The organism is Microbacterium abyssi (assembly GCF_015277895.1).
Lineage (GTDB): Bacteria > Actinomycetota > Actinomycetes > Actinomycetales > Microbacteriaceae > Microbacterium > Microbacterium abyssi.
Window position 1 is genome coordinate 1975826 of sequence record NZ_CP063815.1, and the last position, 56695, is coordinate 2032520.

Here is a 56695-nt window from a genome sequence, read left to right on the forward strand (position 1 = left end):
CGAGGATCGTACCGAGCGACAGCAGTCCCTCGCCGATCGCGCCGAAGTATCCGACGAAGCGCGCGTCAGGCTCCTTGTCGAGCTGCTTCGAGCTCGTGCCGGAGGACACCATGCCGTGGAACCCGGAGATGGCACCGCAGGCGATCGTGACGAATAGCAGCGGGATCATGCTCGGCGTGCCCTCCGGCACGGACATGTTGATCATCGGGGCGACGATCTCCGGCTTGTCCGCCGCGAACAGCGTGGCGATCAGCACCGCGCCGTACAGCAGGCCGAGCCCGACGAACAGCTGCACGCCGTTGATGTAGTCACGCGGCTGCAGCAGCATCCACACCGGCAGCAGTGAGGCGATGGCCCCGTAGATGAACAGGGCGAGGATCCAGAAAGTCGCCGGTCCCATGCCGAGGAAGTCGTCCGGCAGCGCGACGGGCACCTGATCGCCCACCACGATCAGTGCGTAGAGCGCCACGACGCCGACGATCGTCACGGGGACGAGCGGCCAGCGCAGCCGGTACACCGCGATGCCGACGAGCAGAGCGACCCCGATCGCACCCCAGGTGGGGATGACGGCGCTCGGCGTGCTGATCAGCAGGTCCTTGATGACGACGGCGAAGGCCGCGATCACCATCAGCAGCAGCAGGAAGATCACGACGAGGAACAGGTTCGCGCCGCGCTTGCCGATGTACCGGGCCGACAGCGCGCCGATCGAGCGCCCCTTGTTACGGGTAGAGGCCCACAGCGCACCGAAGTCGTGCATTCCGGCGAAGAACACCGTGCCGAGCGTGACCCACAGGAAGGCCGGCAGCCAGCCCCAGATCACGGCGATCGCGGGACCGACGATCGGTGCGGCTCCCGCAACCGAGGTGAAGTGGTGGCCCCACAGGATGAACTTGTTCGTCGGGACGTAGTCGACGCCGTCGTTCAGTTCGTGCGCGGGGGTCTTGAATGCCGAGTCGAGCTTGTAGACCCGTTTGGCCAGGTACTTCGAGTAGACGAGATAGCCGAAGACGAACAACGCCAGGCCTATGAACATCAGCAGGACGGGACTCATGGGAGTTTCTTCCTCTCTCGCAGCGACAGCTCTGTCCCCACGTGGTGCCCCACCGTAGCAAAGCTGGGAGAGTGCTGACAGAGGCGGGCCGGGGTGTTCAGACTCCGCCGGCGGATGCCGCGAGCAGCTCCTGCGTGAAGGGATGCTGCGGAGCGGCGAACACCGCAGCGACCGGCCCCTGCTCCACGATCACGCTGTCCTGCATCACCAGCACGTCATCGGAGACCGCCGCGACCACGTCCAGATCGTGCGACACGAAGATCATGGTCAGTCCGCGGTCGCGCTGCAGGCGTCCGAGCAGCTGCAGCACCTTCTCCCGCACCGACGGGTCGAGGGCCGACACCGGCTCGTCGAGCACCAGCACGTCGGGCTCTGCGGCAAGCGCCCGGGCGATGGCGGCGCGCTGCCGCTGACCGCCGGACAGCTGCGACGGACGCCGCCGCGCGAGTTCCGGCGCGAGGTCGACCTCCGCCATCAGCGCGGCCACGCGCGCGGCGCGTCCGCTCCGCGGCACCCCGCCCGCCGCGAGCGCCTCACGCAGCGAACGCCCGATCGTCCAGCGGGGATCGAACGCGCCCAGCGGGTTCTGATGCACGAGCTGCACCCGGTGCTCCCCACTCCAGCGCAGGTCGCCGGCGTCCGGCCTCTCGACGCCGACGATCATGCGCGCGAGGGTCGTCTTCCCCGAGCCGGACTCGCCCACGATCCCCAGCGTCTGACCCTGGAGCAGAGTGAAAGATGCCCCCTCCACGGCAGCGAGCCCCGAGAACCGGCGAGACACCTCGACCGCCGTGAGAACCGCGTCGCCGAGCCCGAACCGATCCGAGCGAGGTTCGTGCGCGGTCGCCGCGATCAGCTCCCGCGTGTACGCCTCAACCGGAGCATCCAGCACGTCCGCCACCGGACCCTGCTCGATCACGCGCCCCGCGCGCATGACCAGCACCCGGTCGGCCACGCGGCGCACCGCCGCGAAGTCGTGGCTGATGAAGACGACGGCGGTGCCGGCATCCGCGATCTCCCGCAGCAGCCCGAGTACGTGCGCCTGCACCGTCGCATCCAGCGCGGTCGTCGGCTCGTCGGCGACGAGCACCGCTGGCTCCCCGGCGAGCGCCGAGGCGATCAGCGCACGCTGCCGCAGTCCCCCGGAGAGCTCGTGCGGATACTGAGCCGCACGCACCGCAGGTGACGGCATCGCGACCGACTCCAGAAGCTCCTTCACCCTCTCGCGCCGTTCCGTGCGGGTCAGACGGGTGTGGATGGCGAGCGGCTCAGCGACCTCTGCGCCGATCCGTCGCAGCGGATCCAGCGACACCAGGGCGTCCTGCGACACGAGGCCGATGCGGTCGCCGCGCACGCGTCGCCACTGCGCCTCACTGAAGCGCAGGGCATCCACGCCGTCGACGGCGAGCGTGGCGGCCGAGACGCGCGCACCTTCGGGGGTGAGCCCGAGCAGGGCCGCGGCCGTCAGCGACTTACCGGCGCCCGATTCCCCGACGATCGCGACGCACTCCCCCGCGGCCACATCGAACGACACGCCGTCCACGAGCGTCCGGTGCCCGATCGCGACCGAGAGACCCTGCACGCTGAGCGCCGTCATGATATCCGCCCTTCCGCACGCGCCCGCAATGTGCGGCCCACGACGGTCGCCGAGATCACCGTCAGGGTGATGGCGATGCCGGGGAAGACGGCGATCCACCAGGCTGTGCCGAGCACGTTGCGTCCGCCCGCGAGCATGAGCCCCCATTCGGGGACCGGTTCGCTGGGCCCGAGACCGAGGAAGCTCAATCCGGCTATGGCGAGGATGCTCGACCCGATGCCGATCGTCGCAAGAACGCTCAGCGACCCCAGCACGCCGGGAACCACGTGGCGAGTGAACGCCTGCACCCGCGGCACCCCCAGGATCCGGGCGGCCTCGACGTGCTCGGCGAGCGCGAACGTGCGGGTCTGCACACGGGCGAGCCGCACGTACACCGGCACGGCGGCGATCGTCACGGCGATCGCCACGTTGGTCGCGCCGGGCCCCAGGATCGCGACGACGACGAGCGCCACGAGGAACTCCGGGAACGCCATCAGCACGTCGTTGATACGCATCGCGACGGCGTCCGCAGGGCGCGGGGCGATACCCGACAGAGCGCCGATCAGGAGCCCGACGACCAGCGCGAGGGCGGTCGCGAGCAGTCCGATGCCGACCGAGCGTGCTGCGCCGTGGACCACGCGGGCGAACACGTCGCGCCCGCTCTGGTCCGTGCCGAACAGGTGCGTCGCGCCGGGCGGTTCGAGCGCCGCCCGCACATCGGTGCGCAGCGGGTCGGCCTGCGCGATGAGCCCGGGGAACAGCGCCATCGCCGCGACCACGGCGAGGAAGACCAGGGCGGCGACGAGCACCACCCGTCGCGACACGCTCATCGCGGCACCTCATCGAGGACGCGCGTGCCGATGAAGTCGCGGCCGGGCGCGCCTCCGGACGCGCGTCGCTGGCGCGGGTCGAGCACTGGATGCAGCAGCTCAACCACCACGTTCACCACGACGAACACCAGCGCGCTGAACAGGATGATGCCGGTGATCACCGGCAGGTCGCGGTCGGTGATCGCGGCCAGCGTCACCCGGCCCAGCCCGGGGCGCGCGAACACCGTCTCGACGAGCACGGCCCCGCCGAGCAGCGACCCGACCAGATACGCCGTGAGCGTGAGGGCGCCCGCGGCGCCGTGCCGCAGCGTGTGGTGCGCGGTCAGCCGCACCTGACCTGCACCGCGCGCGCGGACCGTCGTTGAGAACGGCTGCCGTTCCGCTGCCTCGATGCCGTCACGGAGCACCTGCCCGAGCAGAGCCGCCACCGGCAGCGCGAGCGTCACCGCGGGCAGGACGATCGTCGCGGGATTCCGCGTGCCGGAGACCGGGAACCACCCGAGCCCGAACGCGAACACACTGAGCAGGATCAGCCCGATCCAGAACACCGGCGACGACAGCACGACCAGCTCGGCAGCGGCGACGACGCCTCGCCAGAAGCGCCCGCGCACGAACAGCGCCACGACGAGCGCCAGCACCACGGCGATGACGAGCGCGAGCGCCGTCAGCTGCAGGGTCGAGCCGAGTTGCCTTCCGATGACCTCGGTCACCGGCATCCGCAGCTGATAGGACTCGCCGAGGTCGCCCTGCACCAGCTGCCCGAGATAAGCCAGGTACTGCTCGAAGGGCGGCCGGTCGAGCCCGAGCTCTGCCCGGATGCCGTCCTTGACCGCGTCGCTCACCTGCGCCTGCGGGCCCAGCATCACCGACACCGGGTCCCCGGGGATCACCCGGAACGCGAGGAACGCCAGCGTCGCCGCGCCCCACAGGACGATGATGACGGATGCCGCTAGAGAAGCGATCCGAGCCAGAAGCGGTTTCACGACCGGATCAGCCGACCGTGACCCCGTAGAACAGCGGGCGGCCGTACAGGTCGTACTCGAGACCCGAGACGGTGTCGTTCGACGCGGTGATCAGAGACGGGCTGTAGAGCGGCACGATGGCAGTGTATTCCGCGTTCCACTGCTGCAGCTGCTGGTAGATCGCGGCGCGCGCGTCGACATCGCTGGTGGAGATGCCCTCTTCGAGCAGCGCGTCGATCTCGGGATCGGTCACCTGGGAGGCGTTCTGGAAGCCGTCGGTGTGCAGGTGGCTGCGCAGCAGGTCGCCGTCGACGCCGGAGAAGCCCCAGTCGGTGAGGTCGAACGTCTTCGGCTCGTACTGCGCGTTGTACGCACCGGGCTCGAGCACCTCGCGCTCGATCTCGAAGCCGATCTCGGCGAGGTCGGACTGGATGGCGTTGCCGAGTGCGGCCTTGTCGTCGGGCACCGGCGTCCAGGCGATCCAGCGTGCGGAGAGGCGCTCGCCGTCCTTCATGCGGATGCCGTCGCTGTCGCGCTCGGTCCAACCGGCCTCGTCGAGCAGCGCGTTCGCGGCATCCTGATCGAACGGCCACGATCCCTCGAGCGACGCGTCGTAGCCCGGCGTGGTGGACCCGAGGATGCTCCATGCTCGCGGGAACTGCCCGAAGTAGATCTCCTCCACCGCCGCATCGATGTCGATGCCGCGCGCGAACGCCTGCCGCACCTTCTCGTCGGCGAAGACGCCGTACTTCTCGTTCAGGTACAGCGAGTACGGCAGACCGGGATACTCGACCGAATCGACCGTCAGGGTGTCGGGCATCTCGACCGCGAGATTCGGCGGGATGTTGCTGGCAAGATCTGCTTCGCCGCTCTCCACCACACCGGCGCGCACGGACGCCTCGGGCAGGATCTCGACGCGCAACGTCTCGAACTTCGCGGCCTCAGCGCCGTCCGGGCCCCAGGCGTAGTCGGGATTGCGCGTGTAGACGAGCTCCTGGTCCGGTGTGTACTCGGTCAGCTCGAACGGTCCGGTGCCGACGTTGACGCCGGGGCCGCCGGCCTTGAGCTGATCGGCCGAACTCTCCAGCACGGCGGGTGAGTAGAAGCCGAGCTGCGCGGTGCTGGCCGCCTGCAGGAACGGCGAGTACGGCTGGCTGAACTTCACCTCGACCGTGTACTCATCGATGGCGGTCGTGCCCTCGTAGAAGTCGGCACCGAGCATGCTGGCTGCCTGTGCGGATGCCGTCTCAGGGTCGACGATGCGGTCGAAGTTCGCTTTCACGGCCTCAGCGTCGAACGGCTCGCCGTCGTGGAAGGTGACGTCGTCGCGCAGTTCGAACGTGTACGTGGTGCTGTCGTCCGAAACGGTCCAGTCGCTGGCGAGCCACGGCGAGAACGAGCCGTCGGCCTCCTGGAACACCAACGAGTCGAGGACCACCCGCTGCACCATGCTCGACACGTCCAGCTGGCTCGTCTGCGGGTCCATGTGCCCGGCGGCGAGATTCGCACCCTCGATGGCCCAGACGACCTCGCCATCGCCGTCCGCGCCGCCCTGTTCGGCGGTGCCGGCACAGGCGCTGAGCAGCAGTGCGGATGCCGCGACGACGGCGGTGATGGGCAGAATACGGCGCACGAGCGGAGTGGGCATGCGAATCCTCGGAAAAGTTGAAGGGGGGGTCAGTCAACTCTACCGGTGGTTTTTGGACAGGGTCGATTTAGCTCCGAACCTGTCAAGCACACGGATCGCTAGACTGGTCTGCACATCCCACACACTCAGGCACGTACACACCGTGCCGCATACATCGCTCGAGGAGACCTTCATGGCTGCGTCCACACCGAACCAGATTCCCGACAAGCCGGTACTCGAAGGTCTCGAGACGAAGTGGGACGGCGTCTGGGCGGAGCAGGGCACCTACCTGTTCGACCGCCTCCGCGCAGCGGAGCTCGGTCGCGACGGCGTCTACTCGATCGATACGCCTCCGCCGACGGCATCCGGCTCGCTCCACATCGGTCACGTGTTCTCGTACACGCACACCGACGTCAAGGCCCGCTACGAGCGCATGCGCGGCAAGAGCGTCTTCTACCCGATCGGCTGGGACGACAACGGCCTGCCGACCGAGCGCCGCGTGCAGAACTTCTACGGCGTGCGCGTCGATCCCACCCTCCCCTACGACACGGACTTCACGCCGCCCTACGAGGGCAACGCGAAGAGCCTGAAGGCCGCCGACCAGCAGCCGATCAGCCGGCGCAACTTCATCGAGCTGTGCGAGCGCCTCACCGTCGAGGACGAGAAGCAGTTCGAAGACGTCTTCCGTCAGCTCGGCCTCAGCGTCGACTGGACGCAGACCTACCGCACGATCTCCGATGAGACGATCCGGCAGAGCCAGCTCGGATTCATCCGCAACCACGAGCGCGGCGAGGCCTACCAGGCGCTCGCCCCGACGCTGTGGGACGTCGACTTCCGCTCGGCGATCGCGCAGGCAGAGCTCGAGGATCGCGACCAGCAGGCCTCGTACCACCGCATCGCGTTCCACAAGACCGACGGCTCCGGCGACATCCACATCGAGACGACGCGCCCCGAGCTGCTCGCGGCCTGCGTCGCCCTGGTCGCGCACCCCGAGGACGAGCGCTACCAGCCATACTTCGGCCAGACGGTGCGCACACCGCTGTTCGACGTCGAGGTGCCCGTGCTCGCGCACCACCTCGCCCAGCAGGACAAGGGCTCCGGCATCGCGATGGTCTGCACCTTCGGTGACGTCACCGACATGATCTGGTGGCGCGAGCTCGATCTGCCGAACCGCACGATCCTGGGCCTCGACGGTCGCGTGATCGCGGAGGCTCCGGAGGCGATCACCTCGGATGCCGGCACCGCCGCCTACGCCGAGCTCGCCGGCAAGACCGTCTTCAGCGCCAAGAAGCGCGTCGTCGAGCTGCTCGAGGAGACCGGCGAGCTGCTCGAGGTGTCGAAGCCCTTCAACCACGCTGTGAAGTACTTCGAGAAGGGCGACCGCCCGCTCGAGATCGTCTCGACCCGCCAGTGGTACATCCGCAACGGTGCGCGCGACGAGGCACTGCGCGAGCAGCTTCTCGAGCATGGCAAGGAGCTGCAGTGGCACCCCGACTTCATGCGCGTGCGCTACGAGAACTGGGTCGGCGGGCTCACCGGTGACTGGCTCGTCTCCCGTCAGCGCTTCTTCGGCGTGCCCCTCCCGGTCTGGTACGGCCTGGACGAGAACGGCGAACGCGACTACGACCGCGTCCTCATGGCGTCGCCCGAGCAGCTGCCGATCGACCCCACCGCCGATGTCCCCGCCGGCTACACCGAGGATCAGCGTGGCACTGCCGGAGGCTTCGAGGCGGAGACCGACATCCTCGACACCTGGGCCACCTCGTCGCTGACCCCGCAGCTCGCGGGCGGATGGCAGCGCGATGAAGAGCTGTGGGACCTTGTCGCTCCGTTCGACGTGCGTCCGCAGGCACAGGACATCATCCGCACCTGGCTTTTCTCGACCATGCTGCGCTCGACGCTCGAAGACGGCCGCTCGCCGTGGAAGCACGCCTCGATCTCGGGCTTCATCGTCGACCCCGACCGCAAGAAGATGTCCAAGTCGAAGGGCAACGTCGTCACGCCTGCCGACATCCTGGAGAAGCACGGTTCGGATGCCGTGCGCTACTGGGCGGCTTCGAGCCGCCTGGGCGTGGATGCCGCGTTCGACCCGCAGAACCCGACGCAGATGAAGATCGGCCGCCGCCTGGCGATCAAGATCCTCAACGCCGCGAAGTTCGTGCTGTCGTTCCCGGTGCCGGAAGGCGCCCAGGTCACGCATGCGCTGGATGCCTCGATGCTCGCCGCCCTCGATGAGGTCGTCGCCGACGCGACCAAGGCGTTCGACGCATTCGACCACGCCAGAGCGCTGGAGGTCACCGAGTCGTTCTTCTGGACGTTCTGCGACGACTACCTCGAGCTCGTCAAGGAGCGCGCCTACGACCAGACCGACGTGGGGCAGCCGTCCGCCGCGCTCGCGCTGCGCATCGCGCTTTCGACACTGCTGCGCCTGCTGGCGCCGGTCGTCTCGTTCGCGACCGAGGAGGCATGGAGCTGGTTCGAGGAGGGCTCGATCCACACCGCCGATTGGCCCACCGCGGGTGAGCTCGCCGGGGGCGACCCGTCGGTGCTGTCCGCTGCCAGTGCGGCGCTGATCGGCATCCGCCGCGCCAAGACCGAGGCGAAGGCCTCGCAGAAGACGCCCGTGTCGCGGGCCGTGATCACGGCTCCCGCTGCGTCGCTCGAGGCGCTGCGCGCCGCGGCCGGCGACCTCAGTGCCGTCGGCCGCATCGCCGAGCTCGAGATCGTGGAGGGCGCTGAGCTCGCCGTGACCGAGATCGAGCTGGCGCCCGTGGAGGAGAGCTGATGCAGCTGGGCACGCGCTGGGCGACAGGATCGGATGCTCCGGCATCCGTTCCCGCGGAGTTGCTGCCGGCGATCGCCGAAGTCGAGGGTCGAGGTCTGAGCGGCATGTGGACGCTCACCTGGCTGGAAGGTCGGCCGATCGCCGAGCTGGATGCCGGGTGGGAAGTCCTGCTCACGGCATCCGGCGACGTCATCGCCCGCCCCTTCGAGGACTGAGCGTCCGCGAAGAGCTCACTCCGCTACAGACGGCTACGACTCGCTGCGCTCGCTCAGCCCGTTTCGGCTTCGTCGCTCCGCGACTGCGCTCAACGACCCGCATGGGCAAACACTCAGAAGCGTTGAGCATCACCCCGCGGGTCGTTGAGCGAGCGCAGCGAGACGAAACGCGTTGAGCGGAGGCGCCGCAGGCGACGTAGTCGAAACGTCGGCTTCCCCGGACGCCCCCTAGCGCCCTGACAGTCCGACCTGCGCCAGCATGTGGTCCGCCGCTCGCGGATCGGCCTTGCGTGTCTGCTCGGCCTGGATCGCGACGAGCATCGCCTCGTGGCGATCCTGGCGGCGCTCGGCACGTCGCGTCGCCCACCGCGTGACGGTCTCGGCGAGCCGGATCGATCCACGCTCGAATGCGGTCGCGCCACGCGGAACCGCGTAGGTGCGAGCCATCACCACTGCACTCATGATGCGGTCTCCTTCTTGTTCGTGAGGTTCCTCAGCGGGAAGACGTCGGCGCGCACGCTCACGCGGCGCACGCCGTCCCCCTTCTGCCCGCGGTAGGTGTCCGCCGCTTCGTCGATGACGACTTCGATCCTGCGGATGAGGTCGGTGGTCTGCTCCGCGGTCATGCTGATGCCGCTCGTCATCGACGCGCTGGCATCGGCCCATGCGGCCGGCTCCTTGTCGATGCGGCCGCTGAAGAACTCCATGAGCTCCTCATGGCGACGACGGTGGATCTCGGTGACGGCGACCTGGAGCGCAGCCTCGCCGGCGGGCGATCCCTGCACGGCGCGGGAGTCGTAGATGATGCCGCCGGGCGGGCGCTCCCACCACCGTTCGCGGCCGGCGCGTTCACCCTCGACCTCACGGATGAGATCGTGTCGGGCGAGCGCGCGCAGGTGATAGCTGGTCGCCCCCGACGACTCCCCGAGGATCTCGGCGAGCGTGCTGGCTGTCTGCGGACCCTCCTGCGCAAGGATGTCGAAGATCCGCACCCGCAGCGGGTGCGACAGCGCGCGCAGCGCACCGGCATCCAGAACTCGGCGGTCTCCGCCGATAGGGCGCTTCTCGTTCTCGGTCATGAAGCAAAGATATCGTTGCAAAGCTTTCTTTGCAACCGTTTCTTTGCGTGACAGTCGAGGTCGGCCGTAGGCTCGTGGGATGACCGATGTCGCGAACCCGCTCCTCACGCCTTCCGTCCTCCCCTACGCACTGCCGGACTACGCGGCGATCCGCCCCGAGCACTATCTCCCGGCGTTCCGCGCGGCCTTCGATGAGCACCTGGCCGAGATCAGCGCCATCACCCGCGTGCGTTCGATGCCGTCGGTCCAGAACACGATGGTGCCGCTCGAGCAGTCCGGCGCCATGCTCGAGCGGGTGGCACACGCGTTCTACACGGTGAGTTCGGCGGATGCGACAGCCGAGATCCAGGCGATTGACGAGGAGCTCGCTCCCCTGATGGCCGCGCACGAGGACTCGATCCGCCTTGACGGGCAGCTTTACTGGCGGGTCAAGACGCTGCACGAGCAGCTCGACGACCTCGAGCTCGACTCCGAGAGCCGCTACCTCGTCGAGCGGCACTTCCGTGAGATGACGCACGCCGGAGCCGGCCTCGACGACGAGGCGAAGTCAGCCCTGACGGCGCTGAATCAGCAGCTGTCCACGCTCACGACGACGTTCGAGAAGAACCTGCTCGCCGACACGAACGACCTCGCCGTCTTCTTCGAGACGGCCGAGGAGCTCGACGGACTCGCTGCCGGCGAGCTCTCCGCGGCCGCTCGGGCGGCGGCCGATCGCGGCCACGACGGCGGATTCCTCATCACGCTGCCGCTGTTCACCGGGCATCCCTATCTGTCGTCGCTGACCGACCGTGAGAGCCGTCGCCGCATCATGGCGGCGTCGAGGTCGCGCGCGGCGCGCGGCAATGCGCACGACAATCGCGTCGTGCTGACCGAGATCGTCGCTCTGCGCGCCGAGCGCGCAGCTCTCCTGGGCTACCCCTCGCACGCGGCGTACGTGACGGCGGACGAGACGGCCGGAAACCCGGATGCCGTCTCGGATCTGCTGCACAGGCTCGCCCCGGCCGCGGCATCCAACGCGCGTTCGGAGCAGGCGGCGCTGCAGGCGATCATCGACGAGACGGAGGGGCAGCCGTTCGCTCTCGAGGCGCACGACTGGGCGTTCTACACCGAGAAGGTGCGCGCGGCGGAGTACGACATCGACACCGCCGCGCTGCGCCCCTGGTTCGAGGCCGAGCGCATGCTGCAGGACGGCGTCTTCCACGCCGCGACGCAGCTGTACGGAGTGACGTTCACCGAGCGCGACGACCTCGTCGCCTACCACCCGGGCGCCCGCGTCTTCGAGGTCTTCAACCCCGGCGGGTCGCCGCTCGGGCTCTACGTACTGGACCTTTACACGCGCGACACCAAGCGCGGCGGCGCGTGGATGAACCCGATCGTGAGCCAGTCCGCCCTGCGCGGCACGGCACCGGTCGTGGTCAACAATCTCAACGTCGCGCAGCCGGGCGACGGGCAGCCGACCCTGCTGACGCTGGACGAGGTCACGACCCTTTTCCACGAGTTCGGTCACGCGCTGCACGGCCTGTTCGCGACCGTGAACTACCCGCACTTCGCCGGTACCAACGTGTTCCGCGATTTCGTCGAGTTCCCCAGCCAGGTCAACGAGATGTGGATCCTGTGGCCCGAGGTGCTCGACAACTACGCCCGCCACTATGAGACCGGTGAGCCGCTGGATGCGGCGATCGTCGAGCGGTTGCGCGCGACGGAGGCGTTCAACCAGGGCCACGACACGAGCGAGTACCTGGCCGCCGCGTGGCTGGATCAGGCGTGGCACCGGATCGGTTCCTCGGATGCCGTGACCGATGTCGCCGCGTTCGAAGCCGCTGCTCTCGCCGAGATCGGACTCGACAACCCCGCCGTGCCGACCCGCTACTCGTCGGCCTACTTCGCGCACGTCTTCGCCGGCGGCTACAGCGCCGGGTACTACTCGTACATCTGGAGCGAGGTGCTCGATGCCGACACAGTGGAGTGGTTCCGCGAGAACGGTGGTCTCGCGCGTGAGAACGGCGATCGATTCCGCGCGCGGCTGCTCGGCGTCGGCGGCGCGAAGGACCCTCTCGGAGCGTACCGCGACTTCCGCGGTCGCGACGCTGAGATCACCCCGCTGCTGAAGCGCCGCGGGCTGGGATGACGCGCCGCTCGAACTTCGCACGAAAGCAGGAACTTCGTAAAGATCTCACGATTCGCTGCGAGATTCGTGTCGTTCTGCGTTGTTCCGGCGCAGTCAGGCGTGATCAGAGGTGTGCAGTCGCCTTGTACCAGGTCAGCTGGTGGAAGCTCTGCGGCAGGTGCTCACCGAGGCCGGCGAGCGGAAGCACACGCACGGTGATCAGCTCACCGTCGTCCGGCGATGGGTCCGACGCTTGCGTGCAGTTGTGCGCGAGGAAGTGGTGCACGCGGTTGGTGTGGTTGCCGAAGTTCGCCCAGGTGGCGCCGAGGTCGACGATCTCGCCGGCCTCGTAGCCGGTCTCCTCACGCAGCTCTCGGACCGCCGCATCCTGTGGCGACTCGTCGGACTCGACGGCACCACCGATCGTGCCGAGCGCCACGATTCCGGCGCCGTGGCGGTACTCCTCGACGACGATCGCGTCACCGTCGGTGTTCAGCGCGAGGACCGAGACCCACTCGGCTGGCTCGAGGACGTAGTACGGCGCGATGGTGCGGCCGGCGGCGTCAACGCAGGTGTCGGCGCGAAGCCGGATCCACCGGTCTGCGACGACGGTCGCCGAGTCGACGATCTTCCACGGCGCAGGGGGCACCGGCTCCTCTGCCATGAGAAGACCTCACGCGCTCTTGCGCTTGCGCTCCATAACGACGGTGGGCGGGGCGCCCTCGTCGACGGACGCGCGGGTGACGACGACCTTCTTCACATCCTCCGCCGACGGGATCTCGAACATGATCGGCCCGAGCACGTCTTCGAGGATCGCGCGCAGACCGCGGGCACCGGTCTTGCGCTCGACGGCGAGGTCGGCGATCGATCGGAGCGCGTCCTCTTCGAAGTCGAGTTCGACGCCGTCGATCTCGAACATGCGCTGGTACTGCTTGACCAGTGCGTTGCGGGGCCCTGTCAGGATGTCGATCAGCGCGTCCTGGTCGAGCGGCGAGACGGATGCCACGATCGGGAGGCGACCGATGAACTCCGGGATCAGACCGAACTTGTGCAGGTCTTCGGGCAGCACCTCGCTGAAGAGGTCGAGATCCTTGGTCTTGTCGTGCAGCGGAGCGCCGAACCCGACGCCGTGCTTGCCCACGCGGGACGACACGATGTCCTCGAGCCCCGCGAAGGCACCGGCGACGATGAACAGCACGTTCGACGTGTCGATCTGCAGGAATTCCTGATGCGGGTGCTTGCGACCGCCCTGCGGCGGTACGGAGGCGACGGTGCCCTCGATGATCTTCAGCAGAGCCTGCTGCACGCCCTCACCCGACACATCGCGGGTGATCGAGGGGTTCTCGGACTTGCGGGCGATCTTGTCGATCTCATCGATATAGATGATCCCCTGCTCGGCGCGCTTCACGTCGTAATCGGCGGCCTGGATGAGCTTGAGGAGGATGTTCTCGACGTCCTCGCCGACATACCCGGCTTCGGTCAGCGCCGTCGCATCTGCCACCGCGAACGGCACGTTGAGCCGCTTCGCGAGCGTCTGCGCGAGGTACGTCTTACCGCAGCCGGTCGGGCCGATCATGAGGATGTTGCTCTTGGCGATCTCGACCTCGTCGGCCTTCTGCTCGGCGAGCTGCAGCGTGCCGTGCGCGCGGACGCGCTTGTAGTGGTTGTACACCGCCACCGACAGCGAGCGCTTGGCCTGCTCCTGCCCGACGACGTACTCCTCGAGGAAGGCGTAGATCTCCCGCGGCTTGGGCAGCTCGAAATCCGCGACGCCTTCGGCGGACGACTCCGCCATGCGCTCTTCGATGATCTCGTTGCACAACTCGACGCACTCGTCGCAGATGTACACACCGGGGCCAGCGATGAGCTGCTGCACCTGCTTCTGGCTCTTTCCGCAGAACGAGCATTTGAACAGGTCAGCGCTTTCACCGATTCGGGCCATGCGCATCCTCCTTGGAGAGCCTGAGAGACATCTTCGAGCCTAACCTCTCCCTCAGACACTCAGCCGCATTGGCCGCGGTTGTGATCAGATCATGCTCTTCGGGTGCCACACCGTCTTCGTCTCGGTGAACGCCGCGATGCGCTCCGGCGACGCCGTCACGTCTCCCGGGGGCAGCACGCGCTTGAGCGTGTCGGCCGCAGAAATCTGCAGGTCGACCCACTCCAGCGACCCTGCACCGGCGAGATCGAGGGCGTTGACGTCTGCGTGCGAGGCGAGCCAGGGCGCGATCTCCGCCGGTGACCCGGTCAGGACGTTCACGACTCCCCCTGGCACGTCGCTGGTCGCGAGCACCTCGGCGAGGCTGATGGCGGACAGTGGATGCTGCTCACTGGCCACGACCACGACCGTGTTGCCGGCGACGAGCGCCGGCGCCACGACGGAGACGAGCCCGAGCAGCGCCGAGTCCTGCGGCGCGACGATCGCCACGACGCCGGTCGGCTCCGGAACGGAGATGTTGAAGTAGGGGCCGGCGACCGGGTTGGCGTTGCCCGCGATCTGGGCGTACTTGTCGCACCAGCCCGCGTACCAGACCCACAGGTCGATGGCCTCGTCGACCTGGGCACTGGCGGCCGCCGCCGACACTCCCTCCTGAGCGGTGATCTCGTCGATGAACTGCGCCCGGCGCCCCTCGAGGACCTCGGCGACGCGGTACAGCACCTGTCCACGGTTGTACGCCGTCGCGCCGGACCAGCCCTTCACCGCCGCGCGGGCGGCCACGACGGCATCCCGAGCGTCCTTGCGGGAGCCCTTGGCGGCGTTCGCGAGGAAAGCGCCCTTGGCCGAGAGCACCTCGTAGGTGCGGCCGGACTCGCTGCGCGGGAACGCCCCGCCGATCGCGAGCTTGTACGTCTTCGGAACAGTCAGTCGTCTGCTCATGCTGCGGCTCCCTTGAGGTAGGCGGTGAGACCGTGGCGGCCGCCCTCGCGGCCGTATCCGGATTCCTTGTAACCGCCGAACGGACTGGCCGGGTCGAAGCGGTTGAACGTGTTCGCCCACACGACCCCGGCGCGCAGCCGGTCTGCGACGGCGAGGATGCGCGAGCCCTTATCGGTCCAGATACCCGCCGACAGTCCGTACGGGGTGTTGTTCGCCTTGGCGATGGCCTCGGCTGGCGTGCGGAAGGTCAGCACCGAAAGCACGGGGCCGAAGACCTCGTCCCGGGCGATCCGGTGGGATGCCTCGACGCCGGTGAAGATGGTCGGAGCGAACCAGAAGCCCTTGTCCGGGATGGCGCAGTCGGCCGTCCAGCGCTCCGCACCCTCGGCCTCGCCGATGTCGCTGAGCTCGCGGATTCGGGCGAGCTGCGCGGCGGAGTTGATCGCGCCGATGTCGGTGTTCTTGTCGAGCGGGTCGCCCAGGCGCAGCGTCGACAGGCGGGTCTTCAGTCGGTCGATGACCTCGTCGTGGACAGACTCCTGCACGAGCAGGCGGCTGCCGGCGCAGCAGACATGGCCCTGGTTGAAGAAGATGCCGTTGACGATTCCCTCGACGGCCTGATCGATCGGCGCATCATCGAACACGATGTTGGCGGCCTTGCCGCCGAGCTCGAGCGTGACCTTCTTCTCGGTGCCGGCGACGGCCTTGGCGATGTCGCGTCCGACGCCGGTCGAACCGGTGAAGGCGACCTTGTCGACCTCGGGGTGACGCACGAGCGTCGCACCGGTGGAGCCGGCGCCGGTGACGATGTTCACGACGCCGGCAGGCAGATCAGCCTGCTGCAGGATCTCCGCGAAGATCAGCGCCGTCAGCGGCGTGGTCTCAGCGGGCTTGAGCACGACTGTGTTGCCCGCGGCGAGAGCGGGGGCGATCTTCCACGCGAGCATGAGAAGCGGGAAGTTCCACGGGATGATCTGCCCGGCGACGCCGTGCGCGCGGGGGTTCGCGCCGAGGCCCGCATAGTCGAGCTTGTCGGCCCAGCCGGCGTAGTAGAAGAACCAGGATGCGACGAGGGGAACATCCACGTCACGGCTCTCCTTGATCGGCTTGCCGTTGTCGAGGCTCTCGGCGACCGCGAGCTCGCGAGCGCGCTCCTGCACGAGGCGGGCGATGCGGAAGAGGTACTTGCCGCGGTCGCGTCCGCTCATCTTCGACCACACCCTGTCATAGGCGCGACGCGCGGCGGTGACCGCGCGGTCGATGTCCTCGTCCGACGCGCCGGCGATCTCGGCGATGTGCGATTCGTCGGCAGGCGAGATGGTCGTGAAGCTCTTGCCCGTGCCGTCGACGAACTCACCGTCGATGAACAGGCCGTAGCTGTCACGGAGGTTCAGGATCGCCTTCGATTCGGGCGCCGGAGCATATTCCAGGAATGACATGTTTCTGTTTCCCTCAGTCGATCGTGACGTAGTCGGGGCCGGAGTAATGGCCGGTCGTGAGCTTCTGACGCTGCAGGAGCACGTCGTTGAGCAGGCTCGACGCACCGAATCGGAACAGATGCGGCTGCAGCCATTCCTCACCCGCGGTCTCGGCGACGGTCACCACGTACTTGATGGCGTCCTTCGAGGTGCGGATGCCGCCAGCCGGCTTCACGCCGATCTTCTCGCCGGTCCCGCGGTACCAGTCGCGGACCGTCTCGAGCATGAGCAGAGTGGTCGGCAGCGTGGCCGCAGGCTGCACCTTGCCGGTGGAGGTCTTGATGAAGTCGCCGCCGGCGAGGATGCCGAGCCACGACGCCCGCTTGATGTTGTCGTAAGTGTTCAGCTCACCGGTCTCGAGGATCACCTTGAGCGAGGCGTAGGTGCCGTCCTCGCGGCGGCAGGCCTCCTTCACCGCGGCGATCTGGTCGAACACGAGTCCGTAGCGACCGGAGAGGAACGCACCGCGATCGATCACCATGTCGATCTCGTCGGCACCCGCCGCCACCGCCTCGGCGGTGTCGGCGAGCTTGATCGCGAGCGACGAGCGTCCGCTCGGGAATGCCGTCGCCACGGCGGCGACCGAGATCTTCCCGTCGTCCGGGTCGCCGTGCAGCGCACCGAGTGCCTCGACGGCGTGACCGACCATGTCGCCGTACACGCAGACGGCTGCGACGAGCGGGGTCGAGGGGTCGGCGGCATCCGGCGTCTTCGCCTTGGCGACGAGCGAACGCACCTTCCCAGGAGTGTCGGCGCCCTCGAGGGTGGTGAGGTCGATCAGCGAGATGATCTTGTCGATCGCCCAGGCCTTCGAGGTGGTCTTGATCGAGCGGGTGCCGAGACCGGCCGCGCGCTGCTCGAGTCCGGTCGCGTCGACGCCGGGAAGGCCGTGCAGGAACCGGCGAAGCGTCGCATCGTCGGGCTCACCGCCCAGCACGTCCACCGCAGTGCGGCGGGTCAGTTCTGTGGTCGTCATCGTTCCTCCAACAATGCTCGGGCTGTGGTCTCGTCGGTCACCAGAACGCTGCACAGGCCGCTGGTCACGACTGTACGCGCGATGTCATGCTTCGCGCTCCCCGCGGTGACGAAGATCGCCTGCTTCGCGGTGCGCAGACGGTCCAGGCTCACGCCGACCGTTCGCGCGTCGAGCTGCGGATCGACGACGTTGCCGTCCGCATCGATGTAGCGGCCCAGCACGTCGCCGACCGCACCGCGCCGGGCGAGCTCCTCGACGTCGGCGGGCTTCAGGTAGCCGTTCTCGACGTGCGCCGACGTCGCATCGGCGGGGCCGGCGGAGAAGAGATGGGTCTGCGCGTCGGCGGCCTGCTCGAGGATGCCGGCAACGGTACGATCGGCCTCGATCGCCTGCTTCGTCTCGACGCGTTCGAGGATCGCGGGACTCGGCAGCAGTGTCGCCTGACCGCCGGCGCGCTGGGCGATGGTCATGGCGAGACCCGCCGCTCCCCCCGATCGCCGGTTGAGGCTGACGCCGCCGTTGAGCTGCACGACGGCGACTCCGGTGGCCCAGCCCACCGGCAGCGCGTCGGCCACGGCGGTGAGCGTGCGGCCCCAGCTGACGGCGAGCGTGCGCGGCACCGGACGGAGGGCCGCGAGGTGGTCGGCCGCCGCCTGCGCGACCCGGTCGAGCTCGGCGCCCTCGTCATCGGGAACCGGGACGACCACGGCATCCGCAAGGCCGAACCGCTCGGCGAGCTCGCGCTCGAGACCGAGCCGGCGGGCGCGCGGGTGCACGATCTCGATCCGGACGATGCCCTTCTCGCGTGCGTGGGTGAGGAGCCGCCCGACCTTCCAGCGGGAGATCTTCAGAAGGGCGCCGATCTCGTCCTGCGTCTTGGCCTCGTCGTAGTAGAGCTCGGCGACTCGCACGGTGAGCAGATCCTCGTCCACGGCATCCTCCCTTCTGCACACCAGCGTACGCTCGAGCACGCACGCGCGCATCCGCGTGCTCAGATGAGCAGAAGGCGTGAGAGCTGTGCACATCTGCGAGGAGACGACGAAGGGCGGCAGTCGCAGTGACTGCCGCCCTTCGTGATCAGTGACCTCAGGAACGCTTGCGCGTGGTGAGCACCTGGTCGACGATGCCGTACTCGAGCGCCTCGGCGGCCGAGAGGATCTTGTCGCGGTCGATGTCCTTGTTGACCTGCTCGACCGGCTTACCGGTGTGCCTGGCCATGGTCTCCTCGAGCCACGTGCGCATGCGCAGGATCTCGGCGGCCTGGATCTCGATGTCGGAGGCCTGGCCGTGTCCGGCCTCGCCCATCGCCGGCTGGTGCATGAGCACACGTGCATTGGGCAGCGCGAGGCGCTTTCCCGGTGCGCCCGCCGCCAGCAGCACGGATGCCGCGGATGCCGCCTGCCCGAGCACGACCGTCTGGATCTGCGGCGCGACGTACTGCATCGTGTCGTAGATCGCGGTCATCGCGGTGAACGAGCCACCGGGCGAGTTGATGTACATCGTGATGTCACGCTCGGCATCCTGGCTCTCCAGGACGAGCAGCTGCGCCATCACGTCGTCGGCCGATGCGTCGTCGACCTGCACGCCGAGGAAGATCACGCGGTCTTCGAACAGCTTGTTGTACGGGTCCTGACGCTTGAAGCCGTATGCGGTGCGTTCCTCGAACTGCGGGAGGACGTAGCGGCTGGAAGGCATGTTGCCGGCAGCGCGGAAGGTGGGTGTGTACATGAGAGTGCTCTCGCTTTCCGCTTACTTGCTGTCCTGGTCGGTGCCGCCGCCGCCGATGACGTCGGAGGCCGACTCACGGATGTGATCGACGAAGCCGTATTCGAGCGCCTCCTCGGCGGTGAACCAGCGGTCGCGGTCGCCGTCAGCGTCGATCTGTTCGACCGACTTGCCGGTCTGGGCAGACGTGATCTCGGCCAGGCGGCGCTTCATCGACAGGATCAGCTGAGCCTGGGTCTGGATGTCGCTGGACGTGCCACCGAAGCCGCCGTGCGGCTGGTGCAGCAGCACGCGGGCGTTCGGGGTGATGTAGCGCTTGCCCTTCGTGCCGGCAGTCAGCAGGAGCTGACCCATGGATGCCGCCATGCCGATGCCGACGGTGACGATGTCGTTCGGCACGAACTGCATCGTGTCGTAGATCGCCATACCCGCGGTGATCGAGCCACCAGGCGAGTTGACGTAGAGATAGATGTCCTTCTCCGAGTCCTCTGCGGCGAGAAGGAGGATCTTCGCGCAGATCTCATTGGCGTTCTCGTCACGCACCTCCGAGCCCAGCCAGATGATGCGGTCCTTCAGCAGCCTGTCGAAGACGCTGGTCGCGACAAGGGGTTCAGCCATTTCAAGCTCCTGTTTCCGTGTTCGGTGATTCGAATCTACCGGCGACGACGCAGCCCTCAGGTCGTGTTCGCCGTCGGCATATCAGGTGTCGCGTTCGGCGATCTCACGCGCGTAGGCGGCGACGGAGCGCCGATACTGCGGCAGGTGCGGCGCCAGCGTCTCCAGTGCGACGGATGCCGCGGCCGAGGCGTCTCCCGCAGAGACGAGCGCCAGCGCATAGAACGCCGCCGCCGCATCCGCGAGTTCCCCGCCGCGTTCGCGCTCCTCCTGCAGCATGCGCAGGCTCTCGTCGACGCGACCGAGATTGCGCAGGGTGCTCGCCAGTTGAATCGTCGCCTGCGCCCGCCGCGACTCGTCCAGCCCGCCCGAGAGCGCTCGCCGGTAATAGGATTCCGCCGCCATTTCCGCGCCTGCGGAATCTCGCGCTCCGGCCCGCTCGAACAGGGCGACCGGGTCGTCGACAGGCCGCTCGGCGGCGATCCGGTCGATCTGGCGCACCCGTTCGTCGTCGGTGATCGTCTCATCGGCCCACGCCGCGTCGATGCGATCCTGCCAGTCGTTCATGCTTCTCCTCGGATACGCGAGAAGGCGGATGCCGAAGCATCCGCCTTCTCGTCAGAATCGCAGTGCGATCACTCGGCCTTGTCGGCGGCCTTCTTGGCCGGAGCCTTCTTGGCGGCCGGCTTCTTGGCGGGAGCCTTCTTCGCAGCCGGCTTCTCGTCAGCGGCCTCGTCGGCCTTCTTGGCGGGAGCCTTCTTCGCGGCGGGCTTCTTGGCCGGAGCCTTCTTCGCGGCGGGCTTCTCGTCAGCCTTCTCCTCAGCGGCCTCGTCCTCATCGTCGACAGCGACGAGGCTCGACAGGTCGACGGACTTGCCGTTGGAGTCGACGACCTTGACCTTGCCGAGCGCGATCGCGAGGGCCTTGTTACGGGCGACCTCTCCGACGAGCGCGGGGAGCTGGTTCGACGACTGCAGCGCCTCGACGAACTCCTGCGGCGCCATGCCGTACTGCGCGGCGGACTGAATCAGGTACTGGCTGAGCTCCTCCTGCGAGACCTGCACGTCGGACTGCTCGGCGATCGTGTCGAGCAGCACCTGGGTGCGGAACTGCTTCTCGCTCGCCTCGGTGACCTCGGCGCGGTGCTCGTCATCCTCGAGACGGTTCTCGGACTCGAGGTGGTTGTGCACCTCGTCCTCGATGAGCTGCGGTGGGACGGGGATCTCGATCTTCTCGAGAAGCGCCTCGATGAGCTGGTCGCGGGCGGCGGAGCCCTGAGCGAAGACGCCCTGCTCGTTCACGCGCTCGGCGAGACTGTCGCGCAGCTCGGCGATGGTGTCGAACTCGCTGGCGATCTGCGCGAAGTCGTCGTCGGCCTCCGGAAGCTCGCGCTCCTTGACGGACTTGATGCTGACGGAGACCTCGGCCTCTTCACCGGCGTGGTCGCCGCCGACGAGCTTGGAGCGGAACGTGGTGTCCTCACCGGCGGTCAGAGACTCGACGGCGTCGTCGATGCCCTCGAGCAGCTCGCCGGAGCCGACCTCGTAGGAGACGCCCTCGGCGCGGTCGATCTCGGCGCCTTCGATGGTCGCGACGAGGTCGAGTTCGACGAAGTCGCCCTTGGCAGCCGGGCGGTCGACGGGGATCAGCGTGCCGAAGCGGGCGCGCAGGTTGTCGAGCTCGGCATCCAGCGCCGCCTCGTCAGCCTCGACGGCGTCGACCGTCAGGGTGATCTCGGAGAGCTCGGGCACCTCGATCTCGGGCCGCACGTCGACCTCGACCTCGACGATCAGGTCGCCGGTGAAGTCCTTCTCGTTCGGCCACTGGGTGATGTCGGCCGACGGGCGTCCGACGATGCGCAGGCTGTGCTCGCCCGCGGCCTCGCGGAAGAACTTGTCGAGACCCTCGTTGACCGCGTGCTCGATGACGGCGCCGCGACCGATGCGCTGGTCGATGATGGGAGCCGGGACCTTGCCCTTGCGGAAGCCGGGGATCTGGACGTCCTGCGCGATGTGCTCGTAGGCGTGGGTGATGCTGGGCTTGAGGTCGTCCGGGGTGACCGTGATGGTGAGCTTGGCCCGGGTCGGGGTCAGCTTCTCAACGGTGCTGTTCGCCATGCTGGTGTGTTCTCCTTTGGATTTCCGCGCGACAGGCGCGGCCTGAGGTCGAGGGGCCGTGGTCGGGGCGCGTCCCCAGGCGGCCGCGAGCAGTGTGAAGCCCGACCCGTCGGGTCGGCCATCTCACTACGTCGGGGCGACAGGATTTGAACCTGCGACTTCCCGCTCCCAAAGCGGGCGCTCTACCAAGCTGAGCTACGCCCCGGTTGAACCCGCGCGCGGGAACGGCCTTGTCGAGTCTAACGGACAGGAGCACAGTCAACGTCCGCTATGATCGATGAGTCCGGTTCACTCCGGATTCGGTTCCTCGGCCAGTCTGAGGATCCGGGGCTGTAGCTTAGTGGTAAAGCCTCTGTCTTCCAAACAGATGATGCGAGTTCGATTCTCGTCAGCCCCTCCATCTCCCTTTCACGAGGAGGACATGTGGCAGAGTCACCGGTTCCTCCGTCAGGCGGTCATCAGATCGAACCGGCGTTCGGCGCCGTCGCAGAGCTCGGCCCGGCACCCGAACCTAAGCCGCATCGCCGGCGCACAGGCCTGATCCTGACTTTGCTCGGTGTGCTCCTGATCGGCGCTGCGTGCGCCGGTACGCAATGGGCCGCGAACGTCGGGTACGACGATGCGCTGGTCGCTTTCGAGGATGCCGAGGACGACGCCGAGGTGAGCCAGGCCGAGCTCGAGCGCGCACTGCTCGCGCTGACCGAGACCACCGAAGTAGCCACGACCGTCGCTGAGACCGATAGCGGAACCCTCATGGATGCCGCTTCCAAGGAGCCCTTCGCCGCCGCCCTCTCGGAGGCGGAGGCCGCGGAGACCGAGGCGGTGGCGCTCGTCGACGACGAGCTGCCGGAGGCGACGGACAAGCCCGACTGGGCGTGGGAGCTGTTCGGCGCCACCTCCGAGCTGAACGCCGATCGTGACGAGCTGGCCGAGGACGAGGACGAGTTCGATGACACGCGTTCGACCGTCACGACCGCGTCGGATGCTGTGAACGAGACCGGGACGGCCGCGATCCTCTCGGCCGCGGAGGCCGCCGGTGCTTTCGAGGCCGCGCACGTGTCGGCCCGCAACACCGATATCATCGCGATGCGCCGGGCGGCGGAGCGGGTCAGCGGTGCCACCGCCCTTGACGCGACGGCTGCGGAGGCGTACGCCGAGCTCGAGTCGGCTGCAGAGCAGATGCTGGCCTCGGAACAGGCCGAGCTCGCCGAGAAGCAGGGGCCGCTCCACGACGCGCGCGTCGAGATCGAGGCGTTCGCCCGCGACCTCGCGCCCGGCGTGCTCCTCGATTTCGACTGGTCGCCCCTGGTCAACGGATACGGCGAAGCCGACAGCATGGGCGGCTACGCGACATGGTGGTACGGCGACCCAGGGTACGCGAATCTCGAGCTGTCGAACTCCGTCGCCCAGTACTGGCCTGGCGATCGCAGCAAGGCGCTCGTCGCGCACGAGGTCGGGCACGCGATCAGCGTGAAGTGCGAGGGTATGTACGACGACACAGACCAGGGAACCATCGAGGCTTGGGCCACGGCGTGGGCTATCGGCATGGGGTTCCATGACGCCGCCAACGGCACGTCGGCCTATGGCGCTCCCCCGCAATCACTCATCGACGCGGCCGCGGCGTGCCGGTGATTTACTGACCGCGCCGCTCGCGCAGCTGAGTGAGCGCCTCATCCAGAAGCTGCTCGGCCTCGTCGTCGGTGCGACGCTCCTTCACATAGGCGAGGTGCGTCTTGTATGGCTCGTTCTTGGCGAGCTCCGGCGGATTCGCCTTGTCGCGGCCGGCCGGCAGACCGGACTGCGGGTGGTCGATCGTCTCGGGGATCTCCTCGTCCGGAAGACCGGCCGCGAAGTAGCGAACGGTCTCGTTGCCGAGCCCATCCCAGTAGGAGACCGCGATGCGGTCGGCGTGGTAGCCGTGGTCCTGCTCGCCCATCGGGCCGGAGCCGACGCGGGTACCGCGGATGGCGTTGCCTCCAGTGGCCATGTCAGATCACCTCGAGTTTCGTGATGAGCCCCAGCGCGACGATGGAGATGAACCACACGAGTGCCAGGACGATGGTGAAGCGGTTGAGGTTGCGCTCCGCGAGTCCGGAGGAGCCGACCGCCGAGGTCATGCCGCCGCCGAACATGTCGGAGAGACCGCCGCCGCGGCCCTTGTGGAGAAGGATGAGGAGTGTCAGCAGGACGCTGGTGATACCCAGCAGGACCTGCAGGACGAACTCAAGAATTGCCACGAGGGAAAGCCTTTCGAAGGGACAGTTGGTTGCCCGTAAGGGTCAAGTATACGGGTGACGGGGCCGCAGCCCCGTCACCGCTCAGACGCCTACGTGCTTCTCGAACCGGATGATCGCGGCGAAGTCGTCGACCACAAGGCTCGCGCCGCCGACCAGGGCACCGTCGACATCGGGCTCGCGCATGAAGCTGGCGATGTTCGCCGCCTTCACCGAGCCGCCGTACAGGATCCGGGTGCGCGCAGCGGCATCTTCATCCAGGGTCTTCGCCAGCACACCGCGCAGAGCTGCGCAGACGTCCTGAGCCTGCTGCGGCGTCGCCGCCTGGCCAGAGCCGATCGCCCAGACGGGCTCGTACGCCACGACGATGTCAGCGGATGCCGGGACGCCCTTGAGCGCTGCCTCGAGCTGACCGGCGGGTACGGCGCTCGCGCCGAACTCCTCCAGGTCCTCCGCCGTCTCGCCGACGCAGATCACCGGCACGAGGCCGTGCTTGAGCGCCGCCTGCACCTTGGCCGCCACGACGTCGTCGGACTCGGCGTGGTACTCACGACGCTCCGAGTGGCCGATGATGACGTACTTGGCGTCGAGCTTCGCGAGGAACGCTCCGGACACCTCACCGGTGTACGCACCGGAGTCGTGCGCCGAGACGTCCTGCGCGCCGAGCGCGAAGGGGATCTTGTCCGCATCGATCAGCGTCTGCACGCTGCGGATGTCGGTGAACGGCGGGAAGACCGCCACCTCGACAGAGCCGTCCTCGTGCTTGGCGTCCTTGAGCGCCCAGTGCAGCTTCTGCACGAACGCGACCGCCTGCAGGTGGTCCAGGTTCATCTTCCAGTTTCCCGCGATCAGCGGGGTACGGGCCCTGTTCGGCGCAGCCGACGATCGGGAATTGGTTTCTATGCCCATCCGAGCACCTCCAGGCCGGGTAGTTTCTTGCCCTCGAGGAACTCGAGGCTCGCGCCTCCGCCCGTCGAGATGTGACCGAACTGGTCATCGGCGAAGCCGAGCTGCCGCACAGCGGCGGCCGAGTCTCCGCCGCCGACGACGCCGAGGCCGTCGACCTCGGTCAGCGCCTGCGCGACGGCCTTGGTCCCCGCGGCGAACGCGGGGAACTCGAACACGCCCATCGGACCGTTCCAGAACACCGTCTTGGAGTCGCAGATCGCCTGGGCGAAGACCGCCGCGGTCTCCGCACCGATGTCGAGTCCGATCCCGGAGGTTCCGAACGGAGATTCCTCGATGGCATCCGCCGCGACGATCTCGTGCGCGGCATCCGCCGAGAACGACTCGGCGACGACGACGTCCGTCGGCAGCACGATCTCGACGCCGCGCTCTTCGGCGTCGGCGAGATAGCCGCGAACCGTGTCGAGCTGGTCCTTCTCGAGAAGGCTGGATGCCACGGCGTGGCCCTGCGCGGCGAGGAACGTGAACAGCATGCCGCCGCCGACGAGGATTCGGTCGACGCGCGGGAGCAGGTGCGAGATGACGCCAAGCTTGTCGCTGACTTTCGATCCGCCGAGGACGACCGTGTACGGGCGCTCCGGACTCTCGGTCAGGCGATCGAGAACGTCCAGCTCGGTGGCGATCAGCAGACCCGCCGCGGAGGGCAGGATCTCGGCCAGCTCGTAGACGCTCGCCTGCTTGCGATGCACGACGCCGAAGCCGTCAGACACCAGCGCGTCGCCGAGCGTGGCCAGCTCGCCGGCGAAGGCCTTGCGCGCAGCGTCGTCCTTCGCCGTCTCGCCCGCGTTGAAGCGCAGGTTCTCGATCACGACGACCTCGCCGTCCTCAAGAGCTGCGACAGCGTCGCTCGCGGACTCGCCGACCGTGTCCGATGCGAACGCGACCGGCTGGTCGAGCAGCTCCGACAGTCGCTTCGCGACCGGCTCGAGGCTGTACTGCGGGTCGGGCGCACCGTCGGGGCGTCCGAGATGCGAGCACACGACGACGCGCGCGCCCGCTTCGATGAGCGTGTTCAGGGTCGGCAGCGAGGCGCGTACACGACCATCGTCCGTTATGACGCCGTCCTTCAGGGGGACGTTCAGGTCACAACGGACGATGACGCGTTTGCCCTCGAGCGAACCCAGTGATTCCAGGGTGCGCAGGGTCATGAGCTGCTCAGAGACGCTCTGCGACGTACTCGGTCAGGTCGACGAGACGGTTGGAGTAGCCCCACTCGTTGTCGTACCAGCTGGAGACCTTGACCAGGTTTCCGCTGACGTTGGTGAGCGTCGAGTCGAAGATCGACGAGTGCGGGTTGTGCACGATGTCGCCCGAGACGATCTGGTCCTCGTTGTACTGGAGGTAGCCGGCGAGGCGACCGTCGGCCGCAGCCTTCTTGTACGCCTCGTTGACCTCTTCGACCGTGAGGTTCTCGCGGTCGGTGATCAGCGTCAGGTCGACGATCGAGCCAGTGGGAACCGGAACGCGGTACGACGAGCCGCTGAGCTTGCCGTTGAGCTCCGGGAGCACCTCGCCGATGGCCTTGGCCGCACCCGTGGAGGCGGGGACGATGTTGATCGCCGCTGCGCGTGCGCGGCGCAGGTCGCTGTGGGGGCCGTCCTGCAGGTTCTGGTCGGCGGTGTACGCGTGGGCCGTCATCATGAAGCCGCGGTCGATGCCGAACGCGTCGTTGAAGACCTTCGCGAGCGGTGCGAGGCAGTTGGTGGTGCAGGAGGCGTTGGAGATGATGTGGTGCGAGGCCGGGTCGTAGCTGTCCTCGTTCACGCCCATGACGAAGGTCGCGTCGACGCCGCTGCCCGGTGCCGAGATCAGGACCTTCTTGGCACCCGCATCGATGTGCTTCTTGGCGAGCTCCGCCTTGGTGAAGAAGCCGGTGGACTCGATGACGATGTCGACGCCCAGCTCGCCCCAAGGGAGACCGGCGGGGTCGCGCTCGGCGAACGCCTTGATCTGCTTGCCGTTCACGGTGATGCTGTCTTCGTCGTAGCTGATCTCCGCGTCGAGCACGCCGCCGACGGAGTCGTACTTGAGCAGATGCGCAAGCGTCTTGTTGTCGGTGAGGTCGTTCACCGCGACGATCTCGAGGTCAGCTCCCTGCGCGAGAGCCGCGCGGAAGTAGTTGCGTCCGATACGGCCGAAGCCGTTGATGCCGATCTTGACAGACACTCAGGTCTCCCTGTTTCTCATGTGCGGCGCCGGCATCTGCATGCCTGCGCAACGCTCGGGGTTTTTGGCTGAGATGGCGTCCCGACGAGCCGAGGCCCGTCGGGACGCGACCCGATTACGACAGTACCAGCAGGCCGTTCGTCTGCTTGCGGGCGACGTCGAGGCGCTGCGCGACGTTCTCCCAGTTGGCGATGTTCCACGCCGCCTTGACGTAGTCGGCCTTGACGTTGAGGTAGTCGAGGTAGAACGCGTGCTCCCACATGTCGAGCTGGAACAGCGGGATCGTGCCCTGCGCGGTGTTCGCCTGCTGGTCGAACAGCTGCTGGATGATCAGGCGCTGACCGATCGAATCCCAGCTGAGCACGGCCCAGCCGGAGCCCTGGATGCCGGTGGCCGCAGCCGTGAAGTGGGCCTGGAACTTGTCGAACGAGCCGAAGTACTCGTCGATCGCGGCCTTCAGCTCGCCCTCGGGCTGTCCGCCGCCGTTCGGCGACAGGTTGGTCCAGAAGATCGAGTGGTTGACGTGACCGCCGAGGTTGAACGCGAGGTCCTTCTCGAGCTTGTTGACGTTCGCGAGGTTGCCGCTGTCGCGTGCCTCGGCGAGGGCCTCGAGGGCCGTGTTCGCACCGGCGACGTACGTGGCGTGGTGCTTGTCATGGTGGAGCTCCATGATCTTGCCGCTGATGTGCGGTTCCAGCGCCGCGAAGTCATAGGGGAGGTCGGGGAGCGTGTAAACAGCCATGTCGCTTTCATCCAATCCGCGCCGCGCCGCGGCGCTTGTCGGTTCCTCCGCACCGCCCGAATGCGACGCGGAGCAGACTTCTTCATCTTAGTGACGACAACGCGCCTGCGGCGAGGATGCTTCCTCGGATGACGGACTCGCTATACGTCGAGGCCGGCGGGCACCGCGGACTCCGTGCCCGGAACGCCCTCCTGCTGTGCGCGCTTGTCGGCCATGGCCAGCAGGCGGCGGATGCGGCCGGCGACGGCATCCTTCGTCAGGGGCGGATCGGCGTGATGACCGAGCTCGTCCAGGCTCGCGTCACGATGCGCGAGGCGCAGCTCGCCGGCAAGGCGCAGATGGTCGGGGACGGTCTCGCCGAGGATCTCCAGCGCGCGCTCGACCCTGGCGCAGGCGGCCACCGCTGCCTGCGCCGACCTTCGCAGGTTGGCGTCGTCGAAGTTGACCAGGCGGTTCACGCCGGCGCGCACCTCACGACGCTGGCGCATCTCCTCCCACGCCGCGGCCGTCTTCTGGGCGCCCATCTGGGCGAGGATCGAGCGGATGGCCTCGCCTTCACGCACGACGACGCGCGGCATCCCGCGCACCTCACGCGCCTTGGCTGCGACGCCGAGCCGGTGTGCGGCGCCCACCAGGGCCATGGCGGCCTCCGACGTCGGACACGACACCTCGAGCATGGCGGAGCGTCCGGGCTCCGACAGGGACCCGGCGGCGAGGAAGGCACCGCGCCAGAGGCCGGCGAGCTCCTCGCGCGACCCCGTGGTGAGGCGGTTCGGCAGGCCCCGGACCGGGCGCCGGCGCTGATCGAGCAGGCCGGTCTGGCGGGCGAGGGTCTCCCCCGCGCCGATCACGCGCACCGCGTACCGGGCGCCGTCGTGCGAACTGGCGGACTGCACCTGTGCGAGTTCGGGGCGCACGCCGTAGATCTCGGCGAGGTCGCGGGCGACGCGACGTGCCAGCAGCTCGGCGTCGACTTCCGCCTCGACGGCGACACGGCCGGCGATGGAGTGGAGCCCGCCGGCGAACCGGAGGATCGCAGTGACCTCCGCGACGCGCACCGTCGGCGGTGCGTTGCGGATGCTGACGAGTTCAGCCTTGACATCGGTGGTAAGTGCCACGGGACTCCTTGTAAAGCTTCGCGCGTCGGATCGCGACGCAAACAATCAGTTTACCGGCCGCGGCCCTCGTCACTTACTCGCGGCCGAGATCCCGGTGTCGCACGCTGACGGCGACGCCAGGAACCGAGGCCAGGCGCTTCGCGAGTTCCTCGGCCATCGCCACCGAGCGGTGCTTGCCGCCAGTGCATCCGATCGCCACGGTCGAGTGCCCCTTGTTCTCGCGCTGATAACCCTCCAGCACAGGAGTGAGCGCCGTCGCGTAGGCGTCGAGGAACTCGGACGCGCCCTCCTGAGTGAGCACGTAGTCGCGTACCTGAGCATCCTGGCCGGTGAAACCGCGCAGGTCGTCGTTCCAGTACGGGTTGGGAAGGAACCGCATATCGGCGACGAGATCCACATCGGTGGGGAGCCCGTACTTGAAGCCGAAACTGAGGATGGTGAGCCGGTGTCTGGCCGCACCCTCCTCGGAGAAGGTCTCGGAGACCTGCGTCGCCAACTGATGGATGTTCAGCGACGACGTGTCGATCACCATGTCGGCGGCCTCGCGCACCAGCGTGAGCCGGGAGCGTTCGAGACGGATGCCGTCGAGCAGCGTGCCGTCCTCCTGGAGGGGATGCGGACGCCGCACCGACTCGAACCGCCGCACGAGCACGTCGTCGGAGGCATCGAGGAACACCACGCGGACGCTGCCTCGCGAGCGCAGCGCACGCGCCACCTCGGGGAAGTCGTTGAACAGGTTGCGGCCGCGGACATCCACGACCGCAGCGACCTTGGGCAGCGCTCCGCCGCCGAGATCGGTGAGGTCGAGCAGCGGCCGCAGCATCTGCGGAGGGAGGTTGTCGACCACGTACCAACCGAGGTCCTCGAGGGCGTTGGCCACCGTGGAACGCCCGGCACCGGACATGCCGGTGACGATGAGGAATTCGTTCTTCTCCTCGGTGGCCATCGGTACTCCCTCTCCCCTGTGCAGACCAGCCTATCTACTCGCGAGGTGGCTGTGGATGCTCAGCGCCAGCGCGGGGCCGATGCCCGGCACCTCCTGGATCTGCTCGGAGCTTGCACCCTTGAGGGCGCTCACGGAGCCGAAGTGCCTCAGCAGCGTCTTGATGCGCGAAGCGCCGAGCCCTGGGATCTCTTCGAGCACGGTTCCGATGTCGCGCCGGCGGCGTCTGCGCTGATGGCTGATCGCGAACCGGTGCGCCTCATCGCGCAGGCGCTGCAGCAGATAGAGGGACTCGCTGGTGCGCGGCAGGATCACCGGGAAGTCCTCTCCCGGCAGCCAGACCTCCTCGAGCCGCTTGGCGATGCCGCACAGGCCGATCTCGGTGTGCCCGGAGTCACGGAGCGCTCGGGCCGCGGCCTCGACCTGCGGCTTGCCGCCGTCGACGAGCAGCAGCTGCGGCGGGTAGGAGAAACGCGGCTTCCTCCGCGTCGAGACGACCTCGCCCTCGGGCGCGAGCGGATCGGTGAGGACCTCGCCCTCGGGCTCGGCCTCCTCAGGGCGGTCCAGGTACGCCAGCCGACGCGTGAGCACCTGATACATCGAGTCGGTGTCGTCGGTGGTCTCGGCGATGTTGAAGGACCGGTACTGGTCCTTGCGCGGCAGTCCGTCCTCGAACACGACCATCGACGCCACGACGTTCGTGCCCCCGAGATGGGAGATGTCGAAGCACTCGATGCGCAGCGGCGCGGACTCGAGGTCGAGCGCCTCCTGCAGATCGGTGAGAGCCTGGGTGCGAGCGACGTAGTCGCCGGTGCGGCGGGTCTTGTGCCTGATCAGCGCCTGCTGCGCGTTGAGGGTGGCGTTGCGCATGAGCTCGGCGCGCTGACCGCGCTGCGCGACCGCGATCTCCACCCTGCGCCCTCTGCGCTCGCGCAGCCACTCCTCGAGCTCGGCCGCGTCGTCGGGCAGGGCGGGTACCAGGACGCGGCGCGGGATGTCGACGCCCTCGCCGTAGGCGCGCTGGAGCACCTGGTCGACGAGGTCGGAGCCGGAGATGTCCAGTTCCTTCTCAATGGTCGTCGCCCGCACACCGCGCACGCGGCCGCCGCGGATCGAGAAGTGCTGCACCGTCGCCGCCAGCTCGTCCTCGGCGATGCCGAACAGGTCGGCATCCTCGTCGGAGGGCAGCACCAGGGCGCTCTTGCCGAGCACGGCCTCGATCGAGGCGAGCTGGTCGCGGTACTTCGCGGCCGCCTCGTAGTCCATCGCAGCGGAGGCGGACTGCATCCGCCTGGTGAGCTCCTTCGTGAAGCGCTCGTCACCGCCCGCCATGAACGCGACGAAGTCATCGACCATCGCACGGTGCTCCTCGATCGTGACCTTCATCGAGCAGGGGCCGCCGCACTTGCCGATCTGGCCGGGGAAGCACGGCCGACCCGTCGCCATGGCGCGCTTGTAGCTCGCGTCGCTGCAGGTGCGGATCGGGAACGCCTTGATCATCAGGTCGATCGTCTCGTGCACTGCCCACACCTTCGGATAGGGACCGAAGTAGCGTGCACGCGGGATCTTGCGGTTGCGGGTCACGAGCACGCGCGGCGCCTCGTCGCCGAGCGTCACCGCCATGAACGGGTACGACTTGTCGTCCTTGTACCTGACGTTGAAGGGTGGGTCGAACTCCTTGATCCACATGTACTCCAGCTGCAGGGAGTCCACATCGGTGGGCACGACCGTCCACTCGACCGAGGCTGCGGTCGTCACCATCCGCCTGGTGCGCTCGTGCAGGGTGCGCAGCGGCGCGAAGTAGTTCGACAGCCGCTGCCGCAGATTCTTCGCCTTGCCGACGTACAGAACCCTTCCCTGGGCGTCCAGGAAGCGGTACACGCCGGGAGCGGTCGGGATCTCACCCTGCTTCGGCTTGTACGGGAGCACGTCGGCCATCAGCTGGCCTTCCGGGCTCCGCGCCCCTCCCCGAGGATCTCTGCGAGGAACAGGCCGGTGTGGCTCTCCTCGACACGTGCGATCTGCTCGGGGGTGCCGGTGGCGAGGATCTCGCCGCCGCCGGAGCCGCCCTCAGGACCCAGGTCGATGACCCAGTCGGCCGATTTGATGACGTCGAGGTTGTGCTCGATGACGATCACCGTGTTGCCCTTGTCTACGAGGCCGTTCAGAACCTCGAGGAGCTTGCGCACGTCTTCGAAGTGCAGCCCGGTCGTGGGCTCGTCGAGCACGTAGACGCTGCGTCCGTTGCTGCGGCGCTGGAGCTCGGTGGCGAGCTTGACGCGCTGCGCCTCGCCGCCGGACAGCGTGGTGGCCGACTGCCCGAGCCGGACGTAACCGAGCCCGACGTCGACGAGCGTCTTCATGTAGCGGTGGATCGCCTGGATCGGCTCGAAGAACTCGGCGGCCTCCTCGATCGGCATCTCGAGGACCTCGGCGATGTTCTTGCCCTTGTAGTGCACGGCGAGGGTGTCGCGGTTGTAGCGCTTGCCATGGCAGACCTCGCAGTCGACGTACACGTCGGGCAGGAAGTTCATCTCGATCTTGATCGTGCCGTCGCCCGAGCAGGCCTCGCAGCGGCCGCCCTTGACGTTGAAGCTGAACCGGCCGGGCTGGTAGCCCCGCACCTTCGCTTCGGGCGTCTCGCTGAACAGCGTGCGGATGCGGTCGAAGACGCCGGTGTAGGTCGCCGGGTTCGACCGCGGCGTGCGGCCGATCGGCGCCTGGTCGACGTGGACCACCTTGTCGAGGTTGTCGAGGCCGGTGACGCGGGTGTGCTTGCCCGCCAGGGTGCGTGCGCCGTTGAGCTTGGATGCCAGTACCCGGTAGAGGATGTCGTTGACCAGCGACGACTTGCCGGATCCGCTGACGCCCGTGACGGCCGTCAGCACGCTGAGCGGGAAATCGGCCGTGACGTTCTTCAGGTTGTTCTCGCGCGCGCCGACAACGGTCAGCTGGCGCTTCCTGTCGATCTTGCGGCGCTTCTTCGGCGTGGGGATCTCACGCCTGCCGGAGAGGTAGTCGCCGGTCATCGAGTCGGTGTCGCCGAGCAGCGCCGAGTACGGCCCCGAGTGCACGACGCCGCCGCCGTTGACGCCGGCACCCGGGCCGATGTCGACGACCCAGTCGGCGGCCTCGATGGTCTCTTCATCGTGCTCGACGACGATGAGCGTGTTGCCGAGGTCGCGCAGCTTCTGCAGCGTCTCGATCAGGCGACGGTTGTCGCGCTGGTGCAGGCCGATCGACGGCTCGTCGAGCACGTACAGCACGCCCGTGAGGCCGGAGCCGATCTGGGTGGCGAGGCGGATGCGCTGGGCCTCGCCGCCGGAGAGCGATCCCGCCGAGCGGCTGAGGTTCAGGTAGTTGAGGCCGACCTGGAGCAGGAAATCCAGCCGCAGACGGATCTCGCGGAGCACCTGCGCAGCGATCTTCGCCTCGCGGTCGGTGAGCTTCAGCTTCTCCATGAAGCCGCGGGCGTCGGCGAGGCTCAGGTGCGACACCTCGGCGATCGAGTGCCCGTGCACCTTGACCGCGAGCACCTCGGGCTTGAGACGGTGGCCGTCGCACACCGGGCACGGCACCTCGCGCAGGTACTCGCCCCAGCGGGCGCGCTGGTTGTCGCTCTCGGCCTGGGCATACTGCCGCTCGATGTAGGGCACGACACCCTCGAATCCCGAGGCGTAGCGCATCTCGCGGCCGTAGCGGTTCTTCCACTTGACCGTGACCTTGTAGTTGTCTCCGCGCAGCACGGCATCCTGCACGTCGACGCGCAGGTCCTTCCACGGGGTGTCGAGCGAGAAGTTCAGGTCGCTCGCGAGTCCTTCGAGCAGCCGCTCGTAGTACTGGAACAGGCCCTTGCCCTGCGTCGTCCACGGAATGATGACGCCCTGGCGGATCGAGAGGTCCTCATCGCCGAGCATCAGGTCGACGTCGACCGACATGCGCGTGCCGAGACCCGAGCAGGCCGGGCAGGCGCCGAACGGCGCGTTGAACGAGAAGGTGCGCGGCTCGATCTCGGTGAGGGTGATGGGATGCCCGTTGGGGCAGGCCAGCTTCTCGGAGAAGGACTGCCACGCGGCATCCCCTTCCTCGTCGACGAAGTTGACCTGGACGACGCCACCGGCCAGGCTCAGCGCGGTCTCGACCGAGTCGGTGACGCGGCCGAGGATGTCGTCCGAGGCGACCAGGCGGTCGACGACGACGGCGATGTCGTGCTTGTAGCTCTTCTTGAGCGTCGGCGGCTCGGCGAGCTGGATGAGATCGCCGTCGACGATCGCGCGCGAGTAGCCCTTCGCGCCGAGCTCGCGGAACAGGTCGACGAATTCGCCCTTCTTCTGCGAGACGATCGGGGCGACGATCTGGTACCTGGTGCGCTCGTCCAGCTCCATCAGCTGATCGGCGATCTGCTGCACGGTCTGGCGCTGGATGCGCTCACCGCACTGGGGGCAGTGCGGGATGCCGATGCGCGCCCACAGCAGACGCATGTAGTCGTAGATCTCGGTGATCGTGCCGACGGTCGAGCGCGGGTTGCGGTTGGTCGACTTCTGGTCGATCGACACGGCGGGGCTCAGCCCCTCGATGAAGTCGACGTCCGGCCGGTCGACCTGGCCGAGGAACTGGCGCGCGTACGCGCTCAGCGACTCGACGTAGCGGCGCTGGCCTTCGGCGAAGATCGTGTCGAATGCGAGGCTGGACTTTCCGGATCCGGACAGCCCGGTGAACACGACCAGGGAGTCGCGTGGAATGTCGATGTCGACGTTCTTGAGATTGTGTACGCGGGCACCGCGGACACTGAGTTTGCCTGGACTGGCGACGGGGACGATGGGCACCGAACAATTCTACGAGGGGCCACCGACATTGGCTCCGTGCGAACGTTCAGGGTCTTCTCGACCGCCCGGCCAGCCGCAGCAGGAACAGACACGCGAAGCCGGCGACGGCCGCTGCGCCGACGATCGCCGCCCCATGCACGGCGACACCGTCTGACTCCCGCACGAGCATCATGATGAGCGTGATCGGCTGCGCGATCAGCTGCACCCCCAGCAGGCGGCGGATCGTCGGCCCGAGAGCGCGGACGAGCACACGTCCCCGCCACGGCACGACCGGCAGCAGCGAGGAGAGCACCTGCATGAGATGCACGAGCAGCACGGCGGCGGATGCCGACCAGATGGTCGGCGTGCCCAGCAGCATTCCGACGGCGAGGCAGGCGATGGACAGCCACCCGCCCAGCGTCTGCGGGAACAGCGTCCCCAGCAGTGCTGTGCCGACGACGGCGAGCTGCCAGCCGAGGATGGGGACGAGCATCAGGGCGGCGAGGGCGGCGGTCGTCGGCAGCAGGGCGTGCAGCAGCGGACCGGGAATCGCCGGGCCCGTCCGGATGCGGTCGTTGTGCCGACGGCTGTCGCTCATCGCCTCGCCCTCGCCGTCGCGCTGATGGCGGCCGCGGGCTCTTCGCGCCACGCCACGACGTCGATGTCGGCGGCGCGAAGGTCGTGCAGCACGTCCTCCCGCTCGGCGAGCACCGTTCGCAGAGCGAGCTGCTGCTCGCGGCTGAGGCGACCCGAGTCGAGCGAGGGCAGCACGTCGATGGCGACGACACGGTGGCCGGATGCCCGCCACGTCAGCGCGATGTCGGATGCCGCGCCGTCGAAGAACGTCGACAGGACGAAGATCACCGACCCGTGCGGCACGGGCGGTGTCCGCCGGAACCGGGCGTCCTCGCCGGCTTGGCCGGTCGCAGCGATGGCCGCCTCCACCCGCGCCAGATGACGGGACCCCGCACCGCTGCGCACCGAACGACCGCCGTGGGTCAGCACGTGCAGCGCGACACGATCGCCGGCATCGATCGCGGAGACCGCGATCGATCGCGCCGCCTGACGCGAAACGTCGAGGGAGGTCAGTCCGCTGCGCTCCAGGTCGCCGCTCCCCCAGCCTGCGACGACGGTTCCCAGGTCGTCGGCCGTGTCCATCGCGATCACCATGGTGGCATCGCTGAGCGTGTTCGTCCGGCGCACCATCAGGTCGCCCGGGCGGCGTGCCATGCGCGCGGTCGCGCGCCAGTCGACGCGGCGCAGCTCGTCGCCGGGCACGAACTGATGGATGTCGCGGAAGTCGCCGCCCTGGCCCAGCCGCCGCCCCTCGTGAGCGCCGTGCATCCCGGTGAGCCGCGGGGACAGCGGCAACACCGGAAGTCCGATCGCGTCGGGTGCGACGTTCCGGACCGACTGCACGATGGGCGTCGGCTTCTCGAGGAGGAGTGCGTCGGACCAGACGCCGCGAGCGGATGCCTTCACCGCCGTCACCGGTCCGGAGTGCAGCGGCCGACTGCTGGCGACGACGACAGAGCCGTCGGTCGGCACGACCACCCGGCGGGTGCGCCGCTCGGACTGCACGAGAACGAGCTGCGCGAGATCGGCGGCGCCCGTGACACGAACTTCCGTGCGCAGCACGCCGTCTCCCCTCTCCGCGGCCGGGGTGAGCGCGACCTCGGCGGGGGGAGCATCCGTTCTTCGAAGGAGCGCCGCGACGCTGACGATCGCGAGCGGGAGTCCCATCGCCACGACGTCGGGGCGCGAGAACACCAGGCCGGCTCCGGCGAGCGCGACCGCTCCGGCGAACCCGAGCACGAGCCCTGGTCCCCAGCGGCGACGCCCGGCGTCGGTCGTCACGCCGGCGCACCCACCGTCGGAGGTACCGGCACCTGGCCGACGACGTTCCGGATGATCTGCTCGGCGCTGACGCCCTGGGCCCATGCCTGCGGCGTCAGGGTCAGCCGATGAGCGAGAACGGGCACCGCGATCCGCTTGATGTCGTCCGGACGCACGAACTCGCGACCGTCGAGAGCGGCGAGTGCGCGTCCGAGCAGCAGGAGTCCGAGCGAGCCGCGGGGCGAGGCGCCGACCGCGACGTTCTGGGCGTGCCTGGTCGCGCGGGTCAGATCGACGCAGTAGCGCGCGATGTCGGGATGCACGTGGATGGCCTCCACGGCCTTCTGCACCTCGAGCAGGTGCGCGGCGTCGATCACCGGCGCGACGTGAGTCGCCTCCTGCTGACGCGCGACGCGATTGAGCAGGATCTGCGCTTCGCCGTCTGCCTCCGGGTAGCCGACCGAGAGTCGCACCATGAACCGGTCGAGCTGCGCCTCCGGCAGGGCGTAGGTGCCCTCGTACTCGATGGGGTTCGACGTCGCGATGACGTGGAACGGCGCGGGCAGCGCGAAGCTGTTCCCCTCGACGGTGACCTGGCGCTCCGCCATCGCCTCGAGCATCGCGGACTGGGTCTTCGGCGTGGTGCGGTTGATCTCGTCGGCGAGCAGCAGTCCGGTGAAGATCGGGCCGGGTCGGAAGACGAACTCACCGGTGTCGGGTGCATAGACGTATGATCCGGTGACGTCACCTGGGAGCATGTCGGGCGTGCACTGCAGACGTCGGAAGTCGAGCCCGAGAGCGGATGCCAGGCTTCTCGCCGCGAGCGTCTTGCCGAGTCCCGGCACATCCTCGAACAGCACGTGCCCGCCAGCAAGGATCGTCGCCAGTGCGATCTCGACGGGATCGTCCATGCCGACCACGACAGTGCGCACGGCGGCGAGGATCCGCGCCCCCGTCTCGGCGATCGAGATGTCCTGCGTCATTGGTTCTCCTTGCTCGGTGACAGCCTGTGAATGGCTTCCAGTGCCTGCTCGATGTCCTGGCGCTTCGTTCCCGGTGCGGTCATGCGCGCCCACAGGTCCGCGCCCAGCAGCGCGTCGATCTGCGGCCTGTCGGCCGGCGTATCGGTGTCGAGCCCCGCGCGCAGCAGCCGATGACGCAGGATGGCACGCACCCGCCGAGTGATCAGCTCACCGGCTTCACCGGTGCGCGGATTCAGTGACCATGCCATCCGGGCGATCGCGGTGCCGCGGCGCTCCGGGCCCGCCGGGATGTCGGGGGCGTCGCCTCGCGGATCGTCGGGGATGACGAGCTGAGCGCACAGCACGAAAACGCCGGCGAGCACTCCCCACGCGATCGCGAAGGTCGGCTCGACACCGACGGCGAAGACGAGGAGCAGTCCGACGACTGTCGCGACGACGAATGTCGCGATGATCCGGGCGCGCGTCATCGCCAGCCCTCCTCGATGGTCTTCAGCGCGGCTCGCGCCGCTGCCCTGTCGACCTCGTCCGCGACGTGACCGCCGAAGCGCACGCGCTCGTACAGTCGCAGAAGTTCGGTCGCCGCCTGCGTGATGCCGGCGCGCCTGGTGATGATGCGCAGTGCGAACTCCGCCGGCGTCTCGCTGCGACCGCGGGTCAGCCCGGCGTCGGCCGCGCTCTCCTCGAGCCCCACCCAGGCGGCGATGATGGCCTCGGTCGGTGTCGCCCGCTCTTCGATGGAGCGCAGCGCACCGTCGATTCCGCGTCGGATCGCGGGAGCCGCGGCATCGGGCTCCTGAAGCCCCTCCCCCGACATCTCGAAGGCCACGCCGCCGTCGTCACGGCGCTGCAGCGGACGCTCACGCCACGCGCGCATCAGCGCCCGGACCACGAGAATCGCGATCAGGGTGGCGGCGACAAGTGCGAAGATCAGGAAGATCACGCCGATGATCGCTTCGACGAGATCCGATCCCGGTTCCGGCAGCGGTGCCGGAGATCCCGAGGGCGATGCCGTCGGCTCGGGAACTTCGAACGGTTCGCCGTCCACCTGCGCCAGGTCGGGCGGCCTGATCGTCGGGGTACCTTGAACGGATGCCGCGAGCATGACGATCGCGAACAATCCGAGCAGTCCTGCCGTGTAGGCGAGGCGCTTCACTCGTCGCCCCGAATCGAGTTCGGGACAGGCGACGGCATGCCCTCAGCCTATGTGGGGCGAGGGATCAGGCGGGCACGCGACCGGCGAATGGGGATAACCCGTCGCGCAGCGTCGTTATCTGCTCGACGTCCATGTGCACCGCGGCCATCACCTGTCGCGGCACGTCGACCGCGCGCTCGCGCAGCCGGGTGCCGGCATCCGTGAGCCGGATGTCGAGCCGGCGCTCATCCTCACTGCTGCGCTCGCGGGCGATGAGCCCCTCCTTCTCAAGACGCTTCACGAGAGGCGATGCCGTCGCGGGATCGAGTGCGAGATCGGCAGCGAGATCGTTCAGCGACCGCGGCGACCGCTCCCAGAGGGCGAGCATGACGAGGTACTGCGGATGTGTGAGCCCGAGCGGCTCGAGGATGGGCCGGTAGATCGCCACGACGTTGCGCGCTGCGGTCACCAGCGCGAAGCACAGCTGGTTCTCGAGCTTGAGCATGTCGTCGGATTCGGTCACAGTCTGATTCTACATATGCACTAACTGTTAGTACACTAAGGATCATGGAGAACAATTCGGATCGAGTGCCGCTTCGCGTCCGCATCCGCGAAGCCGGCGGGCTGTACCGGTGGTTCAACTCGAACCTCATCAAGCTCGCGGGCCCGGCAGCCGTGGGCCCGTACGAGTCGACTCCTCCCCCGACCGCAGCGCAGCGCGCCGAGCGGGCCTGCCCGCTGTGCGGCCACCCGATGAACGAGCACCAGATCGATCGCAGCGGCCCGAAGCCGCTCATGCACTGCCCCTGAACCGACGCACCTGTGCGCTGCTACCCGGCGGCGCTGTCCCTGGCCGAGTCGATCCAGAACATCAGCGCATCGTCGCTCACGATCGCCGTCGGCGCCACATCCAGCCAACTGGGCCCCATCGACTTCGCGCCCATCACCGCGATCGAGACTCCGGGTTCGGTCAGCAGCGCGGTGCCCTTCTCTTCTGTGACGCGCACGAGGAGCACGCCCTCTTTACGCGTACCCACGAGGATTCGCCCGTCGAGCAGGAAGGCGCGAGTGCCGAACATCCGCTTCTCCTCCAGCCCGGGTTCGGCCATCAGCAGCGCACGCACGCGATCGGCGAGCTCGGTTGCGGCATCATCCATGGTCGTCATCCTCGCAGGCCGACGCGGCGCGCTCAGGCGTGGCCGGCGCGCTCCATCGCCCGCAGCTCCTTCTTGAGGTCCTGCACCTCGTCTCGGAGCCGCCCGGCGAGTTCGAACTTCAGCTCCGCAGCGGCAGCGAGCATCTGTGCGGACAGGTCTTCGATGGTCGACTCGAGCTGCTGTGCCCCCTCGGCGGCGATACCCTCGCGACGCAGCTGCGGCGTCGGGCTCTTGCCCTTTCCGGACTTCGTCTTGCCCTTGCCGCGCAGCATCTCCTGTGTGTCGGATGCCTCACGAGCGAGCACATCGGTGATGTCGGCGATCCGCTTGCGCAGCGGCTGCGGGTCGATGCCCTTCTCGAGGTTGTAGGCGACCTGCTTCTCGCGGCGGCGGTCGGTCTCCTCGATCGCCTTCGCCATCGAGTCGGTCATGTTGTCGGCGTACATGTGCACCTGGCCGGACACGTTTCGCGCCGCACGGCCGATCGTCTGGATGAGGGAGGTGCCTGACCGAAGGAACCCCTCCTTGTCGGCATCCAGGATCGCGACCAGCGACACCTCGGGGAGGTCAAGACCTTCTCGCAGAAGGTTGATCCCGACGAGCACGTCGTAGATGCCGGAGCGCAACTCGCTGAGCAGCTCGACGCGGCGCAGGGTGTCGACGTCGGAGTGCAGGTAACGCACCCGGACGCCGTGCTCGCCGAGGAAGTCGGTGAGCTCCTCGGCCATCTTCTTCGTCAGCGTCGTGACGAGCACGCGCTCGTCGCGTTCGACCCGCACGCGGATCTGCTCGAGGAGATCGTCGATCTGCCCCTTGGAAGGCTTGACGATGATCTCGGGGTCGACCAGACCTGTCGGACGGATGATCTGCTCGACCACGCCGTCGGCGATGCCCATCTCGTACTTTCCGGGCGTCGCGGACAGATACACCGTCTGACCGATCCGGTTCTTGAACTCGTCGAATCGCAGCGGGCGGTTGTCCATCGCGCTCGGCAGACGGAATCCGTGGTCGACGAGAGTGCGCTTGCGCGACGCATCGCCCTCGTACATCGCACCGATCTGCGGCACCGTGACGTGCGACTCGTCGATCACGAGCAGGAAGTCGTCGGGGAAGAAGTCGAGCAGCGTGTGCGGCGGCTCACCGGCCTGACGACCGTCGAGGTGACGCGAGTAGTTCTCGATGCCGGAGCAGAACCCGAGCTGCTGCAGCATCTCGAGGTCGAACGTCGTGCGCATGCGCAGGCGCTGCGCCTCGAGCAGCTTGCCCTGGCGCTCGAACTCCGCGAGTCGCTCCGCGAGCTCGGCTTCGATCGTGCCGATCGCGCGCTGGATGACATCGGTGCCGGCCACGTAGTGCGAGGCGGGGAAGATCGGGACGGCATCCAGCTTCTCGATGACGTCACCCGTGAGCGGATGCAGCGAATAGAGCCCCTCGATCTCATCGCCGAACAGCTCGATGCGGATCGCGTGCTCCTCGTAGACCGGGATGATCTCGATCGTGTCGCCCCGCACCCGGAAGTTGCCGCGCGAGAAATCGACGTCGTTGCGGTTGTACTGCATCGAGATGAACTGACGGATCAGCGCGTCGCGGTCGTACCGCTCGCCCACCTGCAATGCCACCATGGCCCGCAGATACTCCTCCGGAGCGCCGAGGCCGTAGATGCACGATACCGTCGAGACCACCACCACGTCGCGCCGGCTGAGCAGCGAGTTGGTCGTGGAGTGACGCAGCCGCTCGACCTCGGCGTTGATGGACGAGTCCTTCTCGATGAAGGTGTCCGTCTGCGGCACGTACGCCTCAGGCTGGTAGTAGTCGTAGTAGGAGACGAAGTACTCGACCGCGTTGTTCGGCATGAGCTCGCGGAACTCGTTCGCCAGCTGCGCCGCCAGGGTCTTGTTGTGCGCCATGACGAGCGTCGGGCGCTGCACCTGCTCGATCAGCCAGGCGGTGGTGGCGGACTTTCCGGTGCCGGTCGCGCCCAGCAGCACGACGTCGGTCTCGCCGGCGTTGATGCGCGCCGCGAGTTCGGCGATCGCCTGCGGCTGGTCGCCGGCAGGCATGTACTCGCTGACCACCTCGAACGGACGGACGCTGCGCGTGGTTTGCATGATTCCAGCGTAAGCGCCACCACCGACACTCGGGTCTGAGCCCGTGCCGGTCAGCGAGATGCCGCGCGACGAGTGTCGGGGCGCAACGCCGCCATCGCGATGACGGCGGCGAGCGCCCCCATCACGATCACCGCCACGATGAACCAGTTCCAGCCGACGCCGCCGAACACGATGCCGAGCACCCAGCCGAACAGGCTCGATCCGGCGTAGTAGGCGAAGTAGTACAGCGACGGCGCCTGCGCTCGACTGCCGGGATCGGCGATGACCGGCGCCCAGCTCGACGCGATCGCGTGCGCCCCGAAGAAGCCGCCGGTGAAGATCACCAGCCCGATGAGAAGGACGACCGGATGCGGGACGAGCATGAGCGCGACGCCGAGGCCGAACACGCCGATCGCGCTCAATAGGATGCGGCGACGACCGTATCGGGATGCCAGCGCTCCCGCCCACGGTGAAGAGACCGTCCCGGCGAGATAGGCGAGGAACAGCAGCGTCACCAGCCACATCGGCAGCAGGAACGGCGGGGCGATCAGGTGGAATCCGAGGTAGTTGTACACCGCGACGAATGCGCCCATCAGCAGGAATCCCTGTGCGTAAAGCGCCAGCAGCTGCGGCGAGCGCAGCCCCCCGGCCAGGCGTGCGAGCTTGCCCGGTCCGGCATCCGCTCGGTGACGGCCGGCCACGAAGCGTCGCGCGCGGGGCGACAGCCAGAGGAACATCGTCGCGGCGATCGCGCACAGCACGGTGGCGCTCCACACGCCGATCCGCCAGTCGAAGGCCTCCCCCAGCGGCCCGGCGATCAGGCGTCCGGACAGGCCGCCGACCGTCGTTCCGGCGGTGTAGCTGCCCGCGGCCCTCGCGACGTGCCGGACGTGGACCTCCTCGCTGAGGTACGCGAGCGCGACCGCCGGGACGGCGCCGAGCGCGACCCCTTCTGCGGCACGGAGCGCCAGCAGCATCTCGATGCCGGTGCTCAACGGCGCCGCCAGCCCGAAAGCGGTCGCGGCGAGGATGCCGATCGCCATCGCGGGGATCCGGCCGATCCGGTCCGCCACCATCGACCAGGGGATGACGGCTGCTGCGATGCCGAGGGTGGCGGCTGACACGGTCAGCGCGGCGGTGGAGGGCGCGACGCCGAGGTCGTCGCTGACCTGCGGCAGAACGGCCTGCAGCGAGTACAGCTGAGCGAACGTGGCGACGCCGGCGCAGAACAGCCCGGCGATCAGACGCCGATACGAGCGCGAACCGGGGACGTGACCGGCGAAGTCCGGCGCGGTCACTCGCCCGTGAGCTGCTTCCAGACGGCATCCGTCTGCTCGAGCGTGTGCGCCATCGTGCCGGACGTGTCGATCACCGCGTCCGCGATCTGCAGGCGCTTCTCGTCGGGAACCTGCGCGTCGATGCGCGCCTGCGCTGCCTCGGGTTCCATGCCGCGCAGCTCGATGAGCCTCCTCAGCCGCTCTTCGGCGGGCGCATGCGCGACCACGATCGTGTCCCACGGATCATCCACTCGCGCTTCCACGAGCAGCGGCACGTCGTACACGACGACCGAATCGGGATCCGCGGCGAAGGCCGCTTCGAACCGGCGCGCCGACTCGGCTCGGACGGCGGGGTGCACGATCGCGTTCAGCCGCTTCAGCGCCGCGTCGTCGCCGAACACCCTGGCACCGAGCGCGGCGCGATCCAGCGCGCCCGACGTCTCGATGACGTCGTCCCCGAATGCGGCGGCGATCTCCTGCAGCACCGGCGATCCCGGAGCCTGCACATCGCGCACGATCTGATCCGCGTCGACGATGATCGCGCCGTGCTCGCGGAGGCGACGCGCGATCGTGGACTTCCCGGAGGCGATGCCGCCGGTCAGGGCGATGAGTGGCATGCGCACCAGTCTTCCATGAGCGAACACCTGTACCGCGACCAGAACCTCAGGGAAACCTTGCATTCGACTGAGGCGTGCTTGGGGGCGCGCTGAGGTCGCATTCCTACTCTCGAGACATGACAACGAACACCACCGAGAACATGCCCACGCAGAAGCGCCGCAAGCGCCACCCGCTCGTCGCCTTCGGCCTCGCCGCTCTCGCCGTCGGAGGAGTCGGCGCAGCGTTCACGAGCGCTGCCTGGACCGACAACACCTTCTTCGCCGCTCCCGCAGCCGCAGCGACGTTCGACCTGCAGGGGTCTTTGGACGGAAAGACCTGGACGCAGTCGGGTAACACCGACGCGATCGAACTCGTCATCCCGGCCAGCCAGTTCGCGAACCTCCTTCCCGGCCAGACCCGCACGATCGACCTCTGGGTGCGCAACGAGAGCTCCGTCAGCGCCGCGCTCACGTCTCAGGTCGCATTCGCATCGAACAGCACCTTCACGACGAAGCCGACCCCGACCCTCTCCGGACTGGTCGCCACCCTCACCCCGACCGGCGCTGCCGGCGCTCAGGACCAGTTCCAGCTCACCGTGACCACGCCGGCCGACTGGGCTCCCGTCAACCAGGGCAAGTCCGGGAACGTCGTCGTCACGGTCTCAGCGACCGCGACCTCCTGACCGCTTCCGCAATAACGACGACAAGAGACAACGATCATGCAGATTCTGCGCCGCCTCTCCCTCACCGCGCTCTGGGCTCTCGCCGCTGTCGGTCTGGCGTGCGGCTTGGTCTGGGCTGCGACGGCCGCCGGCTTCATCAAACCGCTGATCGTGATCTCCGGCTCGATGGAACCCGGCATCATGACCGGAGATCTCATCGTCGACACACGGGTCTCGGTCGATGACCTCGTCGTCGGCGATGTCGTGAGCCTGCCCAGCGAACTGACCGGCGACCTCGTCACGCATCGCATCTCGGCGATCGTCCCCGACGGGACCGGTGCATACACGGTGACCATGAAGGGTGACAACAACGCGTACACGGACGCGCTGGACTACTCGGTGTCGGGCGAAGTCTGGCAGCCGACGCTCCAGTTGCCGGGTTGGGGCGCGGCTGTCATGCGCATGACCACTCCCGCCGTCGCGGCGCCATTGTTCGCCGGGCTCCTCGGACTGCTCGGTCTCGCGATGCTGGTCTCCCCCGGCGAGCGTCCTTCGCGGAAGCCGGCACTGGCATGAGAAGCGGGCGCTTCGCGGCGCTCGCTCTCGCTCTCGCGATCGTCTGCACCGCAGGGATCGTCCCCAGCGGACGAGGCCTGATCGAGAGCACCTCGGCGGCGTGGACGGACAGAACCAGCGCCTCGGCCACAGTGACCGCTGGAACCTGGTCGACTGCATCCACCAACACCTGCACGGCCTACGGATACGACGGCAAGGCGCTGACCGGCTGCAAGGTGAGCGGAATCACGTACAGCGGTTGGGGAGATCCCGGCAAGCAGACCCGGAATTACTACATCAACTTCCAAACCCCTGCGGGCACGCGATCAGTGAGCTTCGACGTCGACGTGACCACTGCCACCGGGAGTGGCGGCTCGTGGACGTGGAAGAACGCGAAGGTCCTTGCCGGCGCCCAATTCACAGCACGCGGCGGTTGGACCTGCGCCCAGCTGCCTCGCGTGATCGGCACGGGTGCGGATTGGCAGATCCCGTCGATCTATTTCCAGGTCGCAGAATCCGGCGCGTCGACGACATGCTGAGACGATCGGCTTGCCGTGCCGGGTGAGGATTTCAAGCGCATCTTCTGCGATATCATCGCGGAAGCTCCGCTCGCCACGACCCGGCATGCGTCGTCCGTTGGCGCTGAGGGCAGAGGGGCGGAAAGTGAGGGGCCGCCGCACATGAACATCGCCGTCGTCATCGAGGACGAGCCCGATATTCGTCTGCTTCTCACGGACATCCTCGAGCAGGCCGGATTCACGGTGCATGCTGTCGGCACTGGCATCGAGGGCGTCGAGCTGGTGCGCACACACGACCCGGTCATCACGACGCTCGACATCAGCATGCCGGGAATGGATGGTTTCGAGACCGCCAAGCGCATCCGCGCGTTCAGCTCCACGTACCTGCTCATGCTCACCGCGCGCTCCGAGGAGATCGACGCACTCCAAGGGCTGCAGTCGGGCGCCGACGACTACATCACGAAGCCGTTCCGTCCGCGAGAGGTGCGTGCCAGGGTCGAGGCGATGCTTCGCCGTCCGCGCACGAGGCAGCCGGACGCCCCCGCGCCCGCCGCATCCTCGGAGACGAAGGCCGAGGACCATGTGGAGCACCGTGGCCTGCACATGGAACCGGAGACGCGCATAACGGAGGTGGACGGCGAGGTCGTCGATCTCACGCGCAGCGAGTTCGACATTCTGCTGGAGCTGCTTCAATCAGCAGGTCGGGTCGTCAGCAAGACCCAGCTGGCCCTGGTCGTGCGCGGCGAGCGCGGCATGACCAGCGACTTCATCAGCGAGCATGACCGGCGCGCCATCGAGGTGCACGTGGCCAACCTGAGACGCAAGCTCGGCGAGTCGCCCTCCGAACCGCGATGGATCGAGACCGTCCGGGGAATCGGTTACCGCCGCACCGCCTGAGCGTCACCGCGCCACGACGACGCTCGTGTCGTCGCTGATCGCTGCCTCCGCTGCGGCCGTTCGAGCTGCGTCGATGAGCGATCTCGCATCCTTTCGAGTGCCGTCGCTCAGTGCGACTCCGACGCCGAGCACGGGGATCACACTTGCCTCCACGCCGCTGAGGCCATCGTAGATCGCGCGGTGCAGAGTGGCCCCGAGCCGCCTGGCATCCGCCTCGGACTCCACGACCGCGCTCAACGCGAGTCCTCCGGCCCCGTCGTCGCCGATCCAGGTCTGGGTCGGCGCATGAAGTCGCACGGCGTCGTGCCACGCCGTACGCAGATTCTCGGCCTCGCTGGCTCCGAACGCGGTGGTCACCAGAGCGAGGTCGTCGATTCTTGTCGAGATCACTGCCACGGTCTCGTCTCTGGAGTCGGCGCGTTCCACAGCGTCTGCGAGGAATCGTTCGAACCAGATCGGCTCGAGGACTCCCGTGAAGGCGATGCCGTGCGCGGCCAGTCGGCGACGGCCGCGAAGCCCTGCGCGTTCTGCCCGCAGGACGGAGGCGGTGACGACGAAGACGATCGTGAGGACGATCGTGAGGACGCTGGTCGGGATCGTGCCCCACCAGACGGTGAACGTCTCGCTCTCGGGGCCGGCGGTCAGCAGCACAAGCAGCCGCACAAGGTAGTACAAGGACTGGACACCGAAGACGACCGCGAGTGCGATAGAGGTACGGATGCCGGTGAACGAGCCGCGGAGGGTCTCCCACGCCGCTGCCCCGGGCAGCACCGCCAGTCCGATGAACATCACCTCGGCCCCTGCCCATCCGCCGCCGTCCGGGCCGCGGACGACCACGGCCGCGGCTGCGGCGAACGTGAAGACGATGACAGCGGTCTCAGCCCAGCCGACGGCGCGGTTACTGAAGCGCCGACAACCGAGCCACATGAATCCCGAGCTGGCCACGAACGCGGCGTTGCCCACCGCCACCGCGCCCCAGGTCTGCGGCGCGAACGACCAGACGGCGTAGGAAACGGAGGCGAGGATCCCGGCCAGTAGTGCGATCGACCAGATCCGGCCGACGGCATCCTCCTCCCGGAGCGTGGTCTCGACGATGAAGAGGATGCCTGCCGTGATGACGACGATCGCCGTCATCACGGAAACCGTCGCGATATCGAGTTCCATCAGCTTCGTCTCCCCTTCTCGAACAACGGCAGGCGGATGAGGAAGGTCGACCCGATGCCGATCTCGGACTGCACCGTGATCTCTCCGCCATGAGCCCTGACGATATCCCTGCTGATCGACAACCCGAGACCGCTGCCGTGTGTCGTGGTCTTGCGAACGGCGTCCGCACGGAAGAACCGTTCGAACAGCCGCGGGAGCTCTTCGGCGGAGATGCCGGTGCCGTAATCGCGCACGACGATCCAGGCGTGGTCGACGTCGGCAGTCACACCGACCTCGACGCGCCCTCCGTCGACGTTGTACTTCACGGCATTCCCGATGACGTTGTCGATCACCTGGCGGATGCGAAGGGCGTCGATGAACGCAGTGACCTCCTCGATCCCGGCGTCGTCGAGGGTGATCTGGCGCTCCGCAGCTCGCGGGGTGAGTGCTTCGATGCTCGCGTGGACGATCTCGTCGACGCTCGCCTGCTCCGGGCGGACCGACAGGCTCACACCACCGTGGTGGTCCGCCGATACGGCGAGCAGGTCCGCGATGATGTCCAGCAGTCTTGCGGCGTTGCGTTCAGCGACCTCCAGGCCACGGCGGGAGCCGGCCGACAGATCATCACCGTCGAGGACGAGTTCGAGGTAGCCCAAGATCGCGGTCAGCGGTGTGCGCAACTCGTGCGACACGGAGGCCACCAGGTCCTCGCGGGCACGCAGCGCCATGACCTCGTCCGTCACGTCGCGAGAGACGACGATTCCCCCGACACGCTCTCCTGTTGTGCCTTCGAGCGCTCGGGAGGTCACGCTGAGCGCGCGACGTCCCCGCCCGGGTCTGCCGTACCAGACCAGTTCGCCGTCGAAGGTCTCGCCCCTGCGGGCACGGGCGAGCGGCGTCGCCTCGATGCCCAGCTCGGTCAGACCGTCCTCGGCGAACGCGGCCTGCTCACTGATTCCGGAGGCCAGCATGCGCTGCATCCGGGCATGCGCCTCATTGCGGACGGATTCCTCTCCGCCCACACCGAGTCGGATGACGCCGAAGTCGACGGCGTCGAGCACCTCGGTGACCATGTCCTCCTGGCGGCGCGCGCGCTCGACTGCGCGGGCGAGCAGCCGGGCCTGGGCATCGAGCAGGGAGCGTTGGGCGGTGGCGCGCCTCGCCGCGAGGTATGACGTGGTCGACACCGCGATGATCATCATCGGGATGAGGATCACCACGGGGGCGAACGACTGCTCAGGGTCCAGAGCAACGGTCAGCCAGTAGGCGCCGTTGGCCAGGACGTTGACGACGATGAGCCCCGGCAGACCGAAGGTCCCGGCGATCCACATCGCCGGGTAGATCAACAGCAGCGAGTACCCGGCTGACGGGTTCGACTCCCTGAGCAGCGCGATCGCGAGAATGTCACCGATCGGCAGGAGTGCGCTCCACAGCGCATGGATGCGGTTCCACGGCACAGCCAGCGCCACGCCGGTCAGCACGGCGACGAGCAGCAAGCCGCTCAGCAGCATCTCGACGACCTTGATCGCGTCCATCGAGAACGCGACCACGGCGGCCAGTAGGGCTACGACTCCCAGCAGGAGCTGGTTGAGAACGACGGTGCGCTCCCTGGTGCGGTCGGCGCGCATGCTGCGCCACCTGCTGATCGTGCCGTTCGACATGACGAAAGGCTATCGCCTGAGCTGCGGGAATCTCCGAGCGCCTCAGCGGGCGAGCAGCTGCCTCTTGGAACTGATCACACCGGTGTCGAAGCCGGCGAGGTGCAGGCCGCCGTGGAAGCGGGCGTGCTCGATCTTGATGCAGCGATCCATCACGACAGAGAGCCCTGCCTCCTCGGCGATCGCTGCGGCGTCCTCGTTCCAGGAGCCCAGTTGCAGCCACAGCGCCGCGGCTCCCACGTCGACGGCCTCCTGCGCGACACCGGGCAGGTCGTCGTGCTTGCGGAACACGTCCACGATGTCGGGGACCACGGGCAGGTCGGCGAGCGACGCGTAGGCGGGCTGACCGAGGATCTCGGTCTCCCGCGGGTTCACGAAGTACACGTCGTACGGCGAGCTCGACAGCAGGTACGTCGCGACGAAGTAGGAGGCCCGCGCCGGGTTGGTCGACGCGCCGACGATCGCGACGGAGCGCGAGCGGCGCAGCAGCGCGAACCGCTCCTGCTGGCTGGGGCTCGCCCAGGTGCGCGTGGTGCCGGTCGCAGCCGCCGCGCCGGGAAGCTCGCAGGCAATAGCGTCGGTCGCAGCCGCCGGCGGCGTGAACTCGCAGGTGTCATTCGCGCTCATCGTGAAACTCCCGTCGCTGCTGTGAGGGCCTGATCGAGGTCCCAGATGATGTCCTCCGGATCCTCCAGGCCGACCGAGATGCGGATCAGGTCGGCAGGTGCGCCGGCTGCGACGAGCTGCTCGGCGGTCAGCTGACGGTGCGTGGTGGATGCCGGGTGGATGACGAGCGTGCGCGCGTCACCGATGTTCGCGAGGTGCGAGGCGAGCTGCAGGTTCTCGATCAGCGTTTCCCCCGCCGCGCGACCGTCTTCGGCTGCGACGCCGAACGCGAACACCGAGCCGGGGCCGAGCGGCAGATACTTCGCGGCGCGCTCGTGGTGGGCGTGCGACTCGAGCCCCGCCCAGGTGACGTACGAGATGCGCGGATCGGAGTCGAGCCACTCCGCGACGGTGCGCGCGTTCGCGAGGTGCGCGTCGATGCGCTGCGGCAGGGTCTCGATGCCCTGCAGCAGGTTGAACGCGGACTGCGGACTGAGAGCGGGGCCGATGTCGCGCAGCTGCTCGGAGCGGAGCTTCGTGAGGAACCCGTACTCGCCGAAGTTGTCCCACCACTTGATGCCGCCGTACGAAGCGACCGGCTCGGTCATCTCGGGGAACTTGCCGTTGCCCCAGTCGAACGTGCCCTTCTCGATCACGATGCCGCCGAGGGTCGTGCCGTGGCCGCCGAGGAACTTCGTGACCGAGTGGATCACGATGTCGGCGCCGTGCTCGAGCGGACGGGCGAGATACGGGGTGGCGAGCGTCGCATCGACCACGAGCGGAACGCCCGCCGCGTGCGCGACCTCGGCGAGGCCCTCGATGTCGGCGATCTCGCCGGACGGGTTGCCGATCATCTCGACGTAGACGACCTTGGTCGAAGGTCTGATCGCCGCCGCGTAGTCGGCCGGATCGGTGGAGGCCACGAAGGTCGTCTCGACGCCGAAACGGCGCAGCGTCACATCCAACTGGGTGACCGTGCCGCCGTAGAGCTGTGCGGATGCGACGACATGGTCGCCGGCGCCGACGAGCGCGGCGAACGTGATGAACTCGGCACTCATGCCGGATGCCGTCGCCACGGCCCCGATGCCGCCCTCGAGGGATGCCAGGCGCTCCTCGAGAGCCGCGACAGTGGGGTTGCCGATGCGCGAGTAGATGTTGCCGTACTTCTGCAGGGCGAAGAGGTTTCCGGCATCCTTCGCGTCGTCGAAGACGAACGAGGTGGTCTGGTAGATCGGCACGGCGCGCGCGCCCGTGGCGGCGTCCGGTGTTCCGCCGGCGTGGAGCGCGCGGGTACGGAACCCGAAGCGGTGTTCTTCCGTCATGACTTCCTTCGGTGAGCTGTTCTCGAGATCAGAACGCCGCAAGCGCGGCAGCGATGCTTTCCACTGCTTCCGGGTTCTGCAGCGACGTGGTGTCCCCCAGCGGCTGCGGCTCGCGGCCGGCGCGGTGGTCCTGTTCAGCCTCCCACAGTTGCGCGAGCAGCCTGCGCATGATCTTGCCCGACCGGGTCTTGGGAAGGTCGGGCACGACGACGACGTGCCGCGGCTTCGCGACGGGTCCGATCTCGCGAGCCACGCGGTCGCGCAGCGCGGATGCCGCGACCTCTCCGATTCCGGACGGCATCACGAACGCCACGACCGCCTGGCCTGTCAATGGGTCCGAGACTCCGGCCGTTCCGGCTTCCCCCACGGTCGAATCGGCCACGAGCGCGGACTCGATCTCGATGGTCGACAGGCGGTGGCCGGAGACGTTGACGACGTCATCCAGGCGTCCGAGGATCCAGATGTACCCGTCGGCGTCCCTGGTCGCTCCGTCACCGGCGACGTAGTAGCCGCCGTACTCGCCGTGCCCGGCGTATGCCGACCAGTACGAATTCCGGTACCGCTGCGGGTCGCCCCACACGGTCCGCGCCATTCCCGGCCACGGCCGGCGAACGACGAGCGTGCCGGAGCGCCCTGCCGCGACCTCATCGCCCTGGTCGTCCACCACGACGACGTCGATGCCGGGCAGCGCCACCGACGCCGATCCGGGCTTGAGCGCCGTGACGCCGGGCAGCGGCACGATCATCGCCGCGCCCGTCTCGGACTGCCACCAGGTATCGATGACGGGCAGCTCGTCCCGTCCGAACGTGCGTCGGAACCAGACCCAGGCCTCGGGGTTGATCGCCTCCCCGACGGTGCCGAGCAGGCGGATACTGGACAGGTCGCGCCCTTCCGGCAGCTCGTCGCCGAACCAGGTCATGAAAGTGCGGATCAGGGTGGGCGCGGTGTAGTACACCGTGACGCCGTAGCGCTCGATGATCTCGAGGTGCCGCTCGCGGTGCGGGCTGTCGGGCGTGCCCTCGTAGATGATCTGCGTCAGGCCGTTCGACAGCGGTCCGTAGATCTCGTAGGTGTGCGCGGTGACCCAGGCGAGGTCGGCGGTGCACCAGTGCACGTCGTCGGGCTTGGCGTCGAAGTGCGCCCAGTGCGCCCAGCTCGCGTGCGCGAGATAGCCGCCGGAGGTGTGCACGAGCCCCTTCGGCTTCCCGGTGGTGCCGGACGTGTAGATGATGAAGAGCGGATGCTCCGCCCCGAACGGCTGCGCCTCATGTGCCTCGGCCGCGGTGTCGACCACGTCGTGCCACCACAGGTCGCGTCCCTCGGTCCACGCCACGTCCTGACCGGTGCGGCGGACGACCAGCACGTGCTCCAGGTCGGGCAGATCGGCGGCGGCGATGTCAGCAGCGGACTTGACCTCGACTGCGGTACCGCGCCGGAACTGTCCATCGCTGGTGACCAGCAGCTTGGCACCGGTGTCTGCAAGACGGAACCGCACGGCCTCGGCGGAGAACCCGCCGAAGACCAGGGAGTGCACGGCACCGATGCGGGCACAGGCCAGTGCGATGACGACGGTCTCGATGAGCACCGGTAGGTAGACCACGACCCGGTCGCCCGGCACGATACCCAGCGCGGTCAGCGCATTGGCGGCCTGCGACACGCGTCGCTGCAGGTCTGCGTAGGTCACGGCGATGCGGTCGCCGGGCTCGCCTTCGAAGTGCAGCGCGACCTTGTCGCCGCGGCCGACCTCGACGTGCCGGTCGACGCAGTTGTAGGCGACATTCAGGGTGCCGCCGGTGAACCACCGTGCGGACGGGATCGCACCGCCGGTGGGCGGCTCCCACTCCAGCGCCGTGTGCCACGGCGTCGCCCAGTCCAGTCGTCGCGCGGCATCCTCCCAGAAGGCGATCGGGTCGGCATCCGCCCGATCGTAGATCTCCTCCGTGACGTTCGCCTGCGCGTGGAACTCCGGTGACGGCGGGTAGATCCGATCCTCGACCAGCCGCGCTTCGTCGATCAAGTCCATCGCTTGAGCAGTCGCCGTTCGATGAAGCCGAGGATCGCGTTCGTGATGGTGCCCAGCAGTGCGAGCAGCACGATCGCGAGCAGGATGCGGTCGACACGGCCGTTGTTCTGCGAGTCGTCGAGCAGGAAGCCCAGGCCCATGGAAGAGGCGATGAGCTCGGCTGCGACGAGGAACAGCCACGACTGCGCGAGCGCCAGCCGCAGACCCGACATGACCGACGGGATGACGGCGGGGAGCTGCACCGTGCGGAACAGCGACCAGCCGCGCAGGCTGAACGAGCGCCCGGCCTCGACGAGGTGCGGGTCGACATGCCGAAGCGCGTCGGCCACCGTGGTGTACACCGGGAAGAAAGCGCCGATCGCGATCAGCGTGACCTTGGACTCCTCGCCGATCTGCATCCACAGGATCAGCAGCGGCACCCAGGCGAGCGAGGGCACTGCGCGGAGAGCCGCGAGCGTCGGGCTCAGCAGCACGTCGCCGAGCTTCGACAGGCCCACGATCGCCGCGATCGCGAGACCGACGACCGAGCCGATGGCGAAGCCGAGCAGCACGCGCTGCACCGAGATCGCGATGTGGGTCCAGAGCTGTCCGCGCTCGGCGAGTTCGACACCGGCGGTGAAGACGGATCCCGGGGTGGGAAGTCGGTACGTGGGAACGAGGCCCGAGGTCGTGGCGATCTGCCAGACGACGAGGATGACGGCGGGGACCAGGAGTCCGCCGATGATGCGGACTCCTGTGCGGCTCCACAAACCCCGTGTCACAGCATCCGTGGTCCGACCGCCGCCGGCGGCGAACTCACGCGCCTGCCGCGAGTCGGCGGGCACGGTCACGCGCTGATCCGGGATCGACTCGCTCACTCTCCTGCGACCGCCTTCTCGGCGAAGTCGGGGAAGATGATCTCGGCCAGGGCCTTGTCGACGGCATCCTGACCGCCCTGCACGTCGCCGGAGTCGACGATCACGGGGGCGATCTTCTCGAGAACGTCGAGCTGGGCGTCGCCGGGGATGCCGCTGACGTCGAGGTTCGAGCGCTCCTCGATGACCGTGGTGGCCACGTCGATGTCGATGCCCGCTGCGTCGGCGAGCAGCTGCGCGGTCTCCTCGGGGTTCTCGAGCGCCCACACGCGTGCCTGCTCGTACGCGTCGACGACCGCCTGTGCGAGGTCGGCGTGCTCGGTGATGAACTCCTCTGTGGCGTTGAGGAATCCGTAGGTGTTGAAGTCGACGTTGCGGTAGATCAGCTGGTCGCCGGTCTCGACCTCGGCTGCGGCCATGATCGGGTCCAGGCCCGCCCACGCGTCGACGGATCCGCCGTCGAGCGCTGCGCGGCCGTCGGCGTGCTGCAGGTTCTGCACCTCGATGTCCTCGACGCTGAGGCCGGCGGACTCGAGCGCCTGGAGGAGGAAGAAGTACGGGTCGGTGCCCTTGGTCGCGGCGACCGAGGTGCCGGCGAGGTCCTCGACGGAGGTGATGTCGCTGTCGGGTCCGACGACGATGGCCGCCCACTCCGGCTGCGAGTAGATGTCGATGACCTTGATCGGCGAGCCGTTCGCGCGGGCCAGGAGCGCTGCCGATCCGGCCGTGGAGCCGACGTCGACCGAGCCGGAGCGCAGCAGCTCGTTGGCCTTGTTGGAGCCGGCGGACTGGACCCACTCGACCGTGACGTCGTCACCGAGGATGTCGTCGAGGATGCCCTGGTCCTTGATCACGAGGCTGAGCGGGTTGTAAGTCGCCCAGTCGACGGTCACGGTGCTCGCGGACCATTCGCCGGATGCGTCGGCGGGTGCGGCGCCGGCGTTCTCGCCCGCGACGCAGCCGGATGCCATGAGCATCATCGCACCGGCGATCGCGGTCGCAGGGACGATTCGGCGGGTGATGAGGCTCATCGGGTCTCCAAGGTGGTGCTGTGATGGGTGTCGACGCCGAGTCCTTCGAGGAGTTCGGCGCGCAGGTCCGCGATGCCGCGATCGGCACGGTCTCGCGGTCGGATGCCGGGAACGCTGATGGTGCGCGCGATCGAGGTGGCATCCGGGTCGGGGTCGGCGGTCAGCGAGCGCAGCAGCAGCACGCGGTCCGCGAGGTAGAGGGCCTCCTCGACGTCATGCGTCACGAGGAGGATGGTGGTGGGCTCGGCGGCGTGGATGTCGAGCAGCAGGTCCTGCATCCTCAGCCGCGTCAGCGCGTCGAGAGCGCCGAAGGGCTCGTCGAGCAGCAGCACGCTGGGGTTGCGGGCGAGGGCACGGGCGAGCGAAGCGCGCTGTGCCATGCCGCCGGAGACCTCGCGGGGGCGCTGGTTCGCGGCGTGCTCGAGGCCGACGAGGCTGAGCAGTTCGCTGACGCGATTCTTGCGGTCGCGTCCGCGGAGGCGGCGTGGCAGACCGAGCTCGACGTTCTGCGCGAGCGTGCGCCACGGAAGCAGCCGGGGCTCCTGGAACGCGACGGCGGTGCGCTCGTCGGTGTCGGTGACGCCGGATCCGTCGATCGCGATCACGCCGCCGGTCGGGGTGTCGAGTCCGGCGATGAGACGGAGGAGGGTCGACTTACCGCATCCGGACGGTCCGACGACGGCGACGATCTCGCCGGCGCCGAGGTCGATGTCGAGCCCCCGAAGCACCTGACGACGACCCTCCGCTACCGGGAAGTGGCGCTCCACGCTCTCCAGGGTCACGGCTGTCGCGGCGCCGGAGGGCGCGACGGTCTCTGCGCGCGACGAGAGGAGTGCGGAGGTCATGACTCCATCGTCGCGGAGCAGCGCCACTGTGACGAGTCGGACCGTAATGTTCCGTCACAACTCGGGATTCTCGTGTATAGGCGCACGAGAAACGGGCCGCCACCCCTGAGGGTGACGGCCCGTTTCAGAGAGTTGCTTACGCGTTGCCGCCCGAGAGCTTCTCGCGCAGAGCCGCGAGAGCCTCGTCATCGGCGAGCGTTCCGGCGCCGGCGGCGTCGCTCGTGAACGACTGACCAGCGGCAGCGCCGAAGTCGTCGCCAGCAGCGGCCTCGGCCTCGGCCGCCTTGGCAACCGCAGCCTTGTGGGCCTCCCAGCGAGCCTGGGCCGCAGCGTACTCCTGCTCCCATGCCTCGCGCTGAGCGTCGAAGCCTTCCTTCCATGCACCGGTCTCGGGGTCGAAGCCCTCCGGGTACTTGTACTCGCCGTTGTCGTCGTACTCGGCGAGCATGCCGTACAGCGCCGGGTCGAACTCGGTGCCGTTGGGGTCGACCGACTCGTTGGCCTGCTTGAGCGACAGC

At 68.1% G+C, this 56695-nt stretch carries 55 protein-coding genes and 2 tRNA genes (2 of these 57 cut by a window edge); 10 read left to right on the plus strand and 47 right to left on the minus strand.

All coding sequences use genetic code 11. From position 1 onward, the window contains the following. The 5 genes from IM776_RS09585 to IM776_RS09605 form a co-directional block, all read right to left on the minus strand. Positions 1-1051 carry the 5' portion of a carbon starvation CstA family protein gene (locus tag IM776_RS09585; RefSeq protein WP_194419844.1) on the minus strand. 677 nt of this gene lie to the left of the window's left edge, so only the first 1051 of its 1728 coding nucleotides appear in the window; it begins with the start codon at positions 1049-1051; the stop codon falls past the left edge of the window. A gap of 97 nt (positions 1052-1148) precedes the next feature. Then, positions 1149-2648: a dipeptide ABC transporter ATP-binding protein gene (locus IM776_RS09590; protein ID WP_194419845.1), complete on the minus strand. Its 1500-nt coding sequence runs from the start codon at positions 2646-2648 to the stop codon at positions 1149-1151. Then, positions 2645-3457 carry an ABC transporter permease gene (locus tag IM776_RS09595; protein ID WP_194419846.1) on the minus strand — a complete coding sequence of 271 codons (813 nt, stop codon included), beginning with the start codon at positions 3455-3457 and terminating at the stop codon, positions 2645-2647. Before IM776_RS09595 ends, IM776_RS09590 begins: the two co-directional genes overlap by 4 nt. Beyond that, the gene (locus tag IM776_RS09600; protein WP_194419847.1) at positions 3454-4440 is read right to left on the minus strand and encodes an ABC transporter permease; all 987 of its coding nucleotides are present in this window, start codon (positions 4438-4440) and stop codon (positions 3454-3456) included. Before IM776_RS09600 ends, IM776_RS09595 begins: the two co-directional genes overlap by 4 nt. 7 nt (positions 4441-4447) lie before the next feature. Beyond that, positions 4448-6067: an ABC transporter substrate-binding protein gene (locus IM776_RS09605; RefSeq protein WP_194419848.1), complete on the minus strand. Its 1620-nt coding sequence runs from the start codon at positions 6065-6067 to the stop codon at positions 4448-4450. 172 nt (positions 6068-6239) lie between these two features. Here IM776_RS09605 and valS point away from each other — a divergent pair, with 172 nt between their 5' ends. Continuing rightward, entirely contained in the window at positions 6240-8831 is a 2592-nt protein-coding gene (gene valS, locus IM776_RS09610; protein ID WP_194419849.1) for a valine--tRNA ligase, read from the plus strand. Continuing rightward, on the plus strand, positions 8831-9046 hold the full coding sequence (locus tag IM776_RS09615; protein ID WP_194419850.1) for a hypothetical protein: 216 nt from the start codon (positions 8831-8833) through the stop codon (positions 9044-9046). The genes valS and IM776_RS09615 overlap by 1 nt, the downstream gene beginning before the upstream one ends. Before the next feature lie 228 nt (positions 9047-9274). Here IM776_RS09615 and IM776_RS09620 read toward each other — a convergent pair whose 3' ends face one another. Both IM776_RS09620 and IM776_RS09625 read right to left on the minus strand, forming a co-directional pair. Then, positions 9275-9508 carry a hypothetical protein gene (locus IM776_RS09620; protein WP_194419851.1) on the minus strand — a complete coding sequence of 78 codons (234 nt, stop codon included), beginning with the start codon at positions 9506-9508 and terminating at the stop codon, positions 9275-9277. Further along, positions 9505-10125 (minus strand): ArsR/SmtB family transcription factor, encoded by a 621-nt coding sequence (locus IM776_RS09625; RefSeq protein WP_194419852.1) that lies wholly within the window; start codon positions 10123-10125, stop codon positions 9505-9507. The genes IM776_RS09620 and IM776_RS09625 overlap by 4 nt, the downstream gene beginning before the upstream one ends. Before the next feature lie 79 nt (positions 10126-10204). Between IM776_RS09625 and IM776_RS09630 the strand changes: the two genes are divergently transcribed. Next, positions 10205-12253, plus strand: coding sequence for a M3 family metallopeptidase (locus IM776_RS09630; RefSeq protein WP_194419853.1), 2049 nt, complete (start codon positions 10205-10207; stop codon positions 12251-12253). Positions 12254-12356: 103 nt separating this feature from the next. Here IM776_RS09630 and IM776_RS09635 read toward each other — a convergent pair whose 3' ends face one another. The 11 genes from IM776_RS09635 to IM776_RS09685 form a co-directional block, all read right to left on the minus strand. Beyond that, the gene (locus IM776_RS09635) at positions 12357-12896 is read right to left on the minus strand and encodes an NUDIX hydrolase (protein WP_194419854.1); all 540 of its coding nucleotides are present in this window, start codon (positions 12894-12896) and stop codon (positions 12357-12359) included. A gap of 9 nt (positions 12897-12905) precedes the next feature. Continuing rightward, positions 12906-14174 carry an ATP-dependent Clp protease ATP-binding subunit ClpX gene (clpX, locus tag IM776_RS09640; protein WP_194419855.1) on the minus strand — a complete coding sequence of 423 codons (1269 nt, stop codon included), beginning with the start codon at positions 14172-14174 and terminating at the stop codon, positions 12906-12908. A gap of 84 nt (positions 14175-14258) precedes the next feature. After that, positions 14259-15110 carry an aldehyde dehydrogenase family protein gene (locus IM776_RS09645; RefSeq protein ID WP_194419856.1) on the minus strand — a complete coding sequence of 284 codons (852 nt, stop codon included), beginning with the start codon at positions 15108-15110 and terminating at the stop codon, positions 14259-14261. Next, complete coding sequence (locus IM776_RS09650) at positions 15107-16549, minus strand: aldehyde dehydrogenase family protein (protein ID WP_194419857.1); 1443 nt, start codon at positions 16547-16549, stop codon at positions 15107-15109. The genes IM776_RS09645 and IM776_RS09650 overlap by 4 nt, the downstream gene beginning before the upstream one ends. 13 nt (positions 16550-16562) lie before the next feature. Further along, positions 16563-17564 (minus strand): deoxyribose-phosphate aldolase, encoded by a 1002-nt coding sequence (gene deoC, locus IM776_RS09655; protein WP_147039390.1) that lies wholly within the window; start codon positions 17562-17564, stop codon positions 16563-16565. Then, entirely contained in the window at positions 17561-18517 is a 957-nt protein-coding gene (locus tag IM776_RS09660; RefSeq protein WP_228479702.1) for a sugar-binding transcriptional regulator, read from the minus strand. The genes deoC and IM776_RS09660 overlap by 4 nt, the downstream gene beginning before the upstream one ends. A gap of 133 nt (positions 18518-18650) precedes the next feature. Further along, on the minus strand, positions 18651-19292 hold the full coding sequence (locus tag IM776_RS09665) for an ATP-dependent Clp protease proteolytic subunit (RefSeq protein ID WP_194419858.1): 642 nt from the start codon (positions 19290-19292) through the stop codon (positions 18651-18653). A gap of 21 nt (positions 19293-19313) precedes the next feature. Next, positions 19314-19907, minus strand: a complete 594-nt coding sequence (locus IM776_RS09670) for an ATP-dependent Clp protease proteolytic subunit (RefSeq protein ID WP_194419859.1) — start codon at positions 19905-19907, stop codon at positions 19314-19316. Between the two features lie 81 nt (positions 19908-19988). After that, complete coding sequence (locus IM776_RS09675) at positions 19989-20471, minus strand: tetratricopeptide repeat protein (RefSeq protein WP_194419860.1); 483 nt, start codon at positions 20469-20471, stop codon at positions 19989-19991. A gap of 68 nt (positions 20472-20539) precedes the next feature. Continuing rightward, a complete protein-coding gene (gene tig, locus IM776_RS09680; protein WP_194419861.1) occupies positions 20540-22021 on the minus strand; it encodes a trigger factor in 1482 nt (493 codons plus the stop codon). Positions 22022-22152: 131 nt separating this feature from the next. Then, positions 22153-22226, minus strand: a tRNA-Pro gene (locus IM776_RS09685). Between the two features lie 121 nt (positions 22227-22347). Between IM776_RS09685 and IM776_RS09690 the strand changes: the two genes are divergently transcribed. Then, positions 22348-22421: transfer RNA gene (locus IM776_RS09690), tRNA-Gly, on the plus strand. A 23-nt stretch (positions 22422-22444) separates the two neighbouring features. Next, positions 22445-23653 carry a hypothetical protein gene (locus IM776_RS09695; RefSeq protein WP_194419862.1) on the plus strand — a complete coding sequence of 403 codons (1209 nt, stop codon included), beginning with the start codon at positions 22445-22447 and terminating at the stop codon, positions 23651-23653. 1 nt (position 23654) lies between these two features. Here the strand turns inward: IM776_RS09695 and IM776_RS09700 are convergent, their stop codons facing one another. The 16 genes from IM776_RS09700 to IM776_RS09775 all read right to left on the minus strand — a co-directional run bounded on the left by IM776_RS09700 (position 23655) and on the right by IM776_RS09775 (position 39451). Further along, entirely contained in the window at positions 23655-24008 is a 354-nt protein-coding gene (locus IM776_RS09700) for an RNA polymerase-binding protein RbpA (RefSeq protein ID WP_194419863.1), read from the minus strand. A gap of 1 nt (position 24009) precedes the next feature. Next, positions 24010-24258 (minus strand): preprotein translocase subunit SecG, encoded by a 249-nt coding sequence (gene secG / locus IM776_RS09705; protein WP_033107536.1) that lies wholly within the window; start codon positions 24256-24258, stop codon positions 24010-24012. Positions 24259-24339: 81 nt separating this feature from the next. Beyond that, positions 24340-25164: a triose-phosphate isomerase gene (tpiA, locus tag IM776_RS09710; RefSeq protein ID WP_194419864.1), complete on the minus strand. Its 825-nt coding sequence runs from the start codon at positions 25162-25164 to the stop codon at positions 24340-24342. Beyond that, positions 25155-26369 carry a phosphoglycerate kinase gene (locus IM776_RS09715; RefSeq protein WP_194419865.1) on the minus strand — a complete coding sequence of 405 codons (1215 nt, stop codon included), beginning with the start codon at positions 26367-26369 and terminating at the stop codon, positions 25155-25157. The genes tpiA and IM776_RS09715 overlap by 10 nt, the downstream gene beginning before the upstream one ends. Before the next feature lie 7 nt (positions 26370-26376). After that, the gene (gap, locus tag IM776_RS09720; RefSeq protein ID WP_194419866.1) at positions 26377-27387 is read right to left on the minus strand and encodes a type I glyceraldehyde-3-phosphate dehydrogenase; all 1011 of its coding nucleotides are present in this window, start codon (positions 27385-27387) and stop codon (positions 26377-26379) included. Between the two features lie 115 nt (positions 27388-27502). After that, positions 27503-28129 (minus strand): superoxide dismutase, encoded by a 627-nt coding sequence (locus tag IM776_RS09725; RefSeq protein ID WP_147039412.1) that lies wholly within the window; start codon positions 28127-28129, stop codon positions 27503-27505. Between the two features lie 140 nt (positions 28130-28269). Beyond that, positions 28270-29247 carry a DNA-binding protein WhiA gene (gene whiA / locus IM776_RS09730; RefSeq protein WP_194419867.1) on the minus strand — a complete coding sequence of 326 codons (978 nt, stop codon included), beginning with the start codon at positions 29245-29247 and terminating at the stop codon, positions 28270-28272. Positions 29248-29320: 73 nt separating this feature from the next. Next, a complete protein-coding gene (gene rapZ / locus IM776_RS09735; RefSeq protein ID WP_194419868.1) occupies positions 29321-30193 on the minus strand; it encodes an RNase adapter RapZ in 873 nt (290 codons plus the stop codon). A gap of 30 nt (positions 30194-30223) precedes the next feature. Then, positions 30224-32128 carry an excinuclease ABC subunit UvrC gene (gene uvrC, locus IM776_RS09740; RefSeq protein ID WP_194419869.1) on the minus strand — a complete coding sequence of 635 codons (1905 nt, stop codon included), beginning with the start codon at positions 32126-32128 and terminating at the stop codon, positions 30224-30226. After that, the gene (uvrA, locus tag IM776_RS09745) at positions 32128-35016 is read right to left on the minus strand and encodes an excinuclease ABC subunit UvrA (RefSeq protein WP_194419870.1); all 2889 of its coding nucleotides are present in this window, start codon (positions 35014-35016) and stop codon (positions 32128-32130) included. Before uvrA ends, uvrC begins: the two co-directional genes overlap by 1 nt. 46 nt (positions 35017-35062) lie before the next feature. Next, positions 35063-35593, minus strand: coding sequence for a hypothetical protein (locus IM776_RS09750; protein ID WP_194419871.1), 531 nt, complete (start codon positions 35591-35593; stop codon positions 35063-35065). Further along, a complete protein-coding gene (locus IM776_RS09755; protein ID WP_194419872.1) occupies positions 35590-36852 on the minus strand; it encodes a DUF58 domain-containing protein in 1263 nt (420 codons plus the stop codon). Before IM776_RS09755 ends, IM776_RS09750 begins: the two co-directional genes overlap by 4 nt. Further along, positions 36849-37814 carry an AAA family ATPase gene (locus tag IM776_RS09760; RefSeq protein ID WP_194419873.1) on the minus strand — a complete coding sequence of 322 codons (966 nt, stop codon included), beginning with the start codon at positions 37812-37814 and terminating at the stop codon, positions 36849-36851. Before IM776_RS09760 ends, IM776_RS09755 begins: the two co-directional genes overlap by 4 nt. Then, positions 37811-38281 (minus strand): hypothetical protein, encoded by a 471-nt coding sequence (locus IM776_RS09765; RefSeq protein ID WP_194419874.1) that lies wholly within the window; start codon positions 38279-38281, stop codon positions 37811-37813. The genes IM776_RS09760 and IM776_RS09765 overlap by 4 nt, the downstream gene beginning before the upstream one ends. After that, positions 38278-38967, minus strand: a complete 690-nt coding sequence (locus IM776_RS09770) for a DUF4129 domain-containing protein (protein ID WP_194419875.1) — start codon at positions 38965-38967, stop codon at positions 38278-38280. The genes IM776_RS09765 and IM776_RS09770 overlap by 4 nt, the downstream gene beginning before the upstream one ends. A 64-nt stretch (positions 38968-39031) precedes the next feature. Next, a complete protein-coding gene (locus IM776_RS09775) occupies positions 39032-39451 on the minus strand; it encodes a MarR family winged helix-turn-helix transcriptional regulator (RefSeq protein WP_194422591.1) in 420 nt (139 codons plus the stop codon). A gap of 62 nt (positions 39452-39513) precedes the next feature. On the opposite strand from IM776_RS09775, the gene IM776_RS09780 reads away from it, so the two are divergent. Next, positions 39514-39756, plus strand: a complete 243-nt coding sequence (locus IM776_RS09780; RefSeq protein WP_194419876.1) for a hypothetical protein — start codon at positions 39514-39516, stop codon at positions 39754-39756. A gap of 20 nt (positions 39757-39776) precedes the next feature. Here the strand turns inward: IM776_RS09780 and IM776_RS09785 are convergent, their stop codons facing one another. The 4 genes from IM776_RS09785 to coaE are packed head-to-tail and all read right to left on the minus strand — an operon-like array spanning position 39777 to position 44084. Continuing rightward, positions 39777-40103: a TfoX/Sxy family protein gene (locus IM776_RS09785; RefSeq protein ID WP_228479704.1), complete on the minus strand. Its 327-nt coding sequence runs from the start codon at positions 40101-40103 to the stop codon at positions 39777-39779. Positions 40104-40135: 32 nt separating this feature from the next. Beyond that, positions 40136-42211: an excinuclease ABC subunit UvrB gene (gene uvrB, locus IM776_RS09790; protein ID WP_194419877.1), complete on the minus strand. Its 2076-nt coding sequence runs from the start codon at positions 42209-42211 to the stop codon at positions 40136-40138. A gap of 50 nt (positions 42212-42261) precedes the next feature. Next, a complete protein-coding gene (locus tag IM776_RS09795; protein ID WP_194419878.1) occupies positions 42262-43488 on the minus strand; it encodes an MFS transporter in 1227 nt (408 codons plus the stop codon). Further along, a complete protein-coding gene (gene coaE / locus IM776_RS09800; protein WP_194419879.1) occupies positions 43485-44084 on the minus strand; it encodes a dephospho-CoA kinase in 600 nt (199 codons plus the stop codon). Before coaE ends, IM776_RS09795 begins: the two co-directional genes overlap by 4 nt. Before the next feature lie 116 nt (positions 44085-44200). Here coaE and IM776_RS09805 point away from each other — a divergent pair, with 116 nt between their 5' ends. From IM776_RS09805 to IM776_RS09820, 4 genes are all read left to right on the plus strand, one after another. Further along, positions 44201-44746 carry a hypothetical protein gene (locus IM776_RS09805; RefSeq protein ID WP_194419880.1) on the plus strand — a complete coding sequence of 182 codons (546 nt, stop codon included), beginning with the start codon at positions 44201-44203 and terminating at the stop codon, positions 44744-44746. A 36-nt stretch (positions 44747-44782) separates the two neighbouring features. Next, the gene (locus IM776_RS09810; protein WP_194419881.1) at positions 44783-45301 is read left to right on the plus strand and encodes a signal peptidase I; all 519 of its coding nucleotides are present in this window, start codon (positions 44783-44785) and stop codon (positions 45299-45301) included. Then, positions 45298-45819, plus strand: a complete 522-nt coding sequence (locus IM776_RS09815) for a SipW-dependent-type signal peptide-containing protein (protein WP_194419882.1) — start codon at positions 45298-45300, stop codon at positions 45817-45819. Before IM776_RS09810 ends, IM776_RS09815 begins: the two co-directional genes overlap by 4 nt. Positions 45820-45960: 141 nt before the next feature. Then, on the plus strand, positions 45961-46695 hold the full coding sequence (locus IM776_RS09820; protein ID WP_194419883.1) for a response regulator transcription factor: 735 nt from the start codon (positions 45961-45963) through the stop codon (positions 46693-46695). A 3-nt stretch (positions 46696-46698) separates the two neighbouring features. On the opposite strand, the gene IM776_RS09825 is transcribed toward IM776_RS09820, so the two are convergent. The 9 genes from IM776_RS09825 to rpsA form a co-directional block, all read right to left on the minus strand. Continuing rightward, positions 46699-47859 carry a hypothetical protein gene (locus IM776_RS09825; RefSeq protein ID WP_194419884.1) on the minus strand — a complete coding sequence of 387 codons (1161 nt, stop codon included), beginning with the start codon at positions 47857-47859 and terminating at the stop codon, positions 46699-46701. Then, positions 47859-49499 carry a sensor histidine kinase gene (locus IM776_RS09830; RefSeq protein ID WP_194419885.1) on the minus strand — a complete coding sequence of 547 codons (1641 nt, stop codon included), beginning with the start codon at positions 49497-49499 and terminating at the stop codon, positions 47859-47861. Before IM776_RS09830 ends, IM776_RS09825 begins: the two co-directional genes overlap by 1 nt. Before the next feature lie 42 nt (positions 49500-49541). Next, a complete protein-coding gene (locus IM776_RS09835; protein WP_194419886.1) occupies positions 49542-50123 on the minus strand; it encodes a CoA-binding protein in 582 nt (193 codons plus the stop codon). Continuing rightward, positions 50120-51424, minus strand: coding sequence for an O-acetylhomoserine aminocarboxypropyltransferase/cysteine synthase family protein (locus tag IM776_RS09840; RefSeq protein WP_194419887.1), 1305 nt, complete (start codon positions 51422-51424; stop codon positions 50120-50122). The genes IM776_RS09835 and IM776_RS09840 overlap by 4 nt, the downstream gene beginning before the upstream one ends. Before the next feature lie 28 nt (positions 51425-51452). Then, a complete protein-coding gene (gene acs / locus IM776_RS09845; protein ID WP_194419888.1) occupies positions 51453-53447 on the minus strand; it encodes an acetate--CoA ligase in 1995 nt (664 codons plus the stop codon). Further along, a complete protein-coding gene (locus IM776_RS09850; protein ID WP_422730908.1) occupies positions 53438-54304 on the minus strand; it encodes an ABC transporter permease in 867 nt (288 codons plus the stop codon). Before IM776_RS09850 ends, acs begins: the two co-directional genes overlap by 10 nt. Next, on the minus strand, positions 54301-55332 hold the full coding sequence (locus IM776_RS09855) for an aliphatic sulfonate ABC transporter substrate-binding protein (RefSeq protein ID WP_194419889.1): 1032 nt from the start codon (positions 55330-55332) through the stop codon (positions 54301-54303). The genes IM776_RS09850 and IM776_RS09855 overlap by 4 nt, the downstream gene beginning before the upstream one ends. Continuing rightward, positions 55329-56177 carry an ABC transporter ATP-binding protein gene (locus IM776_RS09860; protein WP_194419890.1) on the minus strand — a complete coding sequence of 283 codons (849 nt, stop codon included), beginning with the start codon at positions 56175-56177 and terminating at the stop codon, positions 55329-55331. Before IM776_RS09860 ends, IM776_RS09855 begins: the two co-directional genes overlap by 4 nt. A gap of 136 nt (positions 56178-56313) precedes the next feature. Next, on the minus strand, positions 56314-56695 hold the 3' portion of the coding sequence (rpsA, locus tag IM776_RS09865) for a 30S ribosomal protein S1 (RefSeq protein WP_194419891.1). 1082 nt of this gene lie beyond the right edge of the window; 382 of the gene's 1464 nt are visible here — the last part of the coding sequence; its start codon lies beyond the right edge, outside the window — the gene reads right to left on this strand; its stop codon occupies positions 56314-56316.

Bases quoted from the DNA above. Each gene is read 5' to 3' on its own strand.
- IM776_RS09815 (WP_194419882.1), top strand. From the start codon at position 45,298: ATGAGAAGCGGGCGCTTCGCGGCGCTCGCTCTCGCTCTCGCGATCGTC.
- IM776_RS09820 (WP_194419883.1), top strand. From the start codon at position 45,961: ATGAACATCGCCGTCGTCATCGAGGACGAGCCCGATATTCGTCTGCTT.
- IM776_RS09590 (WP_194419845.1), bottom strand. From the start codon at position 2,648: ATGACGGCGCTCAGCGTGCAGGGTCTCTCGGTCGCGATCGGGCACCGG.
- clpX (WP_194419855.1), bottom strand. From the start codon at position 14,174: ATGGCCCGAATCGGTGAAAGCGCTGACCTGTTCAAATGCTCGTTCTGC.
- IM776_RS09835 (WP_194419886.1), bottom strand. From the start codon at position 50,123: ATGAGCGCGAATGACACCTGCGAGTTCACGCCGCCGGCGGCTGCGACC.
- IM776_RS09670 (WP_194419859.1), bottom strand. From the start codon at position 19,907: ATGGCTGAACCCCTTGTCGCGACCAGCGTCTTCGACAGGCTGCTGAAG.
- IM776_RS09635 (WP_194419854.1), bottom strand. From the start codon at position 12,896: ATGGCAGAGGAGCCGGTGCCCCCTGCGCCGTGGAAGATCGTCGACTCG.
- IM776_RS09810 (WP_194419881.1), top strand. From the start codon at position 44,783: ATGCAGATTCTGCGCCGCCTCTCCCTCACCGCGCTCTGGGCTCTCGCC.
- IM776_RS09855 (WP_194419889.1), bottom strand. From the start codon at position 55,332: ATGAGCCTCATCACCCGCCGAATCGTCCCTGCGACCGCGATCGCCGGT.
- IM776_RS09825 (WP_194419884.1), bottom strand. From the start codon at position 47,859: ATGGAACTCGATATCGCGACGGTTTCCGTGATGACGGCGATCGTCGTC.
- IM776_RS09830 (WP_194419885.1), bottom strand. From the start codon at position 49,499: ATGTCGAACGGCACGATCAGCAGGTGGCGCAGCATGCGCGCCGACCGC.
- IM776_RS09725 (WP_147039412.1), bottom strand. From the start codon at position 28,129: ATGGCTGTTTACACGCTCCCCGACCTCCCCTATGACTTCGCGGCGCTG.
- IM776_RS09630 (WP_194419853.1), top strand. From the start codon at position 10,205: ATGACCGATGTCGCGAACCCGCTCCTCACGCCTTCCGTCCTCCCCTAC.
- valS (WP_194419849.1), top strand. From the start codon at position 6,240: ATGGCTGCGTCCACACCGAACCAGATTCCCGACAAGCCGGTACTCGAA.
- IM776_RS09665 (WP_194419858.1), bottom strand. From the start codon at position 19,292: ATGTACACACCCACCTTCCGCGCTGCCGGCAACATGCCTTCCAGCCGC.
- IM776_RS09700 (WP_194419863.1), bottom strand. From the start codon at position 24,008: ATGGCCACTGGAGGCAACGCCATCCGCGGTACCCGCGTCGGCTCCGGC.
- IM776_RS09750 (WP_194419871.1), bottom strand. From the start codon at position 35,593: ATGAGCGACAGCCGTCGGCACAACGACCGCATCCGGACGGGCCCGGCG.
- IM776_RS09715 (WP_194419865.1), bottom strand. From the start codon at position 26,369: ATGACCCTGCGCACCCTGGAATCACTGGGTTCGCTCGAGGGCAAACGC.
- rapZ (WP_194419868.1), bottom strand. From the start codon at position 30,193: ATGGCCACCGAGGAGAAGAACGAATTCCTCATCGTCACCGGCATGTCC.
- IM776_RS09840 (WP_194419887.1), bottom strand. From the start codon at position 51,424: ATGACGGAAGAACACCGCTTCGGGTTCCGTACCCGCGCGCTCCACGCC.
- IM776_RS09675 (WP_194419860.1), bottom strand. From the start codon at position 20,471: ATGAACGACTGGCAGGATCGCATCGACGCGGCGTGGGCCGATGAGACG.
- IM776_RS09615 (WP_194419850.1), top strand. From the start codon at position 8,831: ATGCAGCTGGGCACGCGCTGGGCGACAGGATCGGATGCTCCGGCATCC.
- IM776_RS09595 (WP_194419846.1), bottom strand. From the start codon at position 3,457: ATGAGCGTGTCGCGACGGGTGGTGCTCGTCGCCGCCCTGGTCTTCCTC.
- deoC (WP_147039390.1), bottom strand. From the start codon at position 17,564: ATGACGACCACAGAACTGACCCGCCGCACTGCGGTGGACGTGCTGGGC.
- IM776_RS09645 (WP_194419856.1), bottom strand. From the start codon at position 15,110: ATGAGCAGACGACTGACTGTTCCGAAGACGTACAAGCTCGCGATCGGC.
- uvrC (WP_194419869.1), bottom strand. From the start codon at position 32,128: ATGGCCGACGTGCTCCCGTACAAGCCGAAGCAGGGTGAGATCCCGACC.
- IM776_RS09760 (WP_194419873.1), bottom strand. From the start codon at position 37,814: ATGACGCAGGACATCTCGATCGCCGAGACGGGGGCGCGGATCCTCGCC.
- tig (WP_194419861.1), bottom strand. From the start codon at position 22,021: ATGGCGAACAGCACCGTTGAGAAGCTGACCCCGACCCGGGCCAAGCTC.
- IM776_RS09775 (WP_194422591.1), bottom strand. From the start codon at position 39,451: ATGCTCAAGCTCGAGAACCAGCTGTGCTTCGCGCTGGTGACCGCAGCG.
- IM776_RS09625 (WP_194419852.1), bottom strand. From the start codon at position 10,125: ATGACCGAGAACGAGAAGCGCCCTATCGGCGGAGACCGCCGAGTTCTG.
- IM776_RS09805 (WP_194419880.1), top strand. From the start codon at position 44,201: ATGACAACGAACACCACCGAGAACATGCCCACGCAGAAGCGCCGCAAG.
- IM776_RS09620 (WP_194419851.1), bottom strand. From the start codon at position 9,508: ATGAGTGCAGTGGTGATGGCTCGCACCTACGCGGTTCCGCGTGGCGCG.
- IM776_RS09860 (WP_194419890.1), bottom strand. From the start codon at position 56,177: ATGACCTCCGCACTCCTCTCGTCGCGCGCAGAGACCGTCGCGCCCTCC.
- acs (WP_194419888.1), bottom strand. From the start codon at position 53,447: ATGGACTTGATCGACGAAGCGCGGCTGGTCGAGGATCGGATCTACCCG.
- uvrB (WP_194419877.1), bottom strand. From the start codon at position 42,211: ATGCAAACCACGCGCAGCGTCCGTCCGTTCGAGGTGGTCAGCGAGTAC.
- tpiA (WP_194419864.1), bottom strand. From the start codon at position 25,164: ATGGGCATAGAAACCAATTCCCGATCGTCGGCTGCGCCGAACAGGGCC.
- IM776_RS09765 (WP_194419874.1), bottom strand. From the start codon at position 38,281: ATGACGCGCGCCCGGATCATCGCGACATTCGTCGTCGCGACAGTCGTC.
- IM776_RS09605 (WP_194419848.1), bottom strand. From the start codon at position 6,067: ATGCCCACTCCGCTCGTGCGCCGTATTCTGCCCATCACCGCCGTCGTC.
- coaE (WP_194419879.1), bottom strand. From the start codon at position 44,084: ATGCCACTCATCGCCCTGACCGGCGGCATCGCCTCCGGGAAGTCCACG.
- IM776_RS09785 (WP_228479704.1), bottom strand. From the start codon at position 40,103: ATGGATGATGCCGCAACCGAGCTCGCCGATCGCGTGCGTGCGCTGCTG.
- IM776_RS09780 (WP_194419876.1), top strand. From the start codon at position 39,514: ATGGAGAACAATTCGGATCGAGTGCCGCTTCGCGTCCGCATCCGCGAA.
- IM776_RS09650 (WP_194419857.1), bottom strand. From the start codon at position 16,549: ATGTCATTCCTGGAATATGCTCCGGCGCCCGAATCGAAGGCGATCCTG.